The sequence below is a fragment of the Halodesulfovibrio sp. genome, from assembly GCF_015482765.1.
Lineage (GTDB): Bacteria > Desulfobacterota > Desulfovibrionia > Desulfovibrionales > Desulfovibrionaceae > Halodesulfovibrio.
This window is the reverse complement of the sequence record NZ_JADMLB010000003.1, coordinates 1-57554: the sequence shown is the minus strand read 5'-3', so window position 1 is coordinate 57554 and position 57554 is coordinate 1. Positions and strand designations below refer to the sequence as shown.

The following is a 57554-nucleotide window of genomic DNA, read 5'->3' as shown; positions in this document are numbered from 1 at the left end:
CTTTATGTTCGGGGTTTGCTGTAGCCCTACGCAGGAGAGAGAGGTTTTCGTATTCACCTGCGATGACGGTTTGTCCTTTCATTGCCGTTAAAAATTTCCCCGGAGTGGTGGCGATAGCCTCACTGTCTTTAAGGGATAGTTTTTTAGCTAGGCTGGAGTAGTTTTCGTTGGCCATGTCGGGTCTGCTGAATCTGTCAGGCGTTAAAAGCTTGCCATTAACTGTCCACCCTGTAGGCATGTCATCACGATAGAATTTTTCTGGAAAAGATTCCCATACTCCGCTGATAGTAAAGGTTTTCGGGGATGACCATTGAATCCAAATAGAACTGTTACTCATCGCTATCCCCCGCCAGCTATGAACATAGCAGGTCGCACCATATTCAAGCACAGTATCTCTAAAATCTTCATCAAAAATATCTGAGAGTTTTTTACCGTCCAAATATCTGTTGCGCGGGCCGTTTCCAAGGTCACCTTTGATGTGCGAGCGGAATGCAGCCATATCTCTTTTTTCAAAAGCATCTACGATGCTTTGCGTGAACAGGTAGAGAGTTTCTGGATCGACTTCCCAAAAGAGTCCTTTTTTAATGGCGTTATCTGAACAATTTCTTGAAGCACGTTGACGGCAAGTCGCAAGTATCGATTTCATTGCATCTAATGTTTTACGAGGAACGCGTTTGGTACTTCTGTCAAAAAGCATTTCCCCAATCTCTAAACAGCCTTCATATTTTTCGGCATATAGGCGTGTCCGCATAAGGTCATGCATAAATTGTATGTGGATATCGTCTTCTCTTTTTTGCTCGGAAGTTCTGTTGTCCCCCTTATAGTAGAATGCCTCAGAAAGTTTAGGGCATTCAGTATATGTGCGTTCAAGGTACACATTTGCTGCACCGAATTGTTTATCTTGAAACAATTCAAGAGATTTTTTTTGTGCGTCGAGCATACTGGATGCTGAGCATAAATTGTTATTTTCTACAGCAAACGCAGGGAGTGAGCATAGTGCTATGAAAAGAAGGGATAAAAGAAATCGCATGTGAGTCCTTTGGAATGTGAAGTGAAGAATAGCAATAACAGTTGAAATATAAAACGTTCTTTACACATTCGATATACTTGTAATATCCGGTAGTCTATAGGTTTTTCTGTAAAAACATTGTTTGCAAGGGAGGACGTATGGCTGACTTTTTTAATTCAAAAGATCTCATTTCAGATCTTCCAGTAACTCGCGCTGCATATTCTGACAGAACAGCATGGCTTATGGCTGAACTTTCCCGCTTGGTCTATGAGCCGCTTCCGGGAGCTGCAACGCCTCAAGAGTTGGTAGACGACTTACGTGAGGCGATTGCTCAGGGAGAGTATGAAGATCTTTTAGAGGGGTTTGTTAAAAAGCAAATTCGATTGAGAGGAAAGGATTACGATACGATTCCAAAGGCACTTGAAAGTGTTGATTTTGAATTGGTTGAGACATTCGCTGAGGATGATACAGAGGCGATGCTTGTTAAACTGAAGCATAAGGGGCAGACACCGTTTCTTGTGCTTGTCTTTAGAGGGACGGAATCGTTCAAAGATGCATGTACAGATGCCAAAGCTCCGTTAGTGCCACATCCTGATGGCGGGCGTGTTCATATGGGGTTTTTAGAAGCGTATGACAAGGTTCGTAAACAGATAAATGAAGCGGTAGCAAAGCATAAAGGTTTGCCGTTGTATATTACAGGGCATTCTCTCGGGGGCGCTCTTGCTATGATTGCGACGAAAGAGCTGGGAGCAGAAAGTACTGGAGCGACCTATACATTCGGGGCACCGCGTGCAGCAGATGATGACTTTTATATCGGCATCAAAACGCCAATATATAGAGTAGTTAATGCCGCTGATTGTGTAGCGCGTGTACCGTTTGGGATGGGGTTTAACCTCGTTCTTGGAGGGATTAGACTGATTCCCATTAATTACACAAAGAAAATTTCAGAATGGTTACGCAGGTATTTTTCCGGATACACCCATCAAGGAAACCTTGTTTTTATGAATGCTCCGGAAAAAACCTGTGATGATTGCGGTATAGAGTATAAGGACTTACGCGTTGTTTGCAGTCCTAACTATATCTGGCGGGCATCTGTTGTGATTTCACAAATCGTAAAATCAGGCGGCAAGGCCGCTGCAACAGATCATTTTATTGCCGGATATTGTGAAAAGCTTTTCGCTAATGCCATGAGACGACGTTAAGCGGTTGCTACGACTTTTTTCTTGGAAGGGGTAATCTGTGTAAGGATTACTCCACCAAGAACAAGGCCTGAGGCGATAAACTGCATGGTTGAAAGGCGGTCTCCAAGAAAGAGAAAGCCCATCAGCATAGTAAAAACGGGAATCAGGTTTGTAAAACCGGAAGCTTGACCTGCTGGGACTTTACTTAGCCCATAGTTGTACAAGCCGTATGCTACCATGGTTACAACGCTTGCCAGATAAACAACTGCGATTGATGCCTCGTAAGGAAATTCTGTTGGAATTGCTCCTGGAGTAAACGCGATAAGCGGCAAAAAGAAGATAGCGCCAACCCATGCCTGCAACGCTGTGATGAAAAGCGGTGAATATCGGTTTGAGAGGCTTTTTGCTGTAATCATATAGCCTGTGGCTGAAACCATAGCGAGTGTTTCAAGGGTATTTCCTAAAAGGGGGTCGGGTGCGTTTTCTGTTGCAGTTGCTCCCCATGAGAGCAGGACTACGCCGCCTGCCGCAAGAAAAAATCCGATCCATACTCTGAGTGCGAGTTTTTCTTTTAAAATAAAGAAAGCCGCAATCGCAACGAACACCGGTAATGTCGCAACAATCATGCCTGCTTGTGTCGCAGATGTATATTTGAGCGCATAGGCTTCAAATACAAAATAGAGACACGGTTCACACAGCGCCATGAATATGAGTTGTTTCCAGTCCTCTCGTCGTATTTTAAGACCACGAAAATTCTTCCAGAGAGTGAGAAAGAGCAAGGACGCGATGAGCATACGTCCAAACACAACAGCAATAGGCGAAAAGCCTGTTACAGCAATCTTCATGGCGATAAAAGAGCTCGCCCATAGAACCATTGCACCGAAAAGTGACAAGGTAGGAAGAAGGTAGTCTTTAGTAAACATTGTCTTGAAATCCTGAAAAAATAGAATCTGAAAGGAACAGCTGGCATCGTAAAGTCTCAGCTGATCGCAGTCGAGAAATGGGGGGACAGGAGAGCGGTGATCCTTGCGGAACAGCCTCACTATTGTCCGCCTGACACAGCCTCTGAAAAAACGAAAGTAGTAGTGGTTCTGCAAACCGCTACTACAGTCTGATCTCTTTGTGAGTAGTCACTTTCTGGGATGTTGTAAATCAGATAGTGACGGATTTTTCTTCTTCATCAAAAGTCGTTTGCTGCAGATGTTTTTTCTTTATATTTTAAGCTTTTTTATAGTGATTTGGATATGCTTTAGAATGAGTCAGAAGCAACATCATTATGGGTACTATGCCAGAGCGAATTATATCTGAGCGTTGTGACAATGTTCTAGCGTAGAGGTTGGATTCAGTCGCGTATATAATAGCCTGTGATGTGATGCAGGAACGTTAGTACAGGCCTGTTCTTTGATAAAATTTACGTACAGAAAGTTCTACCAGAACAAATAGTGTGACCGGAACAATGAGGAAAATGAGTGTGAGCGCACTTGCCATTGCTCTGTCAGCTCCTGTGATAAACGGGAATAGGTAGCCGGTAAATGATGGAACAACACCGCCACCTATCAGAAAAACAAGGTAATAGTCTGAAAACGCAACGAGGAAGACAACAGAGCCTCCGGCGATAATGCTTGGCAGCAGAAGCGGGAAGACGACGTGCCGTAAGCGCATCCAAAGAGAAGCACCTAAATTTTTAGCACAGAGTTCATATTCTTCGCTGTATGCTTCAAAGCCTGAAATAAGGGCACGAAGCATATACGGATAGCTGAAGATTGTCAGAATAAGGACGACTCCGGCAAATGAGTCTGCAAGTGAAAACTTAATGAAGACATGATGAATACCCATGGAAAACGTCATGGCAGGAACAAGTGCAGGTGTGAGCAGTATGCCTTGCAGTGCATTTTTCCCCTTAAAGTCAACGCGCGCAAAATGATATGCAGGAAGCAGGCATAAGAGTAACGTGCAGAATGTTGTTGTGAGTGAGTAAAGAACAGAAACACTCAGGTGGAGCAGTATGGAACTGCTATGCTGTGCGATGGATTGCAGAGCTTTCGTAGAGTATGTTGCTGGTACGATATTCGGCCATGTCCAGCCGGGGGCAAAGAGTGAAACGACAAGTACGGCTGTTGGCCCTGCAAAGAAAAGTACGAAGAAAAGAAAGAGCGCATAGTGACGAAGTCGGGCTTTACCCATTGGCTCTCTCCTGACGTGTTCCGGTTATTGAGCGAAGGTAGACAGTGAGAAATGCAATGGAAAAGATGAAGATTGTGATGAGGATCGCCATTGCTTGCGGGCGATGGTAAAGTTCTTTTCTGAAGTATAGATTATAGGCTTCAATACTGAGCATTGCAGGCTGTGAGCCGCCGAGAAGAAAAGGGATTTCAAATGCTCCGAATCCGACAAGAAAAAGAATGCAAAATGTGGAGTGAATAGATCCGCTTATATGTGGGTATGTCACTGTTTTAAATGCTCTGAATTTTCCGGCACCTAGCATATATGCTGTTTCCAGTAAGCGCATGTCCAGTCGTTTAAGAGATGCGTAGATCATAAGCAGGGCAAAAGGAATTTGTTTATATACATACGCGATGATCATTCCCCAGCCGTCTCCGCCAAAAAGTATGGATGGAAAGTCTTGTGGGGTGGTTGTTATTCCTGCGTGGAACATTGCTGAGGATACCAATCCTGATTTTGCCCAGAAAAAGAAAACGATGAATCCGACAGCCAAGTGTGGAAGGATAAGAGGGATTTTATATATAACACCTGCCTGTTGCAGGAATGAAGGCATTCTCCAAAGCCCTACAGCCAGTACAGTTCCAATGACGACAGAAAAGAGTGCTGCAATGGCTCCTACTTTTATAGACAGAAGAAAAGAACGCAGCATATATGGAGTCAGCAATGCTTCATAACTGTCGAGCAAGCCTCCTTCATAGGGGAAGGGAAGCCCGATTCCCAGAGATTGAAGGATAGCTAGCACTATTCCTCCGACAAAAAACAGGGAAAAAGGAATGAGTAATGGTGATAAATAGCGTAAGTGTAGGTAGCTGGGGTGAGTAGGCATAGGGTTCCGTTAGTGTTAATCAAAAAAAGTAATAGCTGCACGTTACAGGATTCATGTTGAACGCACAATTTGAACCTCTGCTTCAGCCATACAATATCATCTTGTTTAGTTTGTTCGTAACGACATAGGGTTATATGAAATCTCAATCTACTTCTTTTTCATCAGTTTTTTCATCAGCGGCGGTTGTGTCTGTTGGTAATTTTATATCACGTATTGTCGGACTGCTGCGTGATGTAATTATTGCTTCTCTTCTTGGGGCAGGGCCGGTTGCAGATGCTCTTATTGTTGCTTTTCGTATACCAAACCTTCTTCGGAAACTTTTTGCGGACGGCTCTCTTTCCTCAGCCGTAACAGCTCATATTACGTCATTGCGTGAAACAGAAGGGGATAGCAGCGCTGCTTCATTTTTCCGGACATGTTTTCTTTGGACTGTCGGCATAAGCCTGTTTCTGCTGATGTTGGCAGAATTGGGAAGCCGTTTCCTGACCGGAGTGCTTGCTCCCGGACTTACTCTTTCTCCTGATGTTTTTGTTCATGCTGAGGCTTTGCTGAGAGTGACGTTGCCGTACCTATTTTGTGTAGGGTGCCTTGCCCTGTTCTCTGGGGTGCTCCATAGCCGTCAGCGTTTTGTTGCTCCAGCGTTAGCCCCACTTGTGTTGAACTGCACTCTTGTTTGTAGCGCCGGGATTGCGTGGCTTTTTGCGTTTCCTGTGGCTGAGACGCTTTGCGTCGCTTTAGTTGTCGGTGGTGGGCTTCAGGTTGCCATGCAACTTGTTGCTTTAAGGGGGGAGTCGTTGTGGAAGGGAGTGTGGGGACTTTTTAACCCCAGCGCTGCTAAGCTTGGGAAGAAGATTGTACCGACGGTGTTGAGTGGTGCTGTTTTTCAACTGAGCGTACTTCTTGTGACCATGCTCGCGTCTTTTTTACCGAATGGTACCATTGCTAAACTTTATTTTGCGGATAGACTTGTACAATTTCCTTTGGGGCTTATTGGCGTTGCCATCGGCATAGCTGTACTTCCGGCATTGTCTTCGCTCGCCGCATCTAACGATAAACAAAAATATGGCGAAGTGCTTTCTTCTGCCGTGCAGTTTACTGCCTTTTTATCTCTCCCTGCTGCAGCGGGATTGTTTGCTTTGGCGTACCCAGTGTTACAGATTTTCTTCGAGAGGGGAGCGTTTACTGCTTCAGATGCTGCTTCTGCTTCAGCAATGCTTCAGGCGTTTTCTATAGGGCTGCCGGCTTTTGCTTGCACGCGTCCACTGCTGAGCGGTTTTTATGCCAGACAAAAGAGCCGTGTCCCCTTACTTGCCGGAGGTGGAAACTTAGTTGTTACCGCAGTGCTGGGGGGCTTATTTATGCAGTTATGGTCTGGGGCAGGCCTTGCTCTTGCGGTCTCAGTAGGCGGCTGGGTGAATTTTATGATACTTTACTACTTGATGCATAAGGATGCGCTCTGCTTTATACCGTTGAACAGCTGGAATGGTGTATATGCACTACTGAGTATCATTGTTGGAGTAATATGTTGGTGGCTATTGCCATATGGCCTTATCAGCATTCTTTTTATTCCTGTGCTGGCAATGGGGTATGTGGGAGGACTTTATGTCTGCGGCAGCCCTGATGCACGTCTTCTTTTGAAGCTTGCTTGTGGTTCAAGGTGCAACCACTAGGAATAATTTATTTATTGATTGCTTAGAAAGTAAGGGTGCGTTATTTGGAAAAAGAGCGCAAGCTCCCATCTTCTGTACGTTTTGATGTATTTTTACTAGGCGGTATTGCAATGTTGAAGCGGATAGTAAAATTGCAGCTTTTTCCTGATAGCTACACAAAAAATTTTATTGCAGTCAGCATTTTGTTAACCGCAATATTTTTGATTCTCTTCAATATTGGCTATTACTTGTATGCCATTGATCAGCGTATAGATAATTTTATAGATAACCATACGGAACATGCTCAAGTTCTTGCTACCCATCTTGCTACTCCTGTTCAGGAAGACCACCTTAGTCAGATAAAGATCTTCATTCATGATGACTTGTCTTACAAAAGTACTACAGGGCTTTTTGTATACAATAAGGAAGGTGAATTACTTTGCGGAGCTTATAACGGACATGAAGCTACGCAGGTTCCTCTTCTTTCTTCATCTGAATACCGAATTGAATTTCCGATAATAAAAGACAGTATCCTTGTCGGTAAGCTGGTAGCAATTGTCACATTTGATCCTGCTCATCACCATTTTCTTAGTCTGTTCCTTCCTTCAGTTTTTGCCAATATCGTGGCCAGTTCAATTGTGGTCCTCATGGTTATTTTATTGATTGTACGGACACTGCTGTTGCCATTGAGGGAGCTTTCTGAGACCGCACGAAGGGTTCGTGAGGAACAGACGTATGCTTTACGGGCGAAACGTACCGGCTCTGGAGAGCTTGCGGAGCTAACTGATTCCTTCAATAGTATGCTGGATCATATTGAAGCTCACGATATGTTTTTGCATTCAGAGAGCCGTAATCTGGAGATGGAAGTACTTGAGCGGACATTGGAGCTTGAACAGGCAACAAAAGCTGCGGAAAAAGCCAACAGCGCTAAGAGTGAATTTATAGCCAGCGTAAGCCATGAGTTACGGACTCCGATGAATGCCATACTCGGTATGACCAACATGTTGCAAACAACCGGCTTAACCACAAAACAGCGCGAGTATGCCGAGATCATTGCAGCTTCATCTCAAAGTTTGCTGCATTTGATAAATGGTGTTCTTGATCTTTCTAAGCTTGAAGCAAAAAAACTTGAAATTGAAGAGACCAATTTTATCTTGCGTGACGTGCTTGATGAGTTAGCTATCATCTTTACAGAAAAAGTCGCTGTGAAGGAAATGGACTTAGTCATTGTTGTCGATGAAGGGGTTCCGTCGGTTATGAGGGGGGATTCTTTCCGTCTTAAACAGATTCTTTTGAATTTAGTTGGGAATGCTTTCAAGTTTGCAGAGCGTGGCGGCATAGAGCTTCATGTGGGAGTCGAATCTACGGCGGCAAAGCCTATTCAGATTCCTCATGCAAGAGAGCATGACGAGGTTGTTCAGCTTATTTTTGCTGTTACGGATAAAGGAATCGGAATATCAAAAGAAGCGCAAAAAACGCTCTTTGATACTTTTGTACAGGCGGATGGCTCCACCTCCAGACATTATGGTGGGACTGGGTTGGGGCTTTCTATTGTTGCTGAGCTTGTGGATTTGATGAAAGGTTCTATTTCTGTGGATAGCACAGTGGGCAAGGGAAGTACTTTTACTGCCGTCTTGCCGTTTGCTGTGGCTGAAGAGAAAGAGCGTCAGACTGTTCCTGTTTACTCCGGTTGGCGTGTATTAGTGTTGGAGCCATCCATTGCGGCACGCGCAATGTGGAGGAATCTTTTCGCTGAATTAGATATGCTTGCCGTGGTTTTGGGAACAGAGCGACAAATGTTGCTTCAGTTAGAGCAGCAAAACGGTAAAAGTGATTTTGATGCTGTAGTATTAGGGAGTAAAGAACTTCTTGATATGAATGGTACTCTGGTAAACTATCTTTGTGATCATCCAGAGTTGAAAGTCCTTCTGGCTGCGCGGTTGGGAGACGAAACACTGCCGGAGCGAGAGTGCTTCTTTACCGTTTCTGGATTCTTGCGACGTCCGGTTACACTCGCACAGTTGAAGGTTCACATTCTGCGAGCGGTTGATCCTTCAAGGCATGTAGATTCTGAGTTAGCATTAGAAGCTGGATGCTTAAAGGGATTAGATGTCCTCGTGGTGGAGGATAACCCTATTAACCAGCAAGTAATGCGTGAAATTTTAGAGTACCTCGGTGTAGGCGTCACCATTGCAAAGGACGGGAATGCTGCAATTGAGCTTCTTTCCATCCATACATACGATCTTGTTTTGATGGATATTCAACTTCCGGGAATGGACGGGTTTGCGACAACCGTTCGATTGCGCGAAGAGCTTGAATTAAAATCACTTCCGGTTATTGCTATGACAGCTCATACCTTGCAAGAGGATAGGGATAAAGCGTTGGAAGCTGGAATGGACGGGTATTTGACCAAACCTGTTGAGCTGGATGAACTGGTAGCCATTTTGCAAAAATTTTATCCTGTTAAGAATGTAGCGGATGAGAACACTAAAGAGGGAAATACGTTGAGTGCAAACGGACAGGAAAGATTGATGCGTTCTAACAAAGGCATAGATCCGTTACCTTTTGAACTTCCCGGATTAGCAATATCAGAAGGGATAGAACGATTGAGCGGGAAGAGCCGTATTTACCTGCTGGTAGTAAAGACATTTTATGAAACGTATTCTGATGTAGCAGAGGAGATACGGGAGCTTTTTGAAGTGCAAAACTGGGATGAACTTGCGGCAAAAGCACATACTCTTGCAGGAGCTAGTGGTAATATTTCCGCCAAAGATATCTTTTCCTGTGCTGAGCAGCTGGAGAGAGATTCGAAGGCGCACAGTGTGGATGTTGAACTAATTAATTCGTTAGAAAAAGCTGTGCGGGTAGCCTGCACTTCAATTAAGCAGCTTCTTGTTTTGTAATTTTGTGCCGGTTGGGAAGAGCGTACAAAAAAAGCCCCGTACAAAGTACGGGGCGTTCTTACTTGGATGGGGCGAATGAAGAGGATTGAACTCTCGACAACACGGGCCACAACCGTGTGCTCTACCAACTGAGCTACATCCGCCACAAGCAGGAATGTGTACTATAGACTTCGAGCTTTCCGGTCAAGCATAAATTTCATTTTTTTTAAATTTATTGCTTCCTAGGGTAACTCGGCTTATACGACTTTACATGAGAGGGACTGATATTCGCTGTATAACCTAGAGTGTCGTTCGTAATTCTAATCTTGAGCACAGAACCGGTCAACCGGCATATTGCATTGAATTGCTGACAACTGCGTAGCTTGTTGAATATATAATGATAATTTACAGTGCAACTCTCTGCACCTTTTGACTAATATTCAACGTTGTTATGAAAATACATGGTGAGAGGCATACATCGCCTGTTGCCGGTACTTTTTTATGACACTTCTTACTCTGCATTGTCTCAATTGCTGCTGCGAGGTGTTGTTACGCCTTGTTCAGTATTAATAATGAAGCGTAGCAGCCTATTGTTGCTTCTCATTTCTCGTTGCCTCTAAGTGCCGTACACTGACTGTATTGTGACACTTGATCGAATTTGAACAGACTATTCTACGATATTCAAGACCCATTCAAGGGAGACATATGGAAAAATTAGTTATTCAAGGTGGCGTTCCGTTAAACGGAACAATCCGTGTCAGCGGCGCAAAAAATGCTGCATTACCGATTTTAATGGGCTCTATTCTTCTTGGTGAGCCAGCTCGTTTTACCAACGTGCCTAATCTGCGGGATATCCGCACAATTATCAGTCTACTGGACATTCTTGGGTGTCCGGGTCGGTTTGCTGACGGGGTTGTAGAAACAGAAGGGTGTGACCCTAAACCGGAGGCACCGTATGATCTTGTAAAAACCATGCGTGCTTCTGTGTTATGTCTCGGCCCTCTGCTTGCCCGCCTTGGCGAAGCTAAAGTTGCATATCCGGGTGGTTGCGCAATTGGTGCACGACCTGTTGACCTGCATCTCTCTGCACTTGAAAAAATGGGCGCAACTTTTGAAGTGGATTCCGGTTACATCATGGGGAGATGTGAAGGACGCTTGCAGGGTGCGCATATTGTTTTTGAAAAAGTAACTGTAGGCGGAACAGAAAACCTGCTTATGGCTGCTACCCTTGCAGAAGGTGAAACCATTTTAGAAAACGCGGCGCGTGAACCGGAAATTGTGGATCTTGCCAATTTCCTGATTACATGTGGTGCAAAGATTGAAGGTCACGGTTCCAGTGTTATTCGCATTCAAGGCGTCGAGCGTCTTAAGGGGTGCGAGTATGCTGTGATGCCGGACCGCATTGAAGCCGGAACATTTATGATTGCGGCTGCAATTACCAAAGGTGACCTGTTGCTTGAAAACTGCCCGAATGACGCTTTGGATGCAGTTATTAGCAAGATTAAAGAAATGGGTGTTGAGGTAACAAAAGAAGAAAACGGAACCCGTGTAAAATACGTTGGGCCGCTATCTCCTGTAGAGATTACCACACAGCCGTATCCGGGATTCCCGACAGATATGCAGGCACAGTTTATGGCGCTGATGTGCTATGTGGACGGTACATCTATGGTTGAGGAAACCATTTTTGAGAACCGTTTTATGCATGCGCCTGAGTTAGCTCGTATGGGGGCAGATATTCGCCCTGTAGGACGTACAGCACGCATTAAAGGCGGTTCAGTTCTCCGTGGTGCTCCTGTTATGGCATCCGACCTTCGTGCAAGTGCATCATTGGTGCTTGCCGGTCTGGCTGCAGAGGGAGAGACACATGTGCAGCGTATCTATCATCTGGATAGAGGATACGAGCATATTGAAGAAAAGCTTATCCCTGTCGGAGCGCGGATTCAACGCGTCAACGAAGATTAAGAACAAGCGCCCGTTGCCGTTAAGGTGGCGGGCGTTTTTTGATAATCCCTTTCCAGAGATCTTTTGTACCTTCTTGCTCATCTAAATTTTACTTTGCCAGCATGCGTTGTTGAAACGTAGCGTTGCTTTTTGATGTAAACACTGTTTACATCAAAAAATTATAATCAACCGTTTCCCGTGAAGAGTTGAGCGATAACGCTTTAGCCTTATCAGTATGTATCAGCTTATTCATTTATCAGCGATACTCCTATACTAACTCTTGGCACATCTCTTTGTGAGTGGTATGCCTTGCGGCGATGTTTCGAGTCACCTTGTTCAATGTCCGGATTCGATGCAGTATACTTATAAATCAGTGTGTTATCACTGGTGATGTTTGGAAAGATACTGTGGAGTAATAGAGGGACAAGGTAAAATTTTTCCGGAACATTAAGGGCATAAACCATATACCTTAGTGTTCCTGTCCCCCTTGTGTTGCTTTGCAATGGGGGACGGAATGGAAAAGGGGGAACCTGGCCGGCTCCCCCTTCTTCTCAGAGTAAGGCAAATCCGTACAGTTGCTGACTGCACGAATGTGCCTTACTCTGAGCGCCCTTTTCTTACTGAAAAAGTACGCGGTATATTTGTAAAAAAATATGCGGCGTTTTTTTTATGCCTTTTTTTTATCAGCTAATCCTTGTTCAATTGCTTGCATAAACCGGACACGTAATTCTGACAGTGCCTTATCACTTACTGTCAGATCGTGTTGGGTGAGAACATACCGAACATGAGAAAGCATGCTTTCCATCTCTGCATCAGAATCAAAATTTGGCATGAATCGAGCCTTATCGTACATAGATCCGATATAAGTGGTCATGATGTCGTTTGCCAGTTGTTGCGATTGTGCAGGAAGTGACTCAGTACCGGAAATGGGTTTACTGAGCGTCACTTTGGGTTGTTCAGGTTTACGCATTGAAAAAAGTCCCCACATTATTGCCAGAAGAAAAAGCAGCACAGCAGCGTAGCTGCCAATGCTCCCGCCTAATATATAGGCAAGATACGGAAGCGCCAGAATTAGAAGACCGCAAACGTATAAGAGGACTTTTGTGATAGACAAGGGTTACCTGCTTTTTTTGTACAGCTCCATGTAGGCTGTTGCCATTTTCATGTCAGTAAACTTCTGAACACGCTTGTTTCCACCCTCTACCAGACGGGTACGTAAGCCTTCATCAAGCATGAGCATATGAAGGAGTTTTGCAAGTTGTTCATGGTCGTGGTTGGGGAAGGTTAGGCCGTTTTTCTGATCTTCGACAAGCTCAAGGTTAGAAGGAAGGTCAGATGTGACAACGGGAAGTTGTCCAACCCAGCCCTCTTTTATGACTCCTGATGAGCCTTCGCCATTAACGGATGGAACTGCAAGCAAATCAAAAAAAGGTAGCTGCTCACGTGAATCCTGACGACCGAGCATGGCGAGATGGCTGCTGATTTCAAGTTCTTCTGCAAGATCCTTAATTTCACCGAAGAGAGGGCCATCACCCACAAGGCGGGCTTCCCATATTGGAAGATCGTTGTACTTTGCAAGTTCACCAAGAGCTTTTACAAGAACGACATGCCCTTTCTGCTCTGTGAGAGCGCCGATCATGCCGATAATGAACCTGTCATCGTTTCGATTTTTTTTGGCTTGGTAACGAGAAGCATCAATACCGGAATGGATGGTGGAAACTTTATTCGGGTCAAGAAGCGGCGCTGATTCAAGCATGATGTCAGATATTTCCTGACTTACTCCAACAACGGCGTCTGCCAGTAGGTATTTTTTAGCACTCCATCCCTTTTTGAGGGGATAGGAGACGCGGCGTGTATGCACAAGGCGGAATGCGTTGCCACACATTTTTTTCAAAATACCGCCAAGCGAGGCACTCTTTGCACAGTTAGTATGAATGACCTGTGCATCAAATTTTTTTACGGCACGACGAAGTTTATAGATGTTGCGAGCGTCCCAGTCGCAGGTGCTGGAAAGAGGCAGAAGAGTAATCCCCTCTTCGCCGGAAGCATGTGAGAGTAGAGGCGTGTTGGCAGGTGCTGCCAGTGTAACCGTAAACTCCTGTGAGCGCGCCAGTGCACGGGCAAGGTAAAAAACCTGCCATTGTCCGCCGCGCATTTCCTTTCCGAGATCAAGCAACAAAATGTGCATACATAGTATCCTGAATCCAAGTGTGAACTTGAGTCCCCCGTAAGTTCACACTGTGGGGGTGAAATATTTTATAACAGGCACAGAATAATGTGCCGTGGGTCAGAGATTGTTCTCCGTACGGCTTTGTCTGAGGCGTGTGTGGACAAGGGGTGACGATATGTGTCGTAACCAGCCGCATTGTGCAGGAGAAAACGTCCAATTTGAGAAAAAGCCGGTGCCGTTAATAATCAACAGCACCGGCTCAATTGTTTTTCCATGCAAGCAGAGCCAGAGCCGATAGTAAATTATTGATACAAAATACTTATCGGAAGGTTGCCAAAAAAGTTTGGCTACAGTGGCAGTCCGTTTGCTTCAAGGTCCTCTTGTAGGCGTCTTCTGATCTCTTTGGATACAGGGCCCGGACGAACATCGCCGATCGGCTGTCCTTCAAAACGGACAATTGAAACACAGTCTGATGATGTACCGAAGATGAGGACTTCCTTTGCTTTGTAAAGGTCATCTTCACGCACTGGACCGAATTCAATTTTGATGTCGTCTTTCATGAGTTCAACAGCACGCATAATGGTTGTGCCCACAAGCGCATTGGAGAATTCAGGAACAAGAAGTGTGCCCTGTTGGGTTACAAGGGCAATGTTTTCTGTTGCACCTTCAGCGATGAAGTCATCTGCATCAAAGCTGAACGGGAAGTCATAGCCGCGTTCATCCGCTTCGCGCTTCATAAGCACGTTAGGAATGTAGTTTGCACTCTTAACACGTGCCATGTGAGATGGCTTGGCCGGAATAGAAGAGCGGAACGCTGTTGCCCCTTTTTCAAACCATTCTTCCGGCTTTTGTTTGAGCTGGTACGCAACAATGTACAGGCTGCTTACAGGGCATTCTTTAGGGTCAATGCTGAAACCGCCGGGGCCGCGGCCAATAAGGATACGCAGCAGTCCGTTAGGTGTTTCGGCAGCTCTTGCAACATCAACAGCCAGCTCTGCAAGCTTTTCCCAAGTGCATGGCGGCGACAGGTGTAGTCCTTTGACGGACTGCTTCATACGTTCAATGTGCGCATCAAGCTGATACAGTTTACCGTTAACCCATTTGATGTTCTCAAAGACGCCGTCCCCCCTGTGGGCAAGATGGTCGTCCATAGGTAGAAGCATCAATCTCGGGTTCTTACCAATACAGCCGATACGGTGTTCGTAAAAGGCCAGCACATCGCGCTCACCGGCGCGGCGGCTGTTCAGAATCTTGGAAATGTATTCTTCTGTATCACATACTGTCGCCACGGTTGCTTTCTCCTAGTCGAATACGGTTGTGTCTTTCACACCAAGAAGGTCGCGTTTAATCAGTTCTTCAGCGATCTGTACTGTGTTGAGTGCAGCACCTTTACGGATGTTGTCGGATACGATCCACATGTTCAGACCATTTTCAATGGTTTCATCTTCGCGGATACGACCCACGTAGGTGTCATCCTGACCGGCAGCATCAATAGCCATCGGGTAGATTTTTTCACCAGGGTTATCAAGCACAGTAACACCAGGAGCCTGTGTGAGAATTGCACGGGCTTCAGCCGGAGTAACTTTCTGTGTAGTTTCAATGTTCACAGATTCACTGTGACCATAGAATACAGGAATACGTACACAGGTTGCAGTTACCTTGACGGAAGGATCGTTGAAGATCTTAACGGTTTCGTTAACCATCTTCATTTCTTCTTTGGTGTAGTCATTGTCCATGAAAACATCGATCTGCGGAAGTGCGTTAAACGCAATCTGGTACGGGTACACTTCAGCTTCCGGTGTCTGCATGTTGAAAAGTTGACGAATCTGTGTTTCGAGCTCGGTAATTGCTTTTTGACCGGAACCGGATACTGCCTGATAGGTAGAAACAACAATACGTTTAATCTGAGCATTGTCATGCAGCGGCTTGAGTGCCACCATCATCTGGATAGTGGAGCAGTTCGGGTTCGCAATAATGCCGTTGTGCGCATCAAGTGCTTCGGGGTTTACTTCCGGAACAACAAGCGGGCAGCGGTCATCCATACGCCATGCACTGGAGTTGTCTACAACAACGCAGCCAGCTTTTGCAGCGATAGGAGCAAATTTTTCAGACGTGGAACCACCGGCGGAAAAGAGCGCAATATCAACGCCATCAAAAGAGTCTTCAGTCAGTTCTTTGACTGTAAGTTCACCACCCGCAAACGGAACAGTGGTGCCTGCGGATCGTGCGGATGCGAGGGCAATAACCTCGGTAGCTGGAAAATCACGGCCTTCCAAAACGGAAAGCATTTCCCGCCCTACAGCACCTGTGGCACCGGCAACGGCTACCACTAAACGATCTTTACTCATTTCAACTCTCCTTGAGCACATAGAAATTTGGTCATACACGGCGCATTGTACTCAGAAACCGCCATTTCTGATTATGCAGCGCCTTTATTTAATAAAAACTCAGCCATCTTCCGATCTATTCCATTGATATGATTAAACCACCAGTCAGTAAGGTAGTCTAAGAGTTCAGGAGTAATGTCTGCTTTATCATTCAGATAATCCAGTAGGAATCCAATAGCATTGGAAAAAAACTCTCTGTGTTGTTCCATGTGCGTTTCAAAGTCTGGAATGTCATCCTTGTACGCATTCATCAAATCAGCTTCTGTCGCAAAGTGCATGTGCGCGTAGTCATTAATTTTATGAATAAGCGGACTGAGAACGGTGTTTTCTTCTCCGTTCATGTATGCATAGTACAGTGTGTTGATGATCTGTGTAAGTTCCGCATGCTGTTCATCAATTACAGCAATGCCGGTATTCATAGAAGCGTTCCACTCGAATGTCGCCATGCATATCTCCTGAATAGCATCCCTTATGGAAAGGGCTAGGTGTTCCTTATCAATATACTTTCACGGCGAGACAATAGGACAACAATGGGAGTAATTCAATCAGTAATATAGAGTGATGGTTTTAATAGCGATTTACAAGGTATGCGCCGGCGATAAGCAGCACTACTCCTGCCACACGCATAAGAGTAACCGGACGCAGTGGGTAGCCGAGGATGCCGAAGTGATCAAAAACCATAGAGCTGATGAATTGTCCGCAAATCAGCAGAGAGAGCATGGCAAGAGCACCTATGCGCGGGGCGAGAAATGTCAGAGCAGTAACGCCGACTGCACCGAGAATGCCGCCGAACCATGCATACCAAGGGACGGTAGAGGTTGAAAGCGGTGGAATAGGAATACGGGTGACGACGACAAAGATAGTCAGGGAAATCGTGCCTACAAAGAAGGAAATGAGTGAGGCAATGGGGGCGCTTTGACTCCATTGCTGATTGATCATGGAATTAAGCCCCATTTGCAGAGGCATAAAGATCCCCATAAAGAGTGCGAGAAAGAGCAGAGTCAGATGCATACGGTAACTCCTCGAGCGCGAGTACCATGCCTGACCTATTCGCGCTAGGATAGCGTCGTTAACGCCTGCACAATGGGGATGTCTGCTTTCAGGAAATCAAGATTGCAGGCTTCATGTGGCATAACCCATTGTACAGTATGTCCTTCCTGAGGAATAAGTGTACCTTCAAATTCGGTTATGTGGAAGAAAAGAAGCGTGACAATTAGCTCCTCGTATTCATGTGTTACAGTCTGCCAGTATTCCCATCGGGTCGGCGTAATATCCAGTTCTTCCTGAAATTCACGCACGAGAGCGGCTTCAGGTGTTTCTTCCGGCTCGATTTTTCCGCCGGGAAACTCCCAGAAACCGCCAAACGGAGCATTGTCTGGACGTCGGGCGGCGAGATAGCGCTCACCGTCCCATACAATACCGGCAACAACTGTAATTGCTTTTTTCATGGCTAGCCTGCCAGCGCTTCGCGTTGTTGTTCCAACTCATTAATCTCTGTTTCCAGCTCGCCCATTTTTTCCATAAGCGCTTCGCTGTCATTTTGCAGTTGTCCAAAGCGTTTCAAGGCTTCCTGCATGTCAGAGGAGTTGGCAAAGAATTCGGGATCAGCCATCTTGGTTTCAAGTTCGCCTTGTTCTTCAAGCATGAGCATGAGGTTTTCTTCCATTTCCTCGTATGCTTTTTGCTTCGGCTTGAGCTCTTTGTATATGCGATTCCGAAGTTCTGCTTGTTCGCGTTTCAGACGTTTTTGCTCTTCACGGCTTAATCCGCCACCGGATGAGGTTTCTTTGGTTTTTCCGTTAGCAAGGGCGTTCTGTTCTTTGCGGTACTTGTCGTATTCATCAAAGCCGCGTTCATGAACGGTAAGTCCGTCCGGTGAAAGGCTCCATAATTGATCAGCAACTTCTTTTAAGAGGTAGCGATCATGCGCGACCATGAGAATGGTGCCTTCAAAAGATGCTAACGCTTCAATGAGTGCCTCACGGGATTCAAGGTCGAGATGGTTTGTCGGTTCGTCAAGTACAAGGAAGTTGCAGCATGAAAGGAAAAGAATAGCCATCATCAGGCGGCTTTTTTCACCACCGGATAATTCGCTGACAACGCGTTCAAAATAGCTTTGTCCGAGCATAAACAGACCAAGAACAGACATAAGTTCTTCTTCGGTTGTTTTTGGATCGGAAAGGCGACGGATTTCACTGAGTACTGTATTTTGAGCATTCAGTGTATCCAGCTGGTGCTGTGAAAAATAGCCCATTTTAGCCTTGGAGGCCATCATGATGGAACCGTTGTTCTTTTCCAAACGACCAGCAATAAGTTTGAGCAGAGTGGATTTACCGCAGCCGTTCGGACCGACAAGGGCAATCTTTTGTCCGCGATACAGCTGAAATTCTATATCGGACCACAATGTGACACCGTCTGGATAGGTGAAGCGAAGGTCTGAAACACTGAGGATAAGCTTTTCCGCAGGAGCCGGTTCAGGCCATGCAAAAGCAAGTTGCTTGCGTTTTGACTCAAACTTGATGCCATCAAGTTCTTTTTGCAGGCGTTGCGCCATTTTTTGTTTGGAACCAGCCTGACGGGCTTTAGTAGCCTTGGCTTTAAAGCGGCGGACAAAGTCCATATTGCGGGCAATGTCTTCCTGCAATTTTGCAGCTTCACGTTCTTTTTGGGCTTCAATTTCATCCTGAACGACGAGGAATTGTGTAAAATTTCCTTTTCGGAATGTCGGTTTGTTGCCGCCAAGATAGAGAACGTGGCTGCCCACTTTATCCATGAAAATTCTGTCGTGCGCGACGAAAATGAGTACACCCTGATAATCCAGCAGGAAGTTTTCCAACCATTCTACCGCATCGAGGTCAAGGTGGTTTGTTGGTTCATCAAGCAGAAGAACATCAGCACCTGCGGTAAGAACACGAGCAAGCTTGGCTCGTTCACGCCAACCGCCGGAAAGTTCTTTCATCGGCTTGAGCCATTTGTCTTCACTGAACCCGAGACCGGTTAGTACTGTTTTAGCGCGGTGCTCAGGATTATGACCGTAAATCTGTTCCAGTTCAGCCTGACGAACGCCTAGACGTTTCAACGCAGCTTCGTCTTGAGATTGACTTGCTGCTTCCCATTCTTCCCAGAAATCGTTCCAGTCAGGAAGTACTTCCAGAACCCAGCTAAGCAGGGGAAGTCCGAGGAGGGACTCATCAAGTTCCTGCTGTACAAAGCCAAGTCGACATCCTTTTGGGAGAAGCACGCGTCCGGAATCAACGGACACAAGACCTGCAACCATTTTAAGGAGTGTAGATTTACCGCACCCGTTAGGGCCGCAAACGCATAGGCGAGTGCCATCCGCAATATCCAAAGAAAATTGTGGAATAATCTCATCGCCGCCGAAGAATTTCGATATATTGTCTAATGTAATGCTCATAATTATCTCGCAAGATGCCTCGAATACCAGATGCCGTATGGAAACACCAGTCTAGTAATACACTGGATTTTTCTTAGCCCGACAACAGCGTTATTCCGGTATGTGCCGCTTTTGGTGGCCAACTTCTACTTTGTAAACTGTGTATACCGTGGCATGAGTGGAAGTGATGAACTGGAAGTAATAGTGATATGTCTTTAATTGACATGTCACTGTTATATGTTTTGGACGCGTAACCAAGGGAGTTATTATGATTTTAGGAGTAGAGGGAAGTCCACGCAGGGGTGGGAACTCAGATGCAATGCTTAAAATATTTTCTTCTGTTTGCGAACAGCAAGGCGTCCCGTTTTCCGGTGCTCATTTACGAGACTACAGGTATGAACCGTGTGTAGGCTGTGAGCGGTGTAGAAAAGATAAAATTTGTACCAAATTCCATGATGGAATGACGATGCTGTACCCAAAGATTTTGGAGTCAAAAGGACTTGTTTTAATTTCTCCTGTTCATAACTACAACGTTACAGCATGGATGAAGAGCTTTATTGATAGACTGTACTGTTTTTATGATTTTACGAATGACAGACCGCGAGGCTGGTCCAGCAGACTTGCAGGACAGGGAAGAAAGGCTGTTATCGGTGCCATTGCTGAACAGGTGGATAAAACAGATATGGGTTTTACTCTTGATGCGATGCGCATGCCACTTGAAGCATTAGGGTTTGAAATCGTAGCTGAACTTCCTGTGTTAGGGATTTTTGACGCAGGAAAGGTAAAAAAGAATGAAGAAGAGGTCGCAAAAATAGAAAAAGCTGCTTCCGCGCTTGTTTCTTCTTTACAAAAGTAGGACATAAAAAAAGTCACGTCCAAGGCGTGCTAGTGTTGAATATGAGAGGAGAAGAGCCGATTTCCGGATAATACGGAAACCGGCTCTTCTCCTCTTTTTCTTTGTTTTTCTTACTGTTGCTTCGTTAGGCTGGTTATTTTTTGGCGCATGTTTTGCAAAAGTTGACCTGACAGAAATTCCACATGGGAGGATGAGTCATGCAAAGCAGTGTGTATAGCGCCTTGTTCGGTGCTCTTACAAATGAACACCGCCTTAATAACATCAGTAACAATTTGGCTAACATAAATACAACAGGCTACAAGCGTGACACCCTTGCTTTCAAGGATACCTTCGTCAAGTTTGCCCATGATCAAATCATGGAACCTGTAGCAAATGTTCGTTCAGAAAAGCTGTTTCCAGACCCTAAATTGATGGCGAGACCGCGTATTGCTCTTGCCCAAACAGACTTTACTCCGGGCGCTGTAAAGTTGACCGGAGGCCCGCTGGACGTGGCAATTCACGGAGAAGGCTTCTTTAAAATCCAAACTCCTGACGGTGATTATTTGACCCGTAATGGAAAGTTCCGTCAAAGCGCTGACGGAACCTTAGTAACAGACAGAGGCTATCCTGTTCTTGGTGACGGTGGACCGATCACACTCCCTAGAAATGCAAACGTGATTGTAGGCAAGCGCGGCGAACTGTACGCAAACAATGTTCAGGTCGGTCAGCTTCAGCTTGTTACCTTTGAAGATTTACGCGGGTTGGAGAAGCTTGGACAGAATATGTTCAGGGTTCGTGACGGATCTGACATTGTTGAACAGCCTGCTGCACAGGCGGAGCTGCAACAGGGTGCTTTAGAGTCTGCGAACGTCGAGGTTGTTTCAGAAATGGTGAACATGATTGAAGCACACCGTCAGTTCGAAGCATATACAAAAATTATGAAAACCAGCAGTGAGCTGGACAAAAACTCAACACAACGTCTGGGTAAATCCAGCGCGTAGTCCTACGGAGGATAGTAGTTATGATGCGTTCCCTTTGGACTTCTGCTTCCGGCATGTATGCCCAGCAGTTGAATATTGATACCATTTCCAACAACCTTGCGAACGTGAATACCATCGGCTTTAAAAAAAGCCGCGCAGAGTTTGAAGATCTTATGTACCAGTCCATGAAGATTGCTGGTTCCCCGACAGCTGATGGTGGACAGGTGCCGACTCCAGTTCAGGTTGGTATGGGTGTTCGCCCTGCAAGTGCCCATAAGTTTTTTACTCAGGGTGATTTCCAGAACACAACAAACCAATTGGACTTTGCAATCGAAGGTGACGGTTTCTTTCAGGTGGAAGTGAACGGTGAGCTTCGTTACACCCGCGCCGGTGCTTTTAAATTAGATAAAGACGGCACAATCGTAACTTCCAACGGATATAAGCTTCAGCCGGAATTTATCGTGCCTGCTGATGCAAAGAGTGTAACTCTTTCTGCAAACGGTCGTTTAGCAGCAATCGATGCTCAGGGTAATGAGTTAGCAGGTGCGGATGTTCCTCTCTATACCTTTATCAACCCAGCCGGTCTCGATCCTCTTGGTCGAAACATCTATTCACAGACAGAAGCTTCCGGCGAAGCGGTTGAAGGTGTTCCGGGCGAAGATGGAACAGGCACTCTTGCACAGGGCTTTCTTGAAATGTCCAACGTTGAGATCGTAGACGAAATGGTAAACATGATTGTTGGTCAGCGCGCCTACGAAATGAACTCAAAAGCAATTCAGACTTCTGACTCTATGTTGCAGTTAGCAGCACAGCTCAAAAGCTAACGTATAACCTTCGGAATATGCGTATGCGTTCTTTATTTGTCATGTTTATGAAGCGGGCGGCACTCTGCATGTCAGTCGTGTGTTTGCTCGCAGTTGCTACAAGTGCTTCCGCTTCAGAAGCGCGGTGGCATTTTACAGTGCTTCCGGCTGCTGTTGTCCATGATGATATTGTTTTGCTTGGGGATATTGCCAAGCCGTCAGGAGACATAGCGGACAAATCTTGGGAGAATTTTTCCAAGATAAAACTTTGGCCTGCACCACGTAAATACGGACGTCCGATGGCTATTACTCGTCCTAAGTTGCGAAATGCTTTGCAGCAGTACCTTGGTGGCGGGTTGGCAAGTAAGGCGATTCTACCTAGTTCTATCGCTATTCAGCGTGGAGGCAAGGTGGTGCAGAAAAACACGCTTTCACAAATGGTCACGCGTACCGTCAGTAATGCGACACAGCAATTGGATGGCGAGGCCGTTCTGCGCGATATGACAATTCCGAATTTTATTTTTCTTCGTGATTCAAAAAACCGGCTCGATATCGAACCACTCCGCACCGTACAGGCAGGAAGAATCGGTATCCGATTTAGAGAAATAGACCCCAACGGTCAGATTGTTCGTCGTGTAACAGGTGGCGCCTTTTTGGATTTATGGGTGACTATTCCTTGCGCCGGAACTCCGATCAATAGAAATGATCTGCTTACACCGGACAAAATCACGCATGAGCGTAAAAACCTAGCGTACTTGAGAGGTGAACCGTGGGACGGCAGAGGCGGTCCTTACCGTGTTATGAGAACTCTCGGGGCTGGAACACCTATTTTTGAGGGTGACTTGGAAACTGTTCCTGTTATCTCAAAAGGCTCTCGCGTTGATCTGATTTTCAAGGGGTCAGCAATTCGTCTGACTGTTGTTGCAAAAGCAATGGAGGACGGACGCATCGGAGACATCATTCCGGTTCGCAATTTGCAAAGTAAAAGACAAGTTTACGCAACAGTGCTGGATGACAGCACGGTAGTTATTGAAAGAAATCGCTAAAACCCTTGAGGATAGCGGATAAACACAGTTTTTTGAGTACGAGGTATTCCATGAATGTTCGTTTTTACACTGTCATCATTCTGGCAGCACTCATGTTGACGGGGTGTCAGGCTGCCAAAGAAAAGCCGGTTCCATCCATGCCGGTTGCTGAGCCGCCGCAAATGCTCACTCCAGAGATGGCCAGAGCTAATCCGGGGTCACTTTTCCAGCCGACCAATGCAGATTTTCTGTTTGCAGATAACCGTGCTCGTCGCGTTGGTGATATCGTAATGGTGAACATTGTTGAAAATGCAAGCGCCCAGAATAAGGCAGATACAACAAGCGACAAAGATTCTTCTATTGACCTTGGTGTTGATGCGTTTCTTGGCAAGTCGTCACTTCCATTGCTCGGTTCGATATCGAATCCGATGGTGAAGGCGAGTGCCAAAACCAAATTTAACGGTGAGGGTGAAACAAACCGTGAGAACAAGTTTACTGCAACCGTTGCATGCCGCGTACTCCGAGTAAGCCCCGGAGGTCTGCTTCAGATTGAAGGTGTTCGCGAGACACAGGTTAACAGTGAAACGCAATACTTGATGCTCACCGGCTTAATCCGCGCCAGAGATATTGCAGATAACAACAGCATTCTTTCCAGTCAGGTTGCGAATGCCCGTATTAAATACTTCGGTGAAGGTGTTATTGCAGACAAGCAGAAGCCAGGTTGGATTACACGCCTTATGGATACCGTGTGGCCGTTCTAGGATAGGTAGAAAAGTATGAAACGCATTCAACACATCGCAGTACTGTTAGTTTTTGCATTTTTTGCGGCAGCAGCGCTTCCGCAAACTGCCGGAGCAGTGCGCATTAAAGATATCGCCGATTTTGGCGGCGTACGTGATAACCAACTTGTCGGGTACGGTCTTATTTCAGGTCTCAGCGGCACAGGGGATAGTACATCTTCTACGTTTACCACACGTGCAGTTGTTAACATGCTGGAAAAAATGGGTGTCAGCGTAAGCCCTAATGACATTAAGTCTAAAAACATCGCAGCAGTTATGGTAACCGCCAAGTTGCCTGTTTCTGCAAAGCCGGGTTCCCGTATAGACGTTACCGTTTCCAGTCTTGGTGATGCTAAAAGTCTTTTGGGCGGTGTTCTTCTTATGACACCGTTGAAAGGTATTGATGGGCAGGTCTATGGCCTTGCACAGGGCCCTGTCGCCATTGGTGGATTTTCTGCTGAAGGTAAGGCCGCCAAGGTGCAGAAAAACATTACCACTGTTGGACGTATCCCTAACGGTATGAACGTTGAACGTTCTGTTCCGTTTGAGTTTAACAGTCAGGAAAGTTTGACCCTGAACATGCATAACGGTGATTTTTCGACAACAAATCAGGTGGTACAAAGCCTGAATAGAGCAATTGGCGGCAACTTTGCGTTTGCTAGAGATATTTCCACAATCACATTGGATGTTCCCCCGCAGTACAGAAACAATATTGTACCGCTGATGGCAGCCATTGAGAACATTGAAGTAACACCGGATCAAAAAGCACGCGTTGTTGTAGATGAAAATACAGGTACCGTTGTTGTCGGCGCGAATGTACGGATTTCACCAGTAGCTATCGCTCATGGTTCCTTGCAGGTTGTTGTTCAGGAAGACGAGAAGGTTTCACAGCCTAATCCGTTCTCCGAAGGTAAAACAGTCACTACACCGCAGACAAACGTAAAAGTAAAAGAAGAGAACAAGCGTCTTGTCCTTATGGAAGGCGCAACACTTCAGGAACTTACAGACGGTTTGAATGCAATTGGCGCGACACCGCGTGATCTCATCTCAATCCTCAATGCTCTGAAAGCAGCCGGTGCGCTGCATGCGGAACTGGAGGTCATCTAACATGGTAGCTCCTGTAGATTCTGAAATGCTGAATGCTTCTATCGGCGCACAGCAGCTTAAAGCAAAATCAAAACAGCTCACCGCCCTGAAAAAGGGCGGTGTGGCTGATAATGCAAAGCTGCGTGAAGCTGTTGAAGGGTTTGAATCAATATTCATTCAGAAAATGTGGCAGCAGATGCGTAACACTGTTCCTAAAAGCGGTATGTTTAAAAGCCGTGAGGAAAAGATGTGGCAGAGTATGCTTGATCAGGAGCTGTCTACCAAGATGTCCCAGTCAGGAGGTATCGGTCTGGCAGATATGTTGTACAGACAGCTTTCAGATAAGCTGGGCGATGCAAGCCGCGATACAAACAGTAAGGGGGGCACAGTTGCTCTCCGTGATCTTTCTTCTTCAGATGTGTTTGCGAGAGTTAAGGCTCATGCGGCACAGGCAAAAGAAGTAAGTACTGTTCCTCCAGATGATCTTTATTCTCCTATGGAAGAACAGGAAATGGAAACTGATACAACAGCAACCCGTGTGATCAACACAAACTTACAGGTGATGACTGATAAGGATGTGAAAGAAAATGTGGAAGAGCTGGGGCGTCAGTTAGAAATGGAATTTATAGCAAATCCTGATCGTGTGGTTGCTGATCCTCCGGAAGATGATCCGGCATTACAGGCAATGGCAGAGCCTGTGAAGAGCGTGCCGCAGGCGGTGGAAGAGGATTTGGTAACACCGGTGCGAGTAGATGCTTCAAATGGAGCATCACAAATTATCGGTATGGGCGGGCCGCTTGAGCCTAGTCCTGATATGGCGACGATAAACTGGCCGCTTCCCGGGCCTATCTCTTCTAACTTCGGTTGGAGAAAGGATCCTTTTACTGGAAAGAAAGCGTGGCACAGCGGAGTGGATATTGCCGGAAAGACCGGTGATTCCGTTGCGGCAGCGTGGGATGGCAAGGTCATCTTTTCCGGTGAAAAAAAAGGATACGGCAAACTGGTAGTTCTGGAACACCCTAATGGATGGCGCAGTTATTACGGTCACAACAGCAAATTGGATGTAAAAGTCGGAGAAACGATCACGGCTGGCAGGAAAATTGCTGAAGTAGGTAGTACAGGACGTTCCACAGGGCCTCATTTGCACTTTGAAGTGCGACAGGGCGAACTTGCATGGAACCCTCAACAGATCAGATCTCGCCTGATGGCGGGGCTTCCCATCGGACGGGTAACGTAAAGGAGATACCATGTACACCGAAACCTACCAGAATTTACATCGTCAGGAAAAAGCACTTGAGGTGCTTGAGACATTACTTGCGGAAGAGTTTGCCGAGTTACGCGAGCGCAAACCGGAATCTATTACCGCTCTTGAGTTTTCGATCCATGAACTCATGCGTCAGATTGCAAATGAGCGTACTACGTTGAAAGAATCTTTGGGGGGGCAACGTCTGGCTGATGTTATCCAGATTCTTGCGGAAGAAGAGCAGGTAGAACTGAATGCTCTGCTTCAGCGCATAGATGTGTTGGAAAAGCGCTGTTCCCGACAGGCATCAATGAATGCTGAACTGGCAATGGCTCTGCATGACCAGAGTCAGGCACTGCTTAACCACCTGCAAAGTCAAATTCAACCACGCAACAACGCTACCTACGGAAGAACCGGAGCATACACGCAAAGTCGTCCGGAGGCCGTACTGATACACGGGAGACTGTAAATGGCTATAACCTCGTTACTTAATTTAGGCGGAAATACCGTCTACACTCCTCCTAAGGATATAAAGCTTACTGATAGCAATATTCCGGTTCGTAATACTGGAAATATTGTGCCTGCCGACCAGTCTGGTCAAAGCACCGGTATCTATTATCTGCCGGGTCTTATGAATATCAGTACGACTGGTAACGAGGTGGTATCCCGTTTTGTTGAGCAGGTTGAGCAGCAGAAGGTGGCTCGAACATCCGACTTTGCGCGCTGGGACAGCCAACATGAGATGTTACTGAATATTGATTCCATGTTCGCCACAGAAGAAGTTCTGGGGTCACAAGATACGATCAGCCATTTTTTTGATAACTGGAAAATACTGAGCATGAAGCCGCAGGATGAAGAATCCAGACAAAGTGTACTGGATGGCGCGGATTCGTTGGTTCAGATGTTACGAGGCCAGCGGGAAATGCTGGATTCAACATCTCAGGCTCTGGCTGAAGGCGTTCAGGAATCTCTCGTAGAGCTTAACGATAAATTGCAGGCTCTCGTGGATGTAAATGCGCGTTTGGCATCTCCAGAAAGTGTTGGTGCACGCAGTGATCTTATTCAAGAGCGGAACGCGATTGTCCATGCTATTTCAGAAAAACTGGACATTGAGACCAGTATTAATACCCGTGAGCAGATGCAGGTTTCCACTCGTTCCGGATTCACGTTGGTGGATGCAACATCTGCATATACGTTACAGTTGAGCGAACCCTCCATCACTTCCCGCCTGACTCCGGCATCAAGTTTTGATGGTACTGTCAGTTTTGAAGGCAGATCTTCCCGCGAAGTTGTTCTTGAGATCACTCAAGGGGGAGCTGTCGGAACGGGAGATGTTCGCTTCAGAGCATCGCTTGATGGCAAGCGTTCATGGTTGTCGGATGCTGAAGGTAATGATTTACAATTTGCCGTAGCCTCAAATGGTACAGCTCCATCTGTACAGAAGCTGGCAGTGACTTTTAATGCTAACTCCGGCTTGCTGGCAGCAGGGGACACGTTTGCGATAATCCCTAAACAGCATGTAACCGGATTTACCCCTCAGGGGCGTGTTAACTTAACACCGCAGACCTTTTTTGACGGAAGCGATAACGAGCTACGCATTACCGGTGGGCAGATTGCCGGATTGATGCAGCTGCGTGACAATAAGCTTGGTAATTATGCCGAGAAGCTGGATGACCTTGCGTCTACCATTATTACAGCAGTGAATGCGGTGCATGCACAAGGTGCTTCAACCGCAGTTCATTCCGAAATCAGCGCTACAAACAGTGTAGTAAATGCTGATGTGCCGTTAGCAGGCAACAGTTCCGGGCTTGCAACCGCTACAAGCGTATCTGCCGGTAAGATGACGTTGTTTGCTACAAACGCGGAAACAGGTAAGCCTGCACCGACAACCGCTTACGGAATAATAGATTTTTCTGGTGTCGCGCCGTATGTCCGTGATTTTGATCCGACTGTTCATTCTTTGAACAACGTGCGTGATGCTATTAACAGTTCTCTGGGACAGTTTGGATCTGCGACTGTTGAAAACAATACGTTGCACATTACTGCTGCAGAGAATCATACGCTTTCTTTTGGTGAAGACAGCTCTCACTTGTTTGCCGCTTTAGGGATGAATACTTTTTTTGCAGGAACATCTGCAAAGAATATGGAAGTGCATGAGCGAGTTCGTGAAGATGCAGCTGCAATTAACGCAGGTGTTGTAAACAACGCAGGTTCTGTTGCAGTAGAAAGTAATGATACTGCACGATCCATTGGTGCGTTGAAAGAGGCTTCATTCTCGTTCAGCACACCTGGAGAAGCAACAAAAACAGTGAGTGCCCGTGAGTACTATTCTACGTTGAGTGCTCAGGCAAAAGATGATGCAACGAAGGCATTATACAAAACGCAATTTAATGAAGCCCTGCTACTTGACCTTTCTCGTCAGAATGCCACAATACACGGCAGTAATTTGGATGCTGATATTTCCGAAATGACGAGATTCCAGCATTCCTACAAGGCGGCAGCAAAGCTTATTACTTCTGCGGAAGATATGATGCAGGTAATTGCGGGGATGCCTAACTAAGTTGAAAACACTGTGAAATGGCGGATGCCGTTTGTCGCAGTTGTTCCTGCGACAGCAGGTTTTTGTCATAAACCTCAGCAAGAGTAGTGACGCCTATGCTTATACTGACCCGACGCGCGGGGGAGAGCTTGTGCATAGGGGACAACATAAAGGTCACAGTCCTCAGTGTACAAGGAAAGCAGGTAAAAATTGGATTGGATATACCGGATGGAATGCCGGTATACCGCGAAGAAGTTTATTTGCGAATTAAAGAACAGAACCGTCAGGCAAGTGAAACGCTCGACACAGACTTTTTAATGGCTACAGAATTATGGAAAAGCAAAAAGAAATAGTAATCGAAACCCGAATTGGTACACAGAGTATCTCTATGGACAAAGTCATTGAGTTTCCCCGTGGACTGTTGGGTTTTGAAGATCATCACAGCTTTACGTTGTTACAGCTTCGGGATGCGTCACCATTTCTTGTTCTGCAAAGTATGGACGCCCCTAACCTGGGCTTCCTTGTGGCAGACCCATACAGCTTTATTGATGACTATCCTGTTGTCATTAACTCAGTGGATGAAGAAACCTTGCAGGTTGATGATCCGGCTGATGTCGCCGTGTTGGTAACAGTGACCATACCTCATGGAAGACCGGAAAACACTGCGTTGAACCTTTCCGGCCCGATTCTGGTGAACAGAAAGAGTCGTCGTGGTGTGCAAACTCCATTGACGGACAAAAATGTACCGACGCAACTTTATTTGAATATAGAAGGCAAATAGTTTCGCCGTTGCGACCGATCTTGAGTGAAAAGAAAAGGGTGAGTTGATTGTAATCAACTCACCCTTTTTATGTCATATCTCGTCGATACGCTTTTTCATGTGTGTTTTAACGCAGTGTCGGATTTAGCGCACACATGCCGCAACTGTTGCGGACGTATCATGTTCGATGAACAGGCTAGATAACTTTGTTCAGTGCGTATTCGATAATGCCTTCCGCACCTTCTGCTTTCAGGCGCGGGATAAGGTCACGAACAAGACCTTGATCCACCACGATTTCAACAGAGTGCCATGCAGTATCTTTAAGCTCTGCAATGGTCGGGGAGTTCAGTGATGGAATTTCATTCAGAATTTCAGGAAGCTTGTCACTTGGTACGTTCATTTTGAGGCCGACAAGTGATTCTGCACGCAGAGCACCCTGAAGCAGCAGATCAATCTGTTCGATTTTGCGGCGTTTTTCAGGATCAGCCCATGCTGCTTCACTGGTTACAAGCTGGGTGTTGGTAACAAGTACTTCTGCGATAATACGCAGGCCGTGTGCACGGATGGTAGTACCTGTTTCGGTTACTTCAACAATAGCATCAGCGAGTCCTTCAACTACTTTTGCTTCTGTTGCACCCCATGAGTACTGAACATCTACGTCGATGTTAGCATCTTCAAAATATTTTTTCGTAACGCCGAGCAGTTCGGTTGCAATGCGTTTGCCTGCGAGATCTTCCGGACGTTTGTACGGAGAGTCGCCAGCTACAGCAAGCACCCAGCGGGCAGGGCGGTTGGAAACCTTAGAGTATACAAGGTCTGAAACAACTTTAACATCAGCACCTGTTTCCAGCAGCCAGTCTTTACCAGTAAGACCTACGTCAAGGATTCCGTCTTCAATGTACGAAGGGATTTCCTGAACGCGGCAAAGACGCGCGGTAATTTCCGGATCATTGATTTCCGGAAAGTAGTTTCTGTGGTGCTGGTGAATTTTCCAACCGGAACGCTCGAAGAGGCTGAGGGTTGGTTTTTCAAGAGAGCCTTTAGGCAGACCGAGTTTGATAATAGGATTGGTAGAAGACATTATGAGTAGACCTCCTTAGGGTCGAAAACTAACGGCGAGCAGATTGAGATGTCGCCTTCATTGTTACGTTCGCGATAAAAACAGCTTTTATACCCTTTATGGCAGGCCGCGCCGCCTTTTTGCTCTACGATCAGCAGAATAGTATCGCTGTCGCAGTCAAGGCGCACGGCCTTGATATGCTGGGTATGTCCTGACGTTTTGCCTTTATGCCAAAGCGCGTTACGGCTGCGGCTAAAGTAATGGGCTTCGCCCGTTTCAAGAGTCCTGTTCCAAGCTTCTTCATTCATATAGGCCATCATGAGCACTTCGCCGGTCGCTGCATCTTGAGCGATAGCGGGAACAAGACCACCTGTTTTCGCAAAGTCAGGGGTAAAGTCTGTCATTTAAGTCCCTTTGGTAGTCTTTGTTATAATGTTTCGGGAAGGATTTCCAAATTTGTAAATTGTATGCCTAACTAATAATTTAACCGGTGGCAACACCTTGAGGGTACAAAACATAGGGAATACGGCGCTTTTTTACTTTTTGTGCTCTCTATTGCTTTGTAATGATTCTGGTGGCTTCAGAAAATTTTCCCTGAATTTTGGCTATTGGAGCTGTTTCCTGATCCTCCAAAACTCGAAAAGGGGGTGCTTTTGGATATTGTACGAGTACTATCGAGCAACATCTACGTGGATAGATGCCAAATGTTCCAGTTCTTCACTTAGGGAGAGAGCATGGCTTAATGTATCTGCCCAACAGACGAGACCGTGTTTTTCCATGTACACAGCATCGTGAGTGATTGCGGCTTGTCCTGTTGCCTTAGCCAGTTCAACAGTCCCCGGTTCAAATGCCGGTGCAGTTGTCATGCGAGAGCCGATAAGCTCAGTTTCAAAAATTGGAAGCTTCAGCATTTTAGCTGGTTCAACAAGCACTCCCAGCGCCAGAATTTTAGGCGGGTGTGTATGAAGAATGGCACGAGCTTTTGGCTGGTTGCGATAGATTTCGAGATGCATTTCGCCTTCAGAAGAAGGTTTGCTGCCCGCAAGAATATCACCGCTGGCAATATCAACCAGAACAAAATCTTTTGGTTCAAGACACCCTTTCGCTGACCCTGTGGCTGTCATGAGGCATGCATCACCAAGTCTGATGGAAGCATTGCCGTTGAAGCCGGAAAAGAGTCTTCTGCTCCATGCTCTGCTGCATACAGAGGTGATGACTTCAATATCTTCACGACGAATGCCATGAGGAGTAATCATGGTACTTGGCGTCGGTGTCTTTTTGATGTCGATAAGAGGTGTTTTGTCTAACGCTTCAAGTGGCTCAACCCGTAATTTATTACCGGAAATTTCCAGTACGGTTACAGTGTGAACACCGATTGGGTTAGGACGGGCTGGTGAGCGAGTAGCAAATACCCCGCGTTTAGGACGTGAACGGTCACCTCTAGGATGAACCGTCATGGTCTCCCTGTCTGCTTTATGAAACCATGTGAGCAGGTCGAGGCTCTGTCCTACATATATTTCAGACAGTCCTTCAGCGTATTCCGGTTTCAACTCAACCCATGCTTCTTTCCCGCCTTCATTCCCTTGTTTGGGGCATGCATCAAGGTCGTTAAACTGGGTACGGACGTTGCCGATAAAGTGAACTTCAGCTGTCATAGTATTTTCCTATTCACCAAAAGAATTATGCATAGTGTGAGCGAGGAGAGTTCCAAAGATTGAGTCTAGTACAGCAACTATACCGTTGTGCAAGAAGCTCGGATTGTCTTAAGCGAAATGGTCGAAACCGTGCTCGGTAACGGTCTGTCCGTTAAGAACAATATTTCCGTTTCCGGTTACTATGCCAAGTTTTTGTATTTGTGGAAGTTTTACACCCAGTTCTGCAAATATGGAAGCAGGACATGTTCCCAGTAACGCATAATCTTCGCCACCTTTAAATGCTTCGAAAATAGGATCGAGATCTTTTTCCAGTGCGTATGAAAGTTGTTCTGTATGCAACATATCGGTGGTGATAGTGATGCTGGCACCTTTGGTAGATGGTTTGTCGGCTGAGGCTGCTGTTTTTTCTCCCAGCAGGCGTGGAATGTCGCGTGCGAGACCGTCGGATAAGTCCATTAAGGTCACGCCGCTGTAAGCAGAAAGAATTTGTCCGGCTTCAATCTGTGGCACAGGGCGTAAATGTGCTTTGGTTGCAGCAGGGTATTCGTCAACTGCATTGCGTCCGATGCTTTCCAGCGTACTGAGTCCTGTTCGGGCAAGTCCCAGCGTTCCTACTAAAAAGATAATATCTCCTTCAGAACAGCCTGTGCGGCTTAAAAAGACAGGTGTGCCGCCTGCTGTGCGGGTTGGTGCTCCCCATATTGTGACAGAAGTGCCAAGAATTGGAGATTTGGAAAGATCACCGCCTGCCAGAGGCACATTGAACTGCTTTGCCAGTCCGGCCATACCACCGAAAAATTCATCCCAATATATTTGATTGCGCCCTTCGGGGATCATGAGATCGAGAGAAAATCCGAGTGGAGTTGCACCGGAGGCAGCGATATCGCTGAGGCTTACTGCCAGTGCTTTGTATCCGATATCTGCCGGAGCAAAGTACTGTTCACGGAAATGGATGTCTTCAAGAAATAAGTCAGAAGACAGGCAGATTCGCTCAGGGCATGAAAGAACCGCGCAGTCGTCTCCTCTGCCTACAATAAGGTGGGCATGGTTGTTTGGAAAATGCCGATCAATACAATCTAAAAATGCGACTTCTGAAGAGAGTTTTTTGTGCGTCATGGAAAAAGCTCCTGAAAGTTGGGGACGACAGTAGGTTGCAGTCCCTGAATATAGCGTGTTTGCCGTTAATCGTCATGGATTTTGGATTAGTCTTCCATAACGAGGTAGGCTTCCATGATGACTTTAAGTCCGAAGCCGGGGAAGTTTACACGGTATTTATCAGGTGGCAGGTGCTGAATGATTTTTCCGCGACCGAAAATTTTATGTGTGCAATGCCCAAGTTTTCCGCCACCGACAGAGGTGCTTGAAGATGCGCTTGCTGTTGGTTTTGGTGCAGCTTTTCCGTTTTGTTTAGGCGCTCTGTGAGGCGGGGTGCTCGTCGGACGTGCGGTTTGGGTAACAGTACCGGAGTAGTTTTCACGCCATTCTTCGTACATGGAACCGGGGATATCGCGTACAAAAGGACTTGGGATAGCCGGTTCGTTGCCTCCGGTACCGCGTGCGTACAAAGAGGAAGGTACAAAGAGTCCAAGGTATTTTCTGGCACGGGTACACGCAACATACATGAGACGGCGTTCTTCTTCGAACTCGTCAGCTTTTTGCACAGCATGACGAGACGGGAAGCGGTCCTCAACCAGATCGATTATGAGTACAGCATCCCACTCCAGACCTTTTGCAGAATGGATAGTGGAAAGAGTTACGAGATCTTCATCTTCCTCATCCTTTTTCTGGGTAGGATCTTCCAGAGAAAGGTCAGAAAGGAACAGGTCTATATCGGAATAGCCGGACGCAATCTGTACAAGCTGCTCAAGACCATGTTCACGGCGTGGATAATCGTCAGGGTATATGGTTTTAAGCTTCGGCTTATAATGAGCGAGAACTTCTTCGAGCAGCTCAACAGGTTCAAGGCGTTGACGGCGTAATGAGTCAATAAGGTCAAGATCTTCTCGAAGCTCAGGGTAGCGGACAAGCGCTTTTTGCAGCTTTGAGGGATCTTCTGCTTGTGTAGCCTCATAGATACGGAGTGAGGTTTTTGGACCTACACCTTTGATGTTGGCTGTAAGGCGATTAAAAGCAGGAAGATCCAGCGGATTCATCAGCAGACGCACGTAGCTCATAACATCTTTTACATGAGCAGCATCAGAGTACTTAAGGCCGCCGTACTTGCGGAATTTCAGTCCCAATTTATTCAGCTGCATCTCAACATGATAGGATTGGTAACCAGCGCGGAAGAGGACAGCAATTTCTTTATTTTTGTACTTCTTGCGCAGCTTGCCAATTTTATCCACGACCATTTTAGCCTGTGTCAGGTCAGAAAGAGGGATAAGTACTTCAGGCTTACGACCGTCTTTTTTGTTTGAGAACAGATTTTTTTGAAACGCCTGTGGTGCTTCTGCAAGAATGGAGTTCGTCAAATCAAGAATTGGCTGGATGGAACGATAGTTTTCTTCCAGCTTAACCATTTTGCAGCCCGGGAAAAGTTTTGGGAAGTCGAGAATGTTCTGCACGTTTGCGCCGCGGAATGCATAGATAGACTGAGCATCATCACCGACTGCCATAACGTTGCCGTGCCCACCGGCAAGAAGACGGACAATTCGAGCCTGAACAAGGTTTGTATCCTGATATTCATCAACCATGATGTATTTGAAGCGCTGCTGGTAGTACTCACGAACTTCCTTATTTACGGTCAGCAGCTGTTCAAGCTTAAAGAGCAGGTCATCGTAATCGAGAAGACCATGCTGTGCTTTGTACTGTTCGTATTCAGAACCTATGTTAGCTATATCGTCACGGTAAGCTGCGAGGTGGAATGCTTCGCGACGAAGAATGTCGTGAAGATCCATTTCTTTGTTACGGCTTTTGGAAAGCATGCCCATGACCGTTTGAATTTTTGGAAACGACTTGTCCCCTTTGCCGATTGCAAGAGTGTCTTTGCAGTACTTGAGCGCGCCGTTAGCATCAGCAGAATCCATGATAGAAAGAGAGCCTTCATACTCTTCCGGTGGATTCTGCCGCAACACAGAGTAGGCAAAAGCGTGGAATGTGCCGCCGGTGATGTTGCCGACAGAGTGTCCGAGCAGTTCTGTGGCACGCTGGAGCATTTCTTGCGATGCCTTACGGGTAAAAGTAAGCAGCAAAATTTCGTGAGGCGATACACCTTGCTCAATCATGTTTGCAAGTCGGTATACCAGTGTACGGGTTTTACCGGAACCGGCACCCGCAATAACAAGCATAGGGCCTTCAAGAGTCGTTGCCGCTTCATATTGGGCAGGGTTCAATTCGTTTTTGTAGTCGATCATGATTTCATGCGGGTTTGCCTTTTGCTGCCGGAGGTCGGTTCTCGCCTCTTACGGTAAAGGAAACCCTTTGGGCAAAAGGGTTTTTCTTCAGAATTTTCCCAAAAAACTATGTATGGTTGGATTGGGGCTGAAGATTGAAGGTCGTATGTATTACTAAAAGAGCATGCTATCTAAAAGCCACCCGTAGGCTATCTTTCTGAAAGATGAAAGTGGCGTAAAATCTCTGTTCCCACATCTCGTACCCGCTGCGGGGTAGTGCCGTGGCTGTCGTAGAAAAATGTATCTTGAACTGTGTGTGTGCCGGTGCGCCCAAAAAATCCAAATGGTTCCCGTCTGTTAAATTTCGCTTTTAGGTCGAATCCAGCAACTGGTTCGCAGACAAGGTTTGGTGCAAACTGTGCCATTTTTCCCGTGTACAGCTCGTTACCCTTATGTATTTTTTTGAACACATGGCGACCATTATAGGTAACGGACATGAGCCGTTCAACAATACGTTGTTCTAGCGCAGGAACATCGGAATCTGCAACTGTTCCGCGGGCAAATCGGCTTGCAGTGTGGATATATATTCGTCCCGGATCAAGCGCGAATGCTTTGCTTGCGGGGGAAATTTGTTGTGGATCAAGTTCGTTGCATGCTTCCGGTGGCAGAAGTGTTCTGAATAAATCCATTTCGCGAAGCAAGGCGTGTAGATCTACTTCTGTGATGAGTCGAGTAAATCCATGGTCTGCCAGCGAGAGTAGTCGCTTTGGCTCTGGTAATGCCTCAAACGCATCTAGAACTTCTCCAATCAGTCCATCCCATTCCTCAAGAAGCAGCAGGCATTCCTCGTGCCACGGATGTTCTTTTTCCTCAACGGCATCATAGAAAAAATGAAAGAGTCTGTCTGTTTCTGTAAGAACAAAGATAAAGAGATCCCATGCGCCGTCTTTCCAAAGCAAAGAAAAGGCTTTTCTGCGAGAGACCAGCGTTTTGCGAAGTTGGTCAAGCAGATAAGCAGGATCTGCCGCGCCTTTGGTGGTGTCGGCTTCAAGTAAAAAATCAGCACCAAGCATATTCTGAAGAAATTTGGGAAATACGGCCTGTGAAAGTTCTTCGGCCACAAAGCCGGAGATGAGCATTCCGTTAATACGCCGTGCAGGATACGTGTTGGGCAGATTAATACTGCGGGAGTGTAGCCCCTTTTCGGCTAATCGATCAAATATAGTCGGGTGCTGTGGCTGTTCAAAGTTACAAAGCCCCATGGTGTAGTCGCGGCTATGGATTCGGGTAAAACCGTATACTCCATGCTCGCCGGGGCCAGCAGCTGTGTAAAAGCTGGTCCAGTTTACAGGGGATAATTCCGGTAACTCAGCCTGAAGTTCTGTTGCTTGTCCTGTGAGGCGTGCAAGAGATGGAAAGCGTCCTGAGGCTGCCAGCTTTTTTGCGAGGGATAGCGGGAGGCCGTCTAAACCAAGAACAACAAGTTTACCGTTTGGGGATGTGTTTTTTTCTACAGATGCCATGAAAGGTTGTTTACCAGATGGCTATTCACAGGGCTAGTGAAGAAAAAGGTAGTGTGTTGTCACATAAGGGGGCTGTCTTTTCTATAGTGTCATAGTAATGTGTTGTGTTAAATGAATAAATTTTAAATATCGAGCTTAGGTAGTGATATGGCAATGTGTGCATAATCGCACATTGATAAAAAAAGTTAAAATGATGTAAGTGAATAATGACATATAAAAAGTAAAACACTTATTTTTTACGCTAATACGCCGATACTTTTATACGCTTTACATTAATTCATTCATACAAACTTTGGGGGTACAATGAATTTGTTATCTAATGTTTCAATGAAGCCGAAACTTATTGGATATTTCCTTGCTGTTGGGCTTCTACCGCTCATTGTTATTGGTCTAGTTTCAAGTAACACTGCGTCTGATGCATTAATGCAACAAGCTTATGCTCAGCTTGAAACAGTAAAAAATTCAAAAAAACATGATGTACTGAAAATTCAAGAAGACTGGAAAAGTTCACTACGTGGTCTTGTAGGGACAGTCGGTCATTTGAAAAAATCTGCTTTTGATAAAATGCATATTATTCAAATGCAGAAGCAAAAAGAAATTGAATCTTACTTTATTGAACAGGCTTCAAAAGTAACGTTGCTTGGTCGTGACACTGACCTTAATAAAATCACGTATGAATTTTCAGCACTTTCCAAAGCTGGAGCTCAAAACACTGAATCTTGGCAAAGGCTCGATTCTTCTTCAGGTTGGCGTATGCGAAACCTGTGCAGTAAGAACGGCTGGAGTGATGTCCTGCTTATCAATCCTCAAGGAGAGATTGTTTATACGGCCAAGAAGAACCGTGACCTTGGGGAGAACCTGGCGACAGGTCGCTTGAAGAGATCAGGGCTTGGAAAAGCTTTTGCGGAAATGAAGGCCAAGTCTCACAGAAGTAAATTTGTAGATTACGAAATTTACACTCCCGCAGGTGAACGTCCTGTGTCATTTATTCTGACACGTCTTATCGACGCAAGAAGCCAGTTCACAGGATACATCGCAGTAGCGATTCCTGAAGCAGCTATGAACCTTATTACGCACGATAGAACAGGTCTTGGCACTACAGGTGAAACCTACTTTATTTCTCTTGATGGAAAACGTTCGTCATTACGTAGTACCCTTGTAACTCTTGGGGATGGTGCGTTTGGCGTTGGAACATTTATTTCAACAGATTATCTTAAAACGGTAAAAGAAACTGGCAAACCGGTACAGGGACTTTTTATCGACAGTGTAGGAACTCTTTGTATGGTGCTTGCTCAGCCATTGCATATTACAGGAGTAAACTGGGCTGTAGTTGTTAAGATTAATCTTGAAGAAGTGTTAGCCAATGAAGAAAAAGACGGCTCAAGCTTGTTTAAGGATTTTGCAGCAGAAAGTGGTTTTGCTGACTTGTTCCTGATTCAGAAAGATGGGTATGTGTTTTACAGTGTGCAGCAGGAAGCAGACTATCATACCAATATCCGTACTGGAGAATTTTCAAATACAAAGTTTGGTGAAGTTTTTAAAAATGTGATGGAGTCTGGTCAGACTGTGATCAGTGATTTTGCTCCATATGCGCCAAATAAGGGGTTGCCGTATGCATTTTTGGCTCAGCCGATTATGCATAATGGTGAGATTGAATTTGTTGTCGCTCTCCAAATGTCACTGGATTCCATTAATAGCATAATGGAACAGCGCGCAGGCATGGGGAAAACAGGACAGTGTTATCTTGTTGGCAGTGACAATCTTATGCGCTCAAAAACATTCTTAGATCCTCAAACGCGAAATGTTTCTGCCTCTTTTGCTGGATCTGTAGAAACAAATGGCGTTGATACCGAGGCTACGAAGCTTGCATTGGCAGGTAAAAGTGGAACTCTTGAGGTTGTCGGATATAACGGTGCTACCGTACTTTCCGCTTTTACTCCGGTAGAGTTCGGCTCTGCTAAATGGGCACTTATCGCTGAAATTGATCAGGCAGAAGTCACGACTCCGGTAGGGGCATTGAAGCAGGACATTTGGATAATGTCCTTAGGTATTGGCTTGCTTGTGGCCATTTTTGCATACCTCATTGCGATAAGTATTACGAAACCGTTAGGCCGTGTTGTAGAGTTTTCAAAGCAGATTGCTCGAGGAAACTTTGAAGCATCTTTGAATATTGATCAAGAAGATGAGATTGGGCAACTTGCTGCTGCTTCACGTGCTATTCCGGCAACGTTAAAAGACGTTACTGGAACCGTAGAAGTTGTCAGCGAAGCGGTAAGTCGCGGTAATTTGAGGGAGCGTGCAGATGCATCTCAATTTAATGGCGGCTACAATCAGTTGATTCACAATACAAACGCGCTGTGTGACCTTTTTGTTGAGTTTCTTGATGCTATGCCGGTGGTATTGATGTCTGTTGATACCAACTCTAATATTCTGTTTATGAACCAGTATGGTGTCCATGTTGGGGCAGATATCAATCCTGAAAAAGTAGCTGGCAATAAGTGTTTTGATACAATGCACTCAACCGATTGCCGAACAGAACGTTGCGTTTGTGATCGTACAATTGAGAGTGGTGAGCGTGAAGTTTCTGAAGCTGATATGGTCATTGATGGCGAAGGCTCGCACGCAAGTTTCTCTGCAATTCCGATTCGCGTGGAAAATGAAGTTGTCGGTGCACTGAAGATCATTGTAGACCAGACTGATATTACCAAAGCACAGCGTAAAATGCGTGATCTTGCTGAAAACGCAGTGGATATCAGCAGTCAGCTTTCCTCTGCTGCTGAAGAACTCTCTGCTCAGATCGAACAATCCAGTAAAGGTGCTGATGTTCAGCGTGAGCGCGCTTCAGAGACAGCAACGTCAATGGAACAGATGAACGCGACAGTTCTTGAAGTTGCTCAAAATGCGTCGCATGCTGCTGAAAACTCAGAGCAGACTCGTGCAACGGCACAGGACGGTGCTGCTGCGGTTCAGGATGTACTGGATACGATCAGTGCTGTTGAGTCCATTTCTCATGAATTGACAGAAAGCATGAACGAATTGACCACACAAGTGTCATCAATCGGTGATGTTATGAATGTGATTAACGACATAGCAGACCAGACAAACTTGTTGGCATTAAACGCTGCAATTGAAGCAGCAAGAGCTGGGGACGCTGGACGTGGTTTTGCTGTCGTTGCGGATGAAGTACGCAAACTTGCAGAAAATACAATGAATGCTACCGATCAGGTTGGTTCTGCAATTACGTCGATCCAACAGGTGACACAGCAGAATATGGAAGAAGCTCAGCGTACGGTTAAGGCTGTGGAAACGAGTACTGCTCAAGCTCAGCGCTCAGGAGAACTTCTTTCAAGTATTCTGTCGTATGCAAATGACTCTGCCGATCAGGTGCGTGTGATTGCGACTGCAGCTGAGGAACAATCTGCTGCCGCAGAAGAAGTTTCTCGTGCAACAGAAGAGATTAATAAAATTTCTTTTGAAACGTCACAGGCAATGACGCAGTCTGCAAGTGCTGTAACAGAGCTTGCAAGTCTTGCAGAGCGGCTTAATGCGCTTATCAGTGAAATGAGATAATATTAGTTAGAAGTAACAATCCCTGCATTCAATCTGAATGCAGGGATTTTTTGTAATGTAGTTTGCTCTACTATTTTTAGGGTCGAAATAGCTGCGGGTATTGTTGACGGTTGACATAACGTGCATGTGATGGCTTGTATGTTTTTGGTATTTCACAAAGCAGGAGTCACAGATGGCAACATTTGATTGCGAAGTTTTAGGCTATGTTCAATACAATCCAGAATTAAGTTACGCAGAGTTAATAGAGTGTGAGGAAGAACTTAAAGAGCAGCTGACAGAAGCATTGCATGCGCAGGGTGCAGAGCATCTTGATTTTTTTGCTCTTGATGACGGGTTGCGCATCCAATTTGTTCTAAGTGACTATGACGAAAGCTTGTTGCATGGTATCTGTGACGCTGTGGTGCCATTTTTTCCAGTTCAAACAATAGCGCGCCTGTATGCTATTCAGAAAAACTTAGAAAGCTCCTCATTGTACCAGTTCGCAAATGGTGGCTGGAAAGAGGCGGGCATCGATATTTCGTCTGGAACATGCGTGTAGAAAGAAAAAATAAAAAAAATGCATATTCTGGTTGACGACATCCCGCTTAGCGGTATAGAAGTCTTCACCTTTTCTGTGCCCGGGTGGTGGAATTGGTAGACACAAGAGACTTAAAATCTCTCGTCCGCAAGGACGTGCCGGTTCAAGTCCGGCCCCGGGTACCAGAACAAAAAAAGCCGTTATGAAGAATATATTCTTTGTAGCGGCTTTTTTTGTTTTTTCTTGTTAACAGCTACTGTTCGCCTGCCTTTTTAGTCTGGCTAAGAAAAATCAAGTGACGAAATCAGTCTGATTGTTTGTTCGTAGATTTTTTTGAGATCGTCATTGTTTGGACGACCTTCAATATTGCCTAACCGCCCTTGTGTATTAAATATGTGCATTTTTTCAGGAACAAAAGCTCCGGGGATGCACCATTCGTCAGCAATTGTAATACCCAAGTGGTCAAATAGTTGCCCCATATATTTTACCGCAGGTATTGCTTCTGCTTCACCAGTGTGTGGGCCGCCGTATGTGCAATAAACGCAGACATGTTTTCCTGAAACTCTCGGTGAGTTTGGATGAATCAAGTTATGTTTTCGCGCTTCCGCAAGTTGCCTGTCGATGAAGCTGAGCATGTTTTTATCTGGAAGCCACGTGTACACACCGGAACCGGCAAAGGTCATATCATATTCGAGTAGGTCTAACGTGTTATGCTGATCACGTGCGTTAACTGTAGTGACAGAGCATCCCGCCTCGAGACAAGCCTTCTCGACCTCTAATGCAACCTTACGCGTTTGCCCGTTTAATGATGAATACAAATTTAAGACGGTAATCATACGTGCTCCTTATCTGGTTTGAGGGGCAGATTCGGAAAGAATGGGACAGCTTTTTTAGCATCGACGGCGAGAATCGTACGAAAATAGTTTAGAAGCTAAACTATTTAATTGCAGAGCGTTCGCCAAAAAGTTCTTCCATTCTCTCATCCACAACGTTTTCTACAACTGAAAGAATGGCTCCAGCCATAGCAATCTGGGGATCAGAAAAGTCTCCAAGTTTTTCTTTCAGGGTTAGTAGATGCCTCTCGTGAAATTCTTTATGAGCCTCAAAAGCTTTCCAACCGGAGTCAGTTAAAGTGATCTCTAATTCTTTATAACTGTCCGGAGCTTTACCTTTCTTTAAGACTCCCTTCTTTTCCAACTTTCCGATCATCTGGGATGCTGCACTTTTCGTAACACCCAGTATTTCTCCGAGTTGTTTTATATTACACCCCCGCTTCAGTCCTACTGCTTGTATGCAATGGACTTCCTTTGCTGTCAGGTCAAAATGCTCTCCAAAGTGAATTGGGAGTTTTTCAATCCGGCTGTGCTTATTGATGATTCGCATGAGCCTTTGTGTCAGATTTTGGATAGAATCAGATGTATGTTGCATGTCTAATTGGTAAAGCTGTTAAACTATTTTGTCAATGCACCGAAAATAAAGGATTGTTTCTTCCAAAATGCCCTGTAAAGGGTGGAAACTAATTGGATGACCTGTGAGCTATTTTGGGAACTAGAAAGAACGAAAGCTTTATTTGCTAGATGATATGCAAGACCACTCGGGGTGTTAGCGGAGGATAAAAATATAACATTTTTATCCTAATAATTCGGAAAATATAAATTTTTCCCACTCTTTTGTGTTGGGTTGCAAAATAAAAAATGGTAGGTGTTGCCTGTTTGGTTGACAGTGATAATCAATTTCAATATCTAGACATCGAAAAACAAACAGTTGTTTTGGTTGGTTAGATAAGTGCAAAAAACTCGTGCTGCGAAAAGTGGTACAGAGGAGTGCTTAAGTGGGGTGCTGACGTTGGTGAGGCAACACATCATGTTTAAATCGTTTTCCCGGGAGGGAGTTGGTGGATTTTTCAAGTCAGAAGCAGCATTTCTTAGAAGATAGCGGAGTCGTGTTCTATTTTAATGGGCCTGTATCGCAAAGCGTAGTCGAGGGAGTCGGTGACGCTATTAGAACAAAGTTACGGCATGAAGAAGTAGGCCTAGGGGCAATCCAGCGTGTGTTCACGATTTTGATCGAACAAATGCAGAATATTATACGGTATTCAGCAGATAGAGTTTTGAGTGATGAACGCGGAGCAGAGACCGCATGGGGGCAAATTATTGTCGGGCAGGATGATGAGGGCGGATACTATATATCCTGTGGCAACAGAATTCATGCATCACAGACGCAGAAGTTAGCGCATAAAATTGAGCAGGTTCAGCAAATGCCTCCTGAGGAGTTAAAACAGTATTACAAAAGAATGCGCAAGCAGGGGCCTGATGCTGACTCAAAAGGTGCAGGACTCGGTTTTATAGAAATGGCGCGTAAGGCACGTGCTCCGCTGGCGTTTTCTATCGAACCTTTGGATGAGATGTGTTCATTTTTTTCCATGAAAGTAAAAGCATAGGAGTTTTACAATGGATCAATTTGTAGTTGAAGCAACCAAATCTACACCAAGGATCAATTTAAATCCGGCAACACATACGCATGAGATAGCGGGTGAGTCATATCCGGAAAACAGCTTGTCTTTTTACGGACCAGTGTTTTCTTGGCTTAAACAGTATCTTGCAGATGCCCAAGGAAAAGCGATCAAGTTTTCAATGGATATTTTGTATTTTAACAGTTCAAGTTCAAAAGTTTTTATGGAGCTGTTTGAATTGCTTGATACAGCCGCAAGCTCAGGGGCTTCTATTGCTGTAGATTGGCGATATCATGAAGAAAATGAAGTAGCATTAGAGTGCGGTGAGGATTTTATGGAAGAAGTGGAGTCGCTTTCGTTTAATTTAGTCAGCTACAGCTAGCAAGGACTTAGCGTTGTGAACAACCTATTGTTTTGGCGAGGGGGAGCTGCTGCATTACAGGTTAAGACGACAGTCTTTTTTTGGATAGTATGCCTTATTGCAGCGGGTCTTGGCGGGGGAGCAGGGTATAGTTTTGGAGCAGGCGCAGCTACCTTTTCTTTATATCCTTTTATCGGAATAACCATTTTGGCTGGCGTGATAGTCCTTTTCGGAATTGGGCTGTGGGTTCGTTTTTCAGTGGGGAATCCTTTAGCAGGATTACTTTCTTCGTGTCAGAATGCATCAGATGACGACCTTCAATTTACACATACTGTTTCCGCAAATACGTTTTTACATGAATTTTCCGGTTCTCTGAATCGAGTGTTTACCATTGCGCGTGAATATAGAGACGAAATGGAAACAATAAAAAAAGAAGCGTTCAAAGAGTCCAGAACAACAGTACGCGCATTGCGCAAGGCAGAAAAAGCCGCTGAAAAAGCAAGCAGTTCAAGGGCAGAGGCGTTTGCCCAAGCTGCGGATAAGCTGGAAGGGATAACTAATGGCTTAACAGATAATTCACACCGCCTGTTTGCTTTGATGGGGGATGTTACTAAAGGTGCAGTGGAGCAAAAAGATGACCTTGTAACAGCAATAACCGCGATGGAAGAAATTACCATCGTTGCAAAAGAGATTTCAATTACCACACATAAGACGGCAGAAAACGCAAAGGGAACCATCAGTGTTGCCGAACAAAGTGCAGATGTCGTGCATAGTAACCTGAAAGCTGTTGAGCATATGAAAGCATCTCACTCAGAGCTTCAGGGGAATATGAATGAGCTGAGTGTGCAGGCTGCAAAAATTACAGATGTAATCGAGTTGATTGAAGATGTTGCAGATCAAACGAATCTTTTAGCATTGAATGCGGCAATTGAAGCGGCAAGAGCCGGTGAAGCAGGAAGGGGCTTTGCTGTTGTTGCTGATGAAGTACGTAAGCTTGCTGAAAGGACAGTAAATGCGACAGCAGATGTGCGTAAGATCATGTTTTCAATAGGTGATGTGATCAAGGAAAATGCTTTGTGCGTTGATGAGACAAGTAAGAAACTGGAAGAAGTGTACGATTTGTCACAACAATCTGGAAAATCGTTGGAAGATATTGTTGAGCTGGCTGGCAGTGCATCATCGCAAAATCAAAATATTGCTGCAGCAGTTGAACAGCAGGTGGCAGCATCGCGCAGAATGGAACAGCTGGTTCAAGGCATTAGTGATGTTTCTCAGCATACTGCTGAAATATCAACACAGGCCTCAGATGTTGTAGAATATGTGACCAGTCATACACAAAATTTGTGTACAGTTATTGATGAGTTTCACCAGCAGGGGCACATTCCTGTTGAAGCCGCAGCGTAGAAAATTTCTACCTGTCGTATGTATAAATGCTTATGTGGAAGGGGGCGTTGTCTCGACTAACTCTACGTAGGCAAGGAGATAGTAATGTCGTTTGCTAAGAGAGTGCTGGATGGTGTGGGTTGGTTTAATGTTGGATTGAAAATGAATTTCTTTCTCGCATTGTTTCTTGTAGCAGCCCCGCTGACAATTTTAATTTCCGGCGAAACACTCACCCGTACAGAGTTGCTGGATAAGCTTGGGCTGTGGGCAATACTAGGGCTTATTTCTCTGCTGCCGCTTTCAAAGCTTGTAACGTATCTTGTTGTTTTGTTCCCGATTAAACAACTCAATGGCCTTTGTCTTGATATTCAGAACGGGAACCTTAATCCTTTTAATGAAGTTCCGCCTGAACCGGCAAGTCAGGATGAGTTGCAGAAGTTGCGGCATAATATGTTTTGGATGGGACACGTGATCAGTAGCCGTCAAAAAGAGTTGAAAACAACAATGTCCATGCTTGAGGATGCGCAAAAGCAGATTCAAGGCTCTATTGATTATGCTGAAGTGATCCAAAAAGCTTTTCTGCCGGAAAAAAACGAAGTGGCATCTGTATTCAAGGATTCCTTTTTGTTGTGGAAGCAGCGTGACGGTGTAGGGGGAGATTCGTACTGGTTTAAAAAAACAGAGAATGGCTTTTTCCTCGCAATAATTGATTGCACAGGACATGGTGTTCCCGGTGCGTTTATGACTCTTATTGTACAGTCTTTGCTCGACAGATTGGATTCTTCAAAATTTGAGCGTGATCCGGCTGGAATTTTAACTGAAATGAATAAACAGATTAAGCTTGCACTTGCTGGAAACGATGCAGAAGCAAGCCCTGATGATGGCATGGACTGCTCGTTTGTTTATGTTGCTAATTCCGGAAAAGAAATGGTTTTCTCCGGCGCTCGAAATTATCTTATTCTTTGTAAAAAAGACGGTACTCTTGTTGAGTACAAGGGAGATAAAAAGGGTGTAGGCATGAACAAAACTCCAGAGGATTTTGCTTTTACGAACCAGCCTATTTCGTTGGAGAAGGGGGATCGCTTCTATATGCTTACTGACGGTCTTATTGACCAAGTCGGTGGGGATCGCCGACTGCCGTTCGGTCGAAAACGGTTTAAAGCAGTTATTGAGAAACAGCATGAAAGCATGGAGGCACAGCAGGATGAATTGTTCTCAGACTTCATTCATTATCAAGGTCATGAAAAGCGACGAGATGACGTTTTAGTTTTTGGCGCTGAAATGTAGTTACCAATCTAAACTCCGGAGAATGCCCGTACTGCATTTTCCGGAGTTTTTTTGTGTAAAAAAAGCTCCTGCACGTAGATGGGACTATCGGTATGTGCAGGAGCATAATGAGGCTACGTGAGACGTCGTAGCTGATGGACAGTGTTTTGTTATGTTGAAGGGTTGAAGTAGCGATTGGTAATGTACCCTGCCAGCAATCCCCATACAGGTGCGTTTATCCCCATAAAGGTAATGCCCGAAGCCGTAATAAGCAGGGTGATTAAAGCACCTTCCCGTACTTTTTCATCATCCATTGCCAGAAATAGACTGCGTTGAATGATACCCAGCAGGGCAAATCCTGCCAGCATTTGGGTTAATTCTTTAGGCATTGCCACAAAAAGAGCGACAAGGCTTGTGCTGAACAGACCGGCAAGAATGTAGAACACACCAGCACTGCTTGATGCCAGATAGCGTTTTTTCGGGTCAGCATCAGCTTCTTCCCCCATGCATATTCCTGCTGATATTGCAGCAAGGTTGCAGGTAAAACCTCCGAACGGAGCTGTAATGAGGTTCATGAAGCCTGTCCCCAAAAGGATTTTGGGAAACGGGACAGAATAATTATGGCTTTGAATCATTACAATGCCAGGAATATTTTGGGAAACCATTGTCACAAGGAATAAGGGGATGCTGAGGCTTACAATAGAGGGGATAGTCAATGTAGGGGACATAAAGACGGGTGCTGTTACTGCAAGCGGGCTGTCCCCCAGCGGCAGAGTACCTTGAAAATATGCTACAAATCCACCAACAAGAATGAGCATAAGCATTGTGTATCGAGGGTAGTATCGTTTGCCGATCAAGTAGGCTGCAAGCATACTTCCAAAGAGAATGGGAGTACTTTCCCACGGTGTAAATGTTTTGATACCAAACGGAATGAGGATGCCGGCAAGCATTGCAGTAGTAAGTGCTGTTGGAATCTTTTGAATAAAGGTGGAAAGTGATTTTGTAGCGCCGGTCAGAATAATGAGGAGTGCCGTTATGATGCAAGCACCGATCGTTTCAGATAAGGAAAACCCCGTTACGCTGCTTGCAAGTAGCGCCGCTCCGGGGGTAGACCATGCTGTCAGTACAGGAACTTTGTATCGCATAGAAAAGAAAATTGTGGTTAATCCCGAAGCGATCCCAATGGCAAAAAGCCAGCTTCCCACTTGGACGGGGGTAGCTCCAGCTCCCATAGCAGCTTCAATGACAAGTACAACAGAGCATGTGTATCCAACAAGAATTGCCGCGAGTCCTGATGAGATATGGCTGATTGACAATTTATTTAGCATGCGTTTTCCTTCCGCTTGAGATATGTTTTGTGCGTTATAACGTACGACATGACTTTCTGTACTATTGTGCGCTATAGCGTACAATCTTTTTTTGGGAGAACTTGATGAATTCTAAGGCATTTGTCTTACAAATTTCGCAACGGTTAAAGATGTTACGGGCACGCCGAGGCTGGAGCCTTGACGCAACAGCGAAAAAAACTGGTGTTTCTAAGGCAATGCTCGGACAAATAGAACGTGGGGAGTCCAGCCCTACAATTGGGACGTTGTGGAAAATTGCCAGCGGGTTTGAAACATCGTTTTCTTCCTTTTTTTCAGGGCAGGCAGAAAAAAAGGAACCGTCTGTCACGTTTCCTCACGATCCATTAATGCAGATTCAAACAGTTTTTCCTTATTCCTCTGACACAAGGATGGAAGTGTTCGAAATTACCCTGTGTTGTGATCATGAGCAGCAGTCTTCTCCTCACCAGCCTGGTGTTATTGAGCATGTGATTGTTCAGGAAGGAACACTCGAGTTTTATTTTGACGGCATATGGCATGCACTCGAACAGGGAGAAAAAACACGATTTTTTGCAGATCAACCTCATGCCTACAGGGGGGTTGGTGCAAAGGCCGTGTTTCAAAATATAATTATTTATCCATGCAATAACTGCGATTCCCACATCGAATAAGTGGGGCGAAAAAGCACTAATGAATATTGCATTAGCTTTATTATAAGGGGGCAAAAATAATGCATATTATTTTTGTAACAGAAATATGGGGAAAGACACCGCATGTAGATTCCATGGTATCTTTTTATGAAGAAACAGCAGAATCAGTGACTGTAGTCGATCCTTATGACGGGACAGATCCTGCTTTCACAAGTGAAGAAGAGGCGTATCAGAAATATAGTGCTGTGTGCGGGCATGATGCATACGCTAAGCGAGTTATTGACGCTGTGAAACAGGCACAGGAGCCTGTTTATCTTGTTGGTTTTAGTGCAGGAGCTGGTGCTGTTTGGTCTGCGTGCTGTGCTGAACTGTCAGAACATATCCACGGTGCGCTTTGTTTTTATGGTTCATCAATAAGAACAATGACAGACTCTACACCTAAGGTTCCGGTTGAGTTGATTTTCTCTGATAATGAGGAGTCGTTTGACGTGGAAAGCGTGGCTCGAAAATTACAGGATTATCCGTTAGCACAGTGTTATATTACACCGTTTGCGCATGGTTTTATGAATCCTTTGTCTGCAAATTTTCATCAGGAAGCGTATAATTTTTGGCTTACATGGATTCGTGACCAACTCATGGAACAGGCTTCAAAGAAAAGCTAATTTTTCGTGCGTCATGAAGAAGTATTAGGAATGAAAAAGCCCTGCAATTATGCAGGGCTTTTTTATAGTAACATTATGGAAGAATCGCGATTGCTCGAATAGGGGAGCCGTCACTTTCCTTAATTTTGAGCGGGAGAGCCACAAAGGTAAAGACGGGTGCTTTGATCTGATCAAGGTTTCTGAGGTTTTCGATAAGCACCATACCGCTGCCAAGCAAAATTTCATGGATGAACAGTGTGGTAACGTCCATGGTGTCAAAGGATATGGCGTCGATGCCTAGCCCTTTGAGATTTTTTGTTGTGAGCCAATTGGCAGCTTCTTTGTTCAGCGTTGGAAACGGAGAAAAGTATGTTTCAGTTCCCCAGTGTTTTTCATGGCCGCTTGAAAAGATAACAAAATCACAGTGAGAAATACGGTCGTCATGCTGCTGAAGGTAGTCTTTCGTAATAACATTCTTTCCTGCAACATCTATAATACATGCAGAACCGGTGAATGTGGAAACAGGAAGTGCATCCAATGTTTTTTTATCTTCAAAAATATGAGCCGGTGCATCCATGTGAGTTCCCACATGGGAGAAGAATGTTAATTTTTTTTCGGCAAAGCCTTCTTTAGCAACGGTTGTCCCTTGTTCAATTATCGGAGCGTCGGTGCCGGGGTAAACTGGCATGTCTTCGGTAATTGTGTGGGTAAGGTCAACTACGTTGGCATGAGAGTGTGATGACATCATATTTGCTCCGGATAGTTGTTTGATTACTTGTCTGAGGCAGGTTGTAGCCTTACGCTACTCTTTAGGAAAGATAAAAAAGAGGCAGAAGGGTTATACCTTCTGCCTCAATCATTAGGAAGATTTATCCTGTTGCTCTTTGGCGTAGCAGTCAGGACAGAAGTCACCACTAAAGGTCACAATAATATCCTGCGCCACAACGTCTCTTCCGCATTTGTCGCACTGGTAAACCGGCTTACCATCAGGTGCTTGAGTTGTTGTCAGCATAAGACTCCTCAATTGCCAAACAGCGCAACCGTTGTACTCATTTGAAGCTTGCACAATTGTGCACCACCATCAGCTTCTTGAAATGGCGCAACTGTTTGAGCATACAATTAAAACAAATCGGCTTACTGTACTGCCAAAGTATCTTTTTTGGCAACCGAATTGGTAACGCGTTTAAAAATAAAGGTAACACACTCACAAAGCGGTTACTCACGGTGGAAAATGGCTTATACCAGTGCCATTCTGCCTGTTGATAGAGTGCCGTGAATGTGTGTAGTGTGAGAAATCAGCCTGAACGATTATGAACTTTTTTTGTTCAGATTATATTGATGTTGGAGAGAGTATGGATCTTTCAATTGCAAAAATGGCAAAGAGCCCGTTTCGTTGTGCAACGTACGGGTCTGACATAGACGCTTTTACAGAAGCGCATAACGGTTCCCTTGGTGGCACAATGCATTGTGCCCGTTACCTTGGAAAACGGGTTTTTATAGATGGTGTAACAAAAGAAGTTATTGATTCTGAAGGAGTTGCTCTTTCTGGGATGGAGCATCTTTTGGAAGAGTTTGAAAAGCTTACATCATTGTTAAGTGAAAAAATGAAAGGACCTTTTCATGCAGATGGCGTGATCATTCCTGTGCAGAAGGGGAACCCGCATTTTCGAATTTACGATATGTACGCGCCGGAAGCGGAAAGTCCGTTTACATTATGGACTCAGATAAACATGCTTGCTGATGCTTTTATGTTGTTGGATAAAGTAACGTTGTACATGCGTCCGGTTCAGTATTTCCATTCTCGGTCATTTTCGACGCAAAAAGCCTATGACCGCTGGATTAAGACATGGACAAAGCGCGCAGGGTGCGGCGGCGTGATCTTTAAAGATGCAGAAATGGTCTATGAGCCGAATGTTGAACTACTTGATGCCTGTGAAATCAAGGCTCGATAGAAAGTAATGCTCCGGTGGCAAATGCTGCCGGAGTTTTTTATGCACTTCCACTGATACTGTGCGGGTTCCAGCCACAGGCTGCATGCTGTTCTTTTTTAGGGCTGTCTTCAAAAGCTTTTTTCCAGATAGAAACAGTTTCTAAAAAAGTTTCCAGTGTCTTTTCAAAATGTTGTTGATCCAGTCTTTTTACTGAAAGTCTTCTCATCAGTGCGAGTACTCCAGCATTCTTTAGCAGAATAAATCTACAGCCTTTCAGCTGCCCCCAGAACAGATTGAGCTCCAGCATATCAGCATAAAGCGCTTCGTTTGCCTTTACTATAGGACTGATAAGCAAAAGGCTGTCTGTTGCGTCATCCAGTTCCAGATTTATCTCGACCTCATTGTCAAAAAATAGCCTGCAACTCCCTTCGTCATTCAGCTTGAGTGAGTCTAGTGCAACCTGTTTACCGAAATGTTGGAGTATCTGTTGCATTTTTTGATAATTATTCATTAATTTCACCATTTTGTAAAAACAAAGAAAATACGGAATCTGATGGTTTTCCCTATTGTACCATTAGCACAAGTGCTGTACCAGTCATGAACGAAATGTGTGCAGCAGTCTTTTTTTTCGCGTTAGTTTTCTGATACAAATGATGTTCATTGTGAGTCGCTTGAGGGATATCCATAGTTTGGTAGGATAGGTCAGGCATGGGGCATCGATAGATAAGAAGAGAGTTTGCACGCAATACTTGGTTGATAGGGTCAGGTTACTTTTTCCAGACTGAGAGCTTGTGAAAGCTTCTTGACGGCCATGCGAGTTTCTTTCTACGGAGTTACTACACCTTATCATGGTGTTACATAAAACGCTTAAAGTGACCTTTACTTTCAGTACAGAACGAATGGTATTCCATATAAATAGATTTAGGTGAGACACAATGACTATGAAAAAAGAATGGGTTGAATTTATCGCTATTCTGAATCGTGAAGTAGTTCCGGCACTTGGTTGTACAGAGCCGGTAACCGCTGCATTGGCAGCTGCTCGTGCAGTTGAAGCTCTTGGCACAAAGCCACAGAGTCTTGTTGTTCAGGTGAGTGGCAACCTGCTTAAAAATGGCATGGGTGTTGGTGTGCCGGGTACTGGCATGACAGGGCTTGATATTGCTGCGGCTGTTGGCGCATTGGGTGGTAAGTCTGAGCTTCAGCTTGAAGTGCTGCGTGATCTCACTCCGGAAATTGTGGAAGAAGCTAAACAGTTCATGGCTGCCGGTCATGTAAAGGTTGAACTCGCCAAGACAGAAGAATTATTGTTTGCCAAAGCGATTGTTGAAGCAGATGGCCATACTGCGACTTGCACGATTGCTCGTACTCATACAGCGATTGTAGAAGTAACTAAAGATAACGAAGTTATTGAAAGTACTCCGCTGATTGAAGAAGACGCTTCTGATGATGCATGGCCATTATCCGTAGCCGCAATATATGAATTTGCTAAGGAAACAGATTTTAACGATATTTCATTTATTCTTGAGGCGGCACGTCTGAATGAGTCCATTGCCGCTGAAGGTCTAGAGCATGATTTTGGATTGAAAGTAGGGCGTTCAATGGATGAAGACATTGCGCTTGGCTTACGTTCTGATGATATTACCTCATTTGCAACTCGTCTTGCTGCAGCGGCCTCCGATGCACGTATGGACGGTATTATGCAGCCTGTAATGAGCAACTCAGGAAGTGGCAACCAAGGGATTACCGCAACAATTCCTGTGACTGCTTTTGCTCGCAGATTGGATAAGTCTGAAGAGGAAATGGCGCGTGCTCTTATTTTAAGTCACCTGACATCTATTCACTTGAAGCATCACCTCGGACGACTTTCCGCCTTATGTGGTGCAATTCTCGCTGCAACCGGCTCTGGTTGCGGCATTATTATGCTTCTTGGCGGTGGTCTTGAAGAGGTTGAACGTACCATTAAAAATATGGTCGGCACCATCGCAGGTATGATCTGCGATGGTGCGAAAACATCCTGCGCACTGAAGGTTGCTTCCAGTGTTGAAGCTGCTATCAGTTCAGCGCTGTTGGCGATGAAAGGTACTTCTGTTCCGGGAAGTGACGGCATTGTTGATGATGATATCGAAATATGCATCAAAAACCTTGGTCGTCTCGGTAGTGCCGGCATGTCAGAAACTGACAAAGTGATCTTGGATATTATGGTGAATAAATAGCCTGTGAAGCAAGTTGTTGAAATGACTAACTATAACTTGCTAGCTGTATACATATGTATACTATGCCTGTAATTGCATATTTGTTCTGTAACCATTTAAGAAAAATGAAAAAGGGTGGCTCATGAGCCACCCTTTTTAGTTGTTATTGATTGGGAAATTAGCAATCCACAATGTCTGATGTTGACCTTGCAGCAATCTTTACACCAAAGCTAGAAATGGCTGGTAAGGTACAATTATGATGTTGACGGATTTGTTCACCATTTGCATGTTTTTTGTCATGGGTTGTATGGGCATCAGCAATTAGATCTACTGAATAGCCTAAACCTGCTGCGCTACGTGTTGTAGTATCAATACAGAATTCAGTAGCATACCCACAAACCATAAGGTGCTTTATTTGAAAATCGCTTAATACAGAGTTGAGTGTTGTATTGAGAAATGAATCAGGTGTGGTTTTACGAACGTATAGATCATCAGGCTGTGACATTAAATTGCCTTGAAGCTGCCACCCTGTAGCTTTGAACTCTAGTGGTGAATTAGCCTGTTCATGCTGAATAAAGATTACAGGATAGTCTTTAGCTCGTGCCCAAGATGTTATTGAGTTGATACGGCTAATGACTTTTTCTGCTTCAAATGGTTTTGGTTTCGGAGAAAATAAAGCATGTTGAACGTCAATGACTAATACTGCGGTGCTCATTTCAGAGTCCTTTCTCTCTAGATTAGCCTATTCAAATTTCCGATACATGGTTTCATGACATGCTTTTAAAAATGTCATCATCTCCGTGTAATCCCCACCATCATAGAATTTAATCATTCCTGCGTTGTACTCAGTTAGTTTCTTAGCTGGAATGGATAATGGTGGATAGCCATTACTCATAAGATGTCCATTAGCCATGAGAAGCCCTGTCCGTTTATTTCCATCATAGAAGAACTGGCAACGAGCAAAATCTAAATGGATTCGATAAGCTTGTTCCCGAAGGTCTTCAATCTCGTCGATTTCTTCCATTACTTTTGGAAACAGTTCTTCCAATTCAGTTGCTTTGGGTGGTGTATAGTCTGTCCCTTGAATACCGACACCGCCAGAGCGAAACTTACCAATCTTCAAAGCTTCGTCTTTCGCAATAATAGACTGAATGGCAAATGCAGTTTCTTTGGTCAGGGTAAACGTATTACCCTCAACTAGCTCAAGGACTTTCTCCCATCCGAGAATCTGCTGCTTTAGCTTTTCTTCATCGGAAATCTTATGTCCACCAACTGTAATACCCTGAAGGTACGTTTGTACCTCTGGCATGGTGAACGGCATTCCTTCAAGACGTTGAACGTCGAATACAAGCTCTGCGAACATCTTTCGGGCTATGAATAGTGCTTTTTTCTTGTCCTGCTTCATGATTCTCTCTGAGGCATAAATATTTTATTAGATGGGATTAATAAGTTGGCAAAGTATAGTCAATTCTGTTGCTGTTGAACAGGTGAAAGCCAGAGCATAGATACAAAAAAGGGTGACGATGTGTCACCCTTGTTTCGTTCTCTAGCAACTATCTGTTTTTGCTATTTCTTCGATGTTTTTCTTCAAGATAGTCATACACAAAGAAAGCTTTTGGCTTTATCTTTGGGCATACCTTCCGTGCTGCTTCAAATGCTTTTTCTTTTGATTTGAACATAATGTGTATTTGTCTGGAACCCACACATGTTCTGTACGGCGTATCACTTGCAATAATCCCTGAAGGAGTTGATAAAAGGAAAGGTCTATATTCAACTCTTCTTCCATCAGGATAGATTGTTGCAATTTTGTTTGGATCAGTAAATTCATGATATTTTGGAGCAGCTTCGGGTTTAAACCAGAAGGTCGTTGGGTATACGTACGGATATTCATTTGTGAGGACAGGTGGTTCAGATGTCCTTGCTTGGCAGATAGATATCCTAGCAATCTCATCACATGAAACGGGGATGATGCTTTGTGCATACGTTAAAGAACTTGATAAAATTACTAATAGTAATGAGATAAAGAAATTCATTTTTACTTCCTGATTTGTATTCAAGTAAATATTTATTAGTATTGTCAGACAGTAATTTAACCTGCCAATGAAGTGGAAGTTCACATGCCCTTTCGTTATCTAATACCTATCTGTTTTTGCTATTTCTTCGATGTTTTTCTTCAAGATAGTCATACACAAAAAACGCTTTTGGTTTTATTTGGGGACATACCTTCCGTGCTGCTTCAAATGCTTTTTCTTTTGATTTAAACATAATGTGTATTTGTCTGGAGTTAACACATGTTTTGTACGGCGTATCACTCGCAACAATCCCTGAAGGAGTTGATAAAAGAAAAGGTCTATATTCAACTCTTCTTCCATCAGGATAGATTGTTGCAATTTGGTTTGGATCAGTAAATTCATGATATTTTTGGGCAGCTTCGGGTTTAAACCAGAAGGTCGTTGGGTATACATACGGATATTCGTTTGTGAGGACAGGTGGTTCAGATGTCCTTGCTTGGCAAATAGATATCCTAGCAATTTCATCACATGAAACAGGAATGATGCTTTGTGCATATGTTAAAGAACTTGATAAAATTATTAATAGTAATGAGATAAAGAAATTCATTTTTTAATTCCGTATTTTGTATTCAAAAAAACATTCATCAGCACCGTCAGACATTAATTCTACTTGCCACGTGAGAGGGATTTCACCAAATTTGCTGAAGTGGAAAGTTTTCGATGAACCATATCGCATGTGCCCTGTTGACCTTGTTACTGTCCCGTCCACTGTAACCCAAACGCCACCTAGTCCTAGCCCTCTGTTTATAATGATGACCTTGATACTTTGACCTGCAGTAAATGTATCAGATGAAGTATCTCGCCATCCCTCTAGTTTTCCAAATATCCCAACCCTTATTGATCCTGGTTTGATTTGGCATTTGCAATTAGGATGAGGGCGTTCTGGTTTTTCCCAATGGACACCTTCTCCCATCGCTTGGCATTTTTCGCATGCCCCTTCGTTAGGAATAACCTTCCAATATTCGGTTTGTAAATCATTTCGGCGTGTTCTGGTGTCTCTTTTAGAGGAACCAGAAGATTTGAAAACTTCTTTTCTAATAAATTCCTCAGTCGTCATAGCGTGATGTGAACTGTCCATAGCTTATACCCCTGCTCATAACTGGTGGTTAGTTATGCGTATCTTGTTACAAAAAAATATTTTTAAAGCAGGATAGCATCATTTTTTATCTAAACTGGCGTGAAACAGGTGTGCGCAGGATGTGACGATGTTCTTGAGCTGTCGTGCGAGGGATAGGTGGTATGTTATTGTCGGGCGTACTGTAGCATTTATAGGGGGATGGGTAGGTTGTTTGGAGCGCTTTCAAGAGGGAAGGAAATACTTTTTAATGGCAACACCCCATATGGGTACTTCATACAGGTTGTTGCAGTCTCTAGGTAGGGAGTTGATACATCAGAGTTTTATAGGAGAAGGCGTGATAGAGTTTTTTCATCTTATAGCAAACTTTTTTGTGATTATTCTTCAAATAGAAAGGTAAAGCCAATCAAAATTCTCTCTATAGCAAGTTTTTTATGATAAAAGTCATTTTATGAGATGTTTTGGTGTACTCGTTCAAAGGAGATGATGTTCTTATAGGAGGATCTCATGTCTAGTGATTTGAAAATGTTCGGGAAAAGAGTACGGACGTTACGTAAAGCAAAAAATATGACTCAGGAACAGCTTGCAACAGCTGCTGACTCAGGAGCTAAGTATATTAGTGAACTTGAACGTGGTGAGGCTAACATAACCATAACGTTAATCAACAAGCTAGCTGATGGGCTCGGGGTAGCGACTGGCGAGTTGTTTAATAATGATCACGAGGCTGAGGGAAAGGAGCTACGAGGAAAGATTTATAAAATGGTTGATGATGCGGATGATGAAGAAATAAAGTTATTATGATCCTACAACGAAAATGTGGACACCAAGTTAAGCCAC

Annotated in this window: 55 protein-coding genes and 2 tRNA genes (1 of these 57 running past the window's edge); 27 read left to right on the top strand and 30 right to left on the bottom strand. The window is 44.9% G+C overall.

Translation table 11 applies throughout. From position 1 onward, the window contains the following. Positions 1–940, bottom strand: the 5' portion of a protein-coding gene (locus QZY95_RS00415; protein WP_290917818.1) for a hypothetical protein. 344 nt of this gene lie to the left of the window's left edge; only the first 940 of its 1284 coding nucleotides appear in the window; the start codon lies at positions 938–940; its stop codon lies beyond the left edge, outside the window. A gap of 227 nt (positions 941–1167) precedes the next feature. Between QZY95_RS00415 and QZY95_RS00410 the strand changes: the two genes are divergently transcribed. After that, positions 1168–2211 (top strand): lipase family protein, encoded by a 1044-nt coding sequence (locus QZY95_RS00410; RefSeq protein ID WP_290917815.1) that lies wholly within the window; start codon positions 1168–1170, stop codon positions 2209–2211. Here the strand turns inward: QZY95_RS00410 and QZY95_RS00405 are convergent. The 3 genes from QZY95_RS00405 to QZY95_RS00395 all read right to left on the bottom strand — a co-directional run bounded on the left by QZY95_RS00405 (position 2208) and on the right by QZY95_RS00395 (position 5155). Beyond that, positions 2208–3113, bottom strand: a complete 906-nt coding sequence (locus QZY95_RS00405; protein WP_290917812.1) for a DMT family transporter — start codon at positions 3111–3113, stop codon at positions 2208–2210. The two genes, QZY95_RS00410 and QZY95_RS00405, sit on opposite strands and share 4 nt — an antisense overlap. A gap of 460 nt (positions 3114–3573) precedes the next feature. Continuing rightward, positions 3574–4374 carry an ABC transporter permease subunit gene (locus QZY95_RS00400; RefSeq protein ID WP_290917810.1) on the bottom strand — a complete coding sequence of 267 codons (801 nt, stop codon included), beginning with the start codon at positions 4372–4374 and terminating at the stop codon, positions 3574–3576. After that, a complete protein-coding gene (locus QZY95_RS00395; RefSeq protein ID WP_290917807.1) occupies positions 4367–5155 on the bottom strand; it encodes an ABC transporter permease subunit in 789 nt (262 codons plus the stop codon). The genes QZY95_RS00400 and QZY95_RS00395 overlap by 8 nt, the downstream gene beginning before the upstream one ends. Positions 5156–5373: 218 nt before the next feature. Here QZY95_RS00395 and murJ point away from each other — a divergent pair, with 218 nt between their 5' ends. Further along, positions 5374–6909, top strand: a complete 1536-nt coding sequence (gene murJ, locus QZY95_RS00390; protein WP_290917804.1) for a murein biosynthesis integral membrane protein MurJ — start codon at positions 5374–5376, stop codon at positions 6907–6909. A gap of 44 nt (positions 6910–6953) precedes the next feature. After that, the gene (locus QZY95_RS00385) at positions 6954–9791 is read left to right on the top strand and encodes a hybrid sensor histidine kinase/response regulator (protein ID WP_290917801.1); all 2838 of its coding nucleotides are present in this window, start codon (positions 6954–6956) and stop codon (positions 9789–9791) included. A gap of 67 nt (positions 9792–9858) precedes the next feature. Here the strand turns inward: QZY95_RS00385 and QZY95_RS00380 are convergent. Continuing rightward, positions 9859–9934: transfer RNA gene (locus QZY95_RS00380), tRNA-His, on the bottom strand. Positions 9935–10475: 541 nt separating this feature from the next. Here QZY95_RS00380 and murA point away from each other — a divergent pair. After that, a complete protein-coding gene (gene murA / locus QZY95_RS00375) occupies positions 10476–11732 on the top strand; it encodes a UDP-N-acetylglucosamine 1-carboxyvinyltransferase (RefSeq protein ID WP_290917797.1) in 1257 nt (418 codons plus the stop codon). 646 nt (positions 11733–12378) lie between these two features. On the opposite strand, the gene QZY95_RS00370 is transcribed toward murA, so the two are convergent. The 8 genes from QZY95_RS00370 to QZY95_RS00335 form a co-directional block, all read right to left on the bottom strand. Then, positions 12379–12825: a hypothetical protein gene (locus QZY95_RS00370; protein WP_290917794.1), complete on the bottom strand. Its 447-nt coding sequence runs from the start codon at positions 12823–12825 to the stop codon at positions 12379–12381. 3 nt (positions 12826–12828) lie between these two features. Beyond that, complete coding sequence (locus QZY95_RS00365) at positions 12829–13899, bottom strand: glycosyltransferase family 4 protein (protein WP_290917791.1); 1071 nt, start codon at positions 13897–13899, stop codon at positions 12829–12831. A gap of 329 nt (positions 13900–14228) precedes the next feature. After that, the gene (locus tag QZY95_RS00360) at positions 14229–15170 is read right to left on the bottom strand and encodes an aminotransferase class IV (RefSeq protein WP_290917788.1); all 942 of its coding nucleotides are present in this window, start codon (positions 15168–15170) and stop codon (positions 14229–14231) included. A 12-nt stretch (positions 15171–15182) separates the two neighbouring features. Beyond that, positions 15183–16229 carry an aspartate-semialdehyde dehydrogenase gene (locus QZY95_RS00355; protein ID WP_290917786.1) on the bottom strand — a complete coding sequence of 349 codons (1047 nt, stop codon included), beginning with the start codon at positions 16227–16229 and terminating at the stop codon, positions 15183–15185. Between the two features lie 71 nt (positions 16230–16300). Next, positions 16301–16714 (bottom strand): hemerythrin family protein, encoded by a 414-nt coding sequence (locus tag QZY95_RS00350; protein WP_290917783.1) that lies wholly within the window; start codon positions 16712–16714, stop codon positions 16301–16303. Positions 16715–16835: 121 nt separating this feature from the next. Then, positions 16836–17279, bottom strand: a complete 444-nt coding sequence (locus QZY95_RS00345; RefSeq protein ID WP_290917780.1) for a DMT family transporter — start codon at positions 17277–17279, stop codon at positions 16836–16838. A 44-nt stretch (positions 17280–17323) separates the two neighbouring features. Beyond that, positions 17324–17716: a (deoxy)nucleoside triphosphate pyrophosphohydrolase gene (locus tag QZY95_RS00340; protein WP_290917775.1), complete on the bottom strand. Its 393-nt coding sequence runs from the start codon at positions 17714–17716 to the stop codon at positions 17324–17326. 2 nt (positions 17717–17718) lie between these two features. Then, positions 17719–19683, bottom strand: coding sequence for an ABC-F family ATP-binding cassette domain-containing protein (locus QZY95_RS00335; RefSeq protein WP_290917771.1), 1965 nt, complete (start codon positions 19681–19683; stop codon positions 17719–17721). Between the two features lie 247 nt (positions 19684–19930). Between QZY95_RS00335 and QZY95_RS00330 the strand changes: the two genes are divergently transcribed. The 11 genes from QZY95_RS00330 to fliW all read left to right on the top strand — a co-directional run bounded on the left by QZY95_RS00330 (position 19931) and on the right by fliW (position 29733). Next, complete coding sequence (locus QZY95_RS00330) at positions 19931–20518, top strand: flavodoxin family protein (RefSeq protein WP_290917768.1); 588 nt, start codon at positions 19931–19933, stop codon at positions 20516–20518. Positions 20519–20715: 197 nt separating this feature from the next. Continuing rightward, entirely contained in the window at positions 20716–21498 is a 783-nt protein-coding gene (flgF, locus tag QZY95_RS00325; protein WP_290917765.1) for a flagellar basal-body rod protein FlgF, read from the top strand. A 20-nt stretch (positions 21499–21518) separates the two neighbouring features. Further along, positions 21519–22301 (top strand): flagellar basal-body rod protein FlgG, encoded by a 783-nt coding sequence (flgG, locus tag QZY95_RS00320; RefSeq protein ID WP_290917762.1) that lies wholly within the window; start codon positions 21519–21521, stop codon positions 22299–22301. A 23-nt stretch (positions 22302–22324) separates the two neighbouring features. Further along, on the top strand, positions 22325–23326 hold the full coding sequence (gene flgA / locus QZY95_RS00315; RefSeq protein WP_290917759.1) for a flagellar basal body P-ring formation chaperone FlgA: 1002 nt from the start codon (positions 22325–22327) through the stop codon (positions 23324–23326). Between the two features lie 50 nt (positions 23327–23376). Next, positions 23377–24066 (top strand): flagellar basal body L-ring protein FlgH, encoded by a 690-nt coding sequence (locus QZY95_RS00310; RefSeq protein ID WP_290917756.1) that lies wholly within the window; start codon positions 23377–23379, stop codon positions 24064–24066. Between the two features lie 15 nt (positions 24067–24081). Further along, on the top strand, positions 24082–25191 hold the full coding sequence (locus QZY95_RS00305; RefSeq protein WP_290917753.1) for a flagellar basal body P-ring protein FlgI: 1110 nt from the start codon (positions 24082–24084) through the stop codon (positions 25189–25191). Between the two features lies 1 nt (position 25192). Continuing rightward, positions 25193–26407 carry a peptidoglycan DD-metalloendopeptidase family protein gene (locus tag QZY95_RS00300; protein ID WP_290917750.1) on the top strand — a complete coding sequence of 405 codons (1215 nt, stop codon included), beginning with the start codon at positions 25193–25195 and terminating at the stop codon, positions 26405–26407. A gap of 10 nt (positions 26408–26417) precedes the next feature. Continuing rightward, entirely contained in the window at positions 26418–26882 is a 465-nt protein-coding gene (locus QZY95_RS00295) for a flagellar protein FlgN (protein ID WP_290917747.1), read from the top strand. Beyond that, a complete protein-coding gene (locus QZY95_RS00290) occupies positions 26883–28973 on the top strand; it encodes a flagellar basal body rod C-terminal domain-containing protein (RefSeq protein ID WP_290917744.1) in 2091 nt (696 codons plus the stop codon). A 95-nt stretch (positions 28974–29068) separates the two neighbouring features. Beyond that, positions 29069–29305 (top strand): carbon storage regulator CsrA, encoded by a 237-nt coding sequence (gene csrA, locus QZY95_RS00285; RefSeq protein ID WP_066854570.1) that lies wholly within the window; start codon positions 29069–29071, stop codon positions 29303–29305. After that, positions 29284–29733, top strand: coding sequence for a flagellar assembly protein FliW (fliW, locus tag QZY95_RS00280; RefSeq protein WP_290917735.1), 450 nt, complete (start codon positions 29284–29286; stop codon positions 29731–29733). The genes csrA and fliW overlap by 22 nt, the downstream gene beginning before the upstream one ends. A gap of 175 nt (positions 29734–29908) precedes the next feature. On the opposite strand, the gene hisG is transcribed toward fliW, so the two are convergent. The 6 genes from hisG to QZY95_RS00250 form a co-directional block, all read right to left on the bottom strand. Next, the gene (gene hisG / locus QZY95_RS00275) at positions 29909–30793 is read right to left on the bottom strand and encodes an ATP phosphoribosyltransferase (RefSeq protein ID WP_290917733.1); all 885 of its coding nucleotides are present in this window, start codon (positions 30791–30793) and stop codon (positions 29909–29911) included. Next, on the bottom strand, positions 30793–31176 hold the full coding sequence (gene hisI / locus QZY95_RS00270; RefSeq protein WP_290917729.1) for a phosphoribosyl-AMP cyclohydrolase: 384 nt from the start codon (positions 31174–31176) through the stop codon (positions 30793–30795). Before hisI ends, hisG begins: the two co-directional genes overlap by 1 nt. A 267-nt stretch (positions 31177–31443) precedes the next feature. Then, positions 31444–32427 (bottom strand): tRNA (N6-threonylcarbamoyladenosine(37)-N6)-methyltransferase TrmO, encoded by a 984-nt coding sequence (gene tsaA / locus QZY95_RS00265; protein ID WP_290917726.1) that lies wholly within the window; start codon positions 32425–32427, stop codon positions 31444–31446. Between the two features lie 108 nt (positions 32428–32535). Beyond that, a complete protein-coding gene (thiL, locus tag QZY95_RS00260; RefSeq protein WP_290917722.1) occupies positions 32536–33543 on the bottom strand; it encodes a thiamine-phosphate kinase in 1008 nt (335 codons plus the stop codon). A gap of 86 nt (positions 33544–33629) precedes the next feature. Continuing rightward, positions 33630–35780, bottom strand: coding sequence for an ATP-dependent helicase (locus QZY95_RS00255; RefSeq protein ID WP_290917719.1), 2151 nt, complete (start codon positions 35778–35780; stop codon positions 33630–33632). Positions 35781–35968: 188 nt separating this feature from the next. Next, on the bottom strand, positions 35969–37282 hold the full coding sequence (locus QZY95_RS00250) for an alkaline phosphatase family protein (protein ID WP_290917716.1): 1314 nt from the start codon (positions 37280–37282) through the stop codon (positions 35969–35971). 303 nt (positions 37283–37585) lie between these two features. Between QZY95_RS00250 and QZY95_RS00245 the strand changes: the two genes are divergently transcribed. The 3 genes from QZY95_RS00245 to QZY95_RS00235 all read left to right on the top strand — a co-directional run bounded on the left by QZY95_RS00245 (position 37586) and on the right by QZY95_RS00235 (position 41554). After that, the gene (locus QZY95_RS00245) at positions 37586–40852 is read left to right on the top strand and encodes a methyl-accepting chemotaxis protein (RefSeq protein WP_290917712.1); all 3267 of its coding nucleotides are present in this window, start codon (positions 37586–37588) and stop codon (positions 40850–40852) included. Positions 40853–41024: 172 nt separating this feature from the next. Next, positions 41025–41390, top strand: a complete 366-nt coding sequence (locus tag QZY95_RS00240; protein WP_290917709.1) for a hypothetical protein — start codon at positions 41025–41027, stop codon at positions 41388–41390. 77 nt (positions 41391–41467) lie between these two features. Beyond that, positions 41468–41554, top strand: a tRNA-Leu gene (locus QZY95_RS00235). A gap of 96 nt (positions 41555–41650) precedes the next feature. Here the strand turns inward: QZY95_RS00235 and QZY95_RS00230 are convergent. Next, positions 41651–42205, bottom strand: coding sequence for a flavodoxin domain-containing protein (locus QZY95_RS00230; RefSeq protein ID WP_290917707.1), 555 nt, complete (start codon positions 42203–42205; stop codon positions 41651–41653). A 100-nt stretch (positions 42206–42305) separates the two neighbouring features. Beyond that, entirely contained in the window at positions 42306–42797 is a 492-nt protein-coding gene (locus QZY95_RS00225) for a MarR family transcriptional regulator (RefSeq protein WP_290917704.1), read from the bottom strand. Between the two features lie 466 nt (positions 42798–43263). Between QZY95_RS00225 and QZY95_RS00220 the strand changes: the two genes are divergently transcribed. The 4 genes from QZY95_RS00220 (at position 43264) to QZY95_RS00205 (ending at position 46852) form a co-directional block, all read left to right on the top strand. Then, positions 43264–43809, top strand: a complete 546-nt coding sequence (locus QZY95_RS00220) for a SiaB family protein kinase (protein ID WP_290917702.1) — start codon at positions 43264–43266, stop codon at positions 43807–43809. Between the two features lie 10 nt (positions 43810–43819). Then, on the top strand, positions 43820–44203 hold the full coding sequence (locus tag QZY95_RS00215; RefSeq protein ID WP_290917699.1) for a DUF1987 domain-containing protein: 384 nt from the start codon (positions 43820–43822) through the stop codon (positions 44201–44203). Between the two features lie 15 nt (positions 44204–44218). Then, positions 44219–45586 carry a methyl-accepting chemotaxis protein gene (locus QZY95_RS00210; RefSeq protein ID WP_290917696.1) on the top strand — a complete coding sequence of 456 codons (1368 nt, stop codon included), beginning with the start codon at positions 44219–44221 and terminating at the stop codon, positions 45584–45586. Positions 45587–45670: 84 nt separating this feature from the next. After that, positions 45671–46852, top strand: a complete 1182-nt coding sequence (locus QZY95_RS00205; RefSeq protein ID WP_290917693.1) for a PP2C family protein-serine/threonine phosphatase — start codon at positions 45671–45673, stop codon at positions 46850–46852. 149 nt (positions 46853–47001) lie between these two features. Here QZY95_RS00205 and QZY95_RS00200 read toward each other — a convergent pair whose 3' ends face one another. Then, entirely contained in the window at positions 47002–48159 is a 1158-nt protein-coding gene (locus QZY95_RS00200) for a benzoate/H(+) symporter BenE family transporter (protein ID WP_290917690.1), read from the bottom strand. Positions 48160–48263: 104 nt separating this feature from the next. Between QZY95_RS00200 and QZY95_RS00195 the strand changes: the two genes are divergently transcribed. Further along, positions 48264–48827, top strand: coding sequence for an XRE family transcriptional regulator (locus QZY95_RS00195; RefSeq protein ID WP_290917688.1), 564 nt, complete (start codon positions 48264–48266; stop codon positions 48825–48827). A gap of 59 nt (positions 48828–48886) precedes the next feature. Beyond that, positions 48887–49468 carry a dienelactone hydrolase family protein gene (locus QZY95_RS00190; protein WP_290917685.1) on the top strand — a complete coding sequence of 194 codons (582 nt, stop codon included), beginning with the start codon at positions 48887–48889 and terminating at the stop codon, positions 49466–49468. A 73-nt stretch (positions 49469–49541) separates the two neighbouring features. On the opposite strand, the gene QZY95_RS00185 is transcribed toward QZY95_RS00190, so the two are convergent. Next, positions 49542–50195 carry a cyclase family protein gene (locus QZY95_RS00185; protein ID WP_290917682.1) on the bottom strand — a complete coding sequence of 218 codons (654 nt, stop codon included), beginning with the start codon at positions 50193–50195 and terminating at the stop codon, positions 49542–49544. Positions 50196–50306: 111 nt separating this feature from the next. Beyond that, on the bottom strand, positions 50307–50459 hold the full coding sequence (locus QZY95_RS00180; protein ID WP_290917680.1) for a hypothetical protein: 153 nt from the start codon (positions 50457–50459) through the stop codon (positions 50307–50309). 340 nt (positions 50460–50799) lie between these two features. On the opposite strand from QZY95_RS00180, the gene QZY95_RS00175 reads away from it, so the two are divergent. Then, positions 50800–51399, top strand: a complete 600-nt coding sequence (locus QZY95_RS00175) for a hypothetical protein (protein ID WP_290917677.1) — start codon at positions 50800–50802, stop codon at positions 51397–51399. 37 nt (positions 51400–51436) lie between these two features. On the opposite strand, the gene QZY95_RS00170 is transcribed toward QZY95_RS00175, so the two are convergent. Continuing rightward, entirely contained in the window at positions 51437–51889 is a 453-nt protein-coding gene (locus tag QZY95_RS00170; protein WP_290917675.1) for a type III secretion system chaperone, read from the bottom strand. Positions 51890–52313: 424 nt separating this feature from the next. On the opposite strand from QZY95_RS00170, the gene QZY95_RS00165 reads away from it, so the two are divergent. Further along, complete coding sequence (locus QZY95_RS00165; RefSeq protein ID WP_290917673.1) at positions 52314–53591, top strand: L-serine ammonia-lyase, iron-sulfur-dependent, subunit alpha; 1278 nt, start codon at positions 52314–52316, stop codon at positions 53589–53591. 157 nt (positions 53592–53748) lie between these two features. Here QZY95_RS00165 and QZY95_RS00160 read toward each other — a convergent pair whose 3' ends face one another. From QZY95_RS00160 to QZY95_RS00140, 5 genes are all read right to left on the bottom strand, one after another. Continuing rightward, a complete protein-coding gene (locus QZY95_RS00160) occupies positions 53749–54285 on the bottom strand; it encodes a cysteine hydrolase family protein (RefSeq protein WP_290917671.1) in 537 nt (178 codons plus the stop codon). 27 nt (positions 54286–54312) lie between these two features. Further along, a complete protein-coding gene (locus tag QZY95_RS00155) occupies positions 54313–54975 on the bottom strand; it encodes a Fic family protein (RefSeq protein ID WP_290917668.1) in 663 nt (220 codons plus the stop codon). Positions 54976–55123: 148 nt separating this feature from the next. Further along, a complete protein-coding gene (locus QZY95_RS00150; RefSeq protein ID WP_290917665.1) occupies positions 55124–55603 on the bottom strand; it encodes a hypothetical protein in 480 nt (159 codons plus the stop codon). A gap of 106 nt (positions 55604–55709) precedes the next feature. Then, positions 55710–56189 carry a hypothetical protein gene (locus QZY95_RS00145; RefSeq protein WP_290917662.1) on the bottom strand — a complete coding sequence of 160 codons (480 nt, stop codon included), beginning with the start codon at positions 56187–56189 and terminating at the stop codon, positions 55710–55712. Between the two features lie 3 nt (positions 56190–56192). Beyond that, on the bottom strand, positions 56193–56720 hold the full coding sequence (locus QZY95_RS00140; RefSeq protein ID WP_290917659.1) for a hypothetical protein: 528 nt from the start codon (positions 56718–56720) through the stop codon (positions 56193–56195). A gap of 504 nt (positions 56721–57224) precedes the next feature. Between QZY95_RS00140 and QZY95_RS00135 the strand changes: the two genes are divergently transcribed. Continuing rightward, positions 57225–57518 carry a helix-turn-helix transcriptional regulator gene (locus QZY95_RS00135; RefSeq protein WP_290917656.1) on the top strand — a complete coding sequence of 98 codons (294 nt, stop codon included), beginning with the start codon at positions 57225–57227 and terminating at the stop codon, positions 57516–57518. Positions 57519–57554 lie beyond the last annotated feature (36 nt).

Bases quoted from the DNA above. Each gene is read 5' to 3' on its own strand.
- QZY95_RS00410 (WP_290917815.1), top strand. From the start codon at position 1,168: ATGGCTGACTTTTTTAATTCAAAAGATCTCATTTCAGATCTTCCAGTA.
- QZY95_RS00405 (WP_290917812.1), bottom strand. From the start codon at position 3,113: ATGTTTACTAAAGACTACCTTCTTCCTACCTTGTCACTTTTCGGTGCA.
- QZY95_RS00400 (WP_290917810.1), bottom strand. From the start codon at position 4,374: ATGGGTAAAGCCCGACTTCGTCACTATGCGCTCTTTCTTTTCTTCGTA.
- murJ (WP_290917804.1), top strand. From the start codon at position 5,374: ATGAAATCTCAATCTACTTCTTTTTCATCAGTTTTTTCATCAGCGGCG.
- murA (WP_290917797.1), top strand. From the start codon at position 10,476: ATGGAAAAATTAGTTATTCAAGGTGGCGTTCCGTTAAACGGAACAATC.
- QZY95_RS00365 (WP_290917791.1), bottom strand. From the start codon at position 13,899: ATGCACATTTTGTTGCTTGATCTCGGAAAGGAAATGCGCGGCGGACAA.
- QZY95_RS00355 (WP_290917786.1), bottom strand. From the start codon at position 16,229: ATGAGTAAAGATCGTTTAGTGGTAGCCGTTGCCGGTGCCACAGGTGCT.
- QZY95_RS00350 (WP_290917783.1), bottom strand. From the start codon at position 16,714: ATGGCGACATTCGAGTGGAACGCTTCTATGAATACCGGCATTGCTGTA.
- QZY95_RS00345 (WP_290917780.1), bottom strand. From the start codon at position 17,279: ATGCATCTGACTCTGCTCTTTCTCGCACTCTTTATGGGGATCTTTATG.
- QZY95_RS00340 (WP_290917775.1), bottom strand. From the start codon at position 17,716: ATGAAAAAAGCAATTACAGTTGTTGCCGGTATTGTATGGGACGGTGAG.
- QZY95_RS00335 (WP_290917771.1), bottom strand. From the start codon at position 19,683: ATGAGCATTACATTAGACAATATATCGAAATTCTTCGGCGGCGATGAG.
- QZY95_RS00330 (WP_290917768.1), top strand. From the start codon at position 19,931: ATGATTTTAGGAGTAGAGGGAAGTCCACGCAGGGGTGGGAACTCAGAT.
- flgF (WP_290917765.1), top strand. From the start codon at position 20,716: ATGCAAAGCAGTGTGTATAGCGCCTTGTTCGGTGCTCTTACAAATGAA.
- flgG (WP_290917762.1), top strand. From the start codon at position 21,519: ATGATGCGTTCCCTTTGGACTTCTGCTTCCGGCATGTATGCCCAGCAG.
- flgA (WP_290917759.1), top strand. From the start codon at position 22,325: ATGCGTTCTTTATTTGTCATGTTTATGAAGCGGGCGGCACTCTGCATG.
- QZY95_RS00310 (WP_290917756.1), top strand. From the start codon at position 23,377: ATGAATGTTCGTTTTTACACTGTCATCATTCTGGCAGCACTCATGTTG.
- QZY95_RS00305 (WP_290917753.1), top strand. From the start codon at position 24,082: ATGAAACGCATTCAACACATCGCAGTACTGTTAGTTTTTGCATTTTTT.
- QZY95_RS00300 (WP_290917750.1), top strand. From the start codon at position 25,193: ATGGTAGCTCCTGTAGATTCTGAAATGCTGAATGCTTCTATCGGCGCA.
- QZY95_RS00295 (WP_290917747.1), top strand. From the start codon at position 26,418: ATGTACACCGAAACCTACCAGAATTTACATCGTCAGGAAAAAGCACTT.
- QZY95_RS00290 (WP_290917744.1), top strand. From the start codon at position 26,883: ATGGCTATAACCTCGTTACTTAATTTAGGCGGAAATACCGTCTACACT.
- csrA (WP_066854570.1), top strand. From the start codon at position 29,069: ATGCTTATACTGACCCGACGCGCGGGGGAGAGCTTGTGCATAGGGGAC.
- fliW (WP_290917735.1), top strand. From the start codon at position 29,284: ATGGAAAAGCAAAAAGAAATAGTAATCGAAACCCGAATTGGTACACAG.
- hisG (WP_290917733.1), bottom strand. From the start codon at position 30,793: ATGTCTTCTACCAATCCTATTATCAAACTCGGTCTGCCTAAAGGCTCT.
- hisI (WP_290917729.1), bottom strand. From the start codon at position 31,176: ATGACAGACTTTACCCCTGACTTTGCGAAAACAGGTGGTCTTGTTCCC.
- tsaA (WP_290917726.1), bottom strand. From the start codon at position 32,427: ATGACAGCTGAAGTTCACTTTATCGGCAACGTCCGTACCCAGTTTAAC.
- thiL (WP_290917722.1), bottom strand. From the start codon at position 33,543: ATGACGCACAAAAAACTCTCTTCAGAAGTCGCATTTTTAGATTGTATT.
- QZY95_RS00255 (WP_290917719.1), bottom strand. From the start codon at position 35,780: ATGATCGACTACAAAAACGAATTGAACCCTGCCCAATATGAAGCGGCA.
- QZY95_RS00250 (WP_290917716.1), bottom strand. From the start codon at position 37,282: ATGGCATCTGTAGAAAAAAACACATCCCCAAACGGTAAACTTGTTGTT.
- QZY95_RS00245 (WP_290917712.1), top strand. From the start codon at position 37,586: ATGAATTTGTTATCTAATGTTTCAATGAAGCCGAAACTTATTGGATAT.
- QZY95_RS00240 (WP_290917709.1), top strand. From the start codon at position 41,025: ATGGCAACATTTGATTGCGAAGTTTTAGGCTATGTTCAATACAATCCA.
- QZY95_RS00230 (WP_290917707.1), bottom strand. From the start codon at position 42,205: ATGATTACCGTCTTAAATTTGTATTCATCATTAAACGGGCAAACGCGT.
- QZY95_RS00225 (WP_290917704.1), bottom strand. From the start codon at position 42,797: ATGCAACATACATCTGATTCTATCCAAAATCTGACACAAAGGCTCATG.
- QZY95_RS00215 (WP_290917699.1), top strand. From the start codon at position 43,820: ATGGATCAATTTGTAGTTGAAGCAACCAAATCTACACCAAGGATCAAT.
- QZY95_RS00205 (WP_290917693.1), top strand. From the start codon at position 45,671: ATGTCGTTTGCTAAGAGAGTGCTGGATGGTGTGGGTTGGTTTAATGTT.
- QZY95_RS00200 (WP_290917690.1), bottom strand. From the start codon at position 48,159: ATGCTAAATAAATTGTCAATCAGCCATATCTCATCAGGACTCGCGGCA.
- QZY95_RS00195 (WP_290917688.1), top strand. From the start codon at position 48,264: ATGAATTCTAAGGCATTTGTCTTACAAATTTCGCAACGGTTAAAGATG.
- QZY95_RS00190 (WP_290917685.1), top strand. From the start codon at position 48,887: ATGCATATTATTTTTGTAACAGAAATATGGGGAAAGACACCGCATGTA.
- QZY95_RS00185 (WP_290917682.1), bottom strand. From the start codon at position 50,195: ATGATGTCATCACACTCTCATGCCAACGTAGTTGACCTTACCCACACA.
- QZY95_RS00180 (WP_290917680.1), bottom strand. From the start codon at position 50,459: ATGCTGACAACAACTCAAGCACCTGATGGTAAGCCGGTTTACCAGTGC.
- QZY95_RS00175 (WP_290917677.1), top strand. From the start codon at position 50,800: ATGGATCTTTCAATTGCAAAAATGGCAAAGAGCCCGTTTCGTTGTGCA.
- QZY95_RS00170 (WP_290917675.1), bottom strand. From the start codon at position 51,889: ATGAATAATTATCAAAAAATGCAACAGATACTCCAACATTTCGGTAAA.
- QZY95_RS00165 (WP_290917673.1), top strand. From the start codon at position 52,314: ATGACTATGAAAAAAGAATGGGTTGAATTTATCGCTATTCTGAATCGT.
- QZY95_RS00160 (WP_290917671.1), bottom strand. From the start codon at position 54,285: ATGAGCACCGCAGTATTAGTCATTGACGTTCAACATGCTTTATTTTCT.
- QZY95_RS00155 (WP_290917668.1), bottom strand. From the start codon at position 54,975: ATGAAGCAGGACAAGAAAAAAGCACTATTCATAGCCCGAAAGATGTTC.
- QZY95_RS00150 (WP_290917665.1), bottom strand. From the start codon at position 55,603: ATGAATTTCTTTATCTCATTACTATTAGTAATTTTATCAAGTTCTTTA.
- QZY95_RS00145 (WP_290917662.1), bottom strand. From the start codon at position 56,189: ATGAATTTCTTTATCTCATTACTATTAATAATTTTATCAAGTTCTTTA.
- QZY95_RS00140 (WP_290917659.1), bottom strand. From the start codon at position 56,720: ATGGACAGTTCACATCACGCTATGACGACTGAGGAATTTATTAGAAAA.
- QZY95_RS00135 (WP_290917656.1), top strand. From the start codon at position 57,225: ATGTCTAGTGATTTGAAAATGTTCGGGAAAAGAGTACGGACGTTACGT.